Origin of the sequence: Anabaena lutea FACHB-196 (assembly GCF_014698305.1) — a bacterium.
In the GTDB taxonomy this organism is placed as follows: domain Bacteria; phylum Cyanobacteriota; class Cyanobacteriia; order Cyanobacteriales; family Nostocaceae; genus Anabaena; species Anabaena lutea.
The window spans coordinates 1-57,671 of record NZ_JACJST010000005.1 but is presented as its reverse complement, the minus strand read 5'-3'; the positions used below and the strand labels follow the sequence as shown (position 1 = coordinate 57,671).

48 protein-coding genes are annotated in these 57,671 nt (G+C 40.5%); 32 read left to right on the top strand and 16 right to left on the bottom strand.

Features of this window, described 5'->3' with window-relative positions; translation table 11 throughout:
• Positions 1-178: 178 nt before the first annotated feature.
• Positions 179-484 carry an STAS domain-containing protein gene (locus H6G59_RS07305; protein WP_190712897.1) on the bottom strand — a complete coding sequence of 102 codons (306 nt, stop codon included), beginning with the start codon at positions 482-484 and terminating at the stop codon, positions 179-181.
• Between the two features lie 467 nt (positions 485-951).
• On the opposite strand from H6G59_RS07305, the gene H6G59_RS07300 reads away from it, so the two are divergent.
• Positions 952-1,149 carry a hypothetical protein gene (locus tag H6G59_RS07300; protein WP_071188817.1) on the top strand — a complete coding sequence of 66 codons (198 nt, stop codon included), beginning with the start codon at positions 952-954 and terminating at the stop codon, positions 1,147-1,149.
• A 15-nt stretch (positions 1,150-1,164) separates the two neighbouring features.
• Here H6G59_RS07300 and H6G59_RS07295 read toward each other — a convergent pair whose 3' ends face one another.
• Positions 1,165-1,521 carry a hypothetical protein gene (locus tag H6G59_RS07295; protein ID WP_190713246.1) on the bottom strand — a complete coding sequence of 119 codons (357 nt, stop codon included), beginning with the start codon at positions 1,519-1,521 and terminating at the stop codon, positions 1,165-1,167.
• A gap of 275 nt (positions 1,522-1,796) precedes the next feature.
• Here H6G59_RS07295 and clpS point away from each other — a divergent pair, with 275 nt between their 5' ends.
• The 5 genes from clpS (at position 1,797) to H6G59_RS07270 (ending at position 6,653) form a co-directional block, all read left to right on the top strand.
• Positions 1,797-2,078 carry an ATP-dependent Clp protease adapter ClpS gene (gene clpS, locus H6G59_RS07290; protein ID WP_190712894.1) on the top strand — a complete coding sequence of 94 codons (282 nt, stop codon included), beginning with the start codon at positions 1,797-1,799 and terminating at the stop codon, positions 2,076-2,078.
• An 80-nt stretch (positions 2,079-2,158) separates the two neighbouring features.
• Positions 2,159-2,992: a CPBP family intramembrane glutamic endopeptidase gene (locus H6G59_RS07285; RefSeq protein WP_190712892.1), complete on the top strand. Its 834-nt coding sequence runs from the start codon at positions 2,159-2,161 to the stop codon at positions 2,990-2,992.
• Complete coding sequence (locus H6G59_RS07280) at positions 2,985-3,278, top strand: hypothetical protein (protein ID WP_190712891.1); 294 nt, start codon at positions 2,985-2,987, stop codon at positions 3,276-3,278. Before H6G59_RS07285 ends, H6G59_RS07280 begins: the two co-directional genes overlap by 8 nt.
• Before the next feature lie 185 nt (positions 3,279-3,463).
• On the top strand, positions 3,464-6,286 hold the full coding sequence (locus H6G59_RS07275; RefSeq protein WP_199331968.1) for a 5'-nucleotidase C-terminal domain-containing protein: 2,823 nt from the start codon (positions 3,464-3,466) through the stop codon (positions 6,284-6,286).
• Between the two features lie 163 nt (positions 6,287-6,449).
• Positions 6,450-6,653 (top strand): type II toxin-antitoxin system VapC family toxin, encoded by a 204-nt coding sequence (locus H6G59_RS07270; RefSeq protein WP_199331967.1) that lies wholly within the window; start codon positions 6,450-6,452, stop codon positions 6,651-6,653.
• A 156-nt stretch (positions 6,654-6,809) separates the two neighbouring features.
• Here the strand turns inward: H6G59_RS07270 and H6G59_RS07265 are convergent, their stop codons facing one another.
• From H6G59_RS07265 to H6G59_RS07255, 3 genes are all read right to left on the bottom strand, one after another.
• A complete protein-coding gene (locus tag H6G59_RS07265; RefSeq protein WP_190712889.1) occupies positions 6,810-7,448 on the bottom strand; it encodes a pentapeptide repeat-containing protein in 639 nt (212 codons plus the stop codon).
• Positions 7,445-8,824, bottom strand: a complete 1,380-nt coding sequence (locus H6G59_RS07260; protein ID WP_190712887.1) for a DICT sensory domain-containing protein — start codon at positions 8,822-8,824, stop codon at positions 7,445-7,447. Before H6G59_RS07260 ends, H6G59_RS07265 begins: the two co-directional genes overlap by 4 nt.
• 96 nt (positions 8,825-8,920) lie before the next feature.
• Positions 8,921-10,513: a photosystem II high light acclimation radical SAM protein gene (locus tag H6G59_RS07255; protein WP_190712884.1), complete on the bottom strand. Its 1,593-nt coding sequence runs from the start codon at positions 10,511-10,513 to the stop codon at positions 8,921-8,923.
• A 293-nt stretch (positions 10,514-10,806) separates the two neighbouring features.
• On the opposite strand from H6G59_RS07255, the gene H6G59_RS07250 reads away from it, so the two are divergent.
• The 18 genes from H6G59_RS07250 to H6G59_RS07165 all read left to right on the top strand — a co-directional run bounded on the left by H6G59_RS07250 (position 10,807) and on the right by H6G59_RS07165 (position 32,909).
• Positions 10,807-11,058, top strand: coding sequence for a hypothetical protein (locus H6G59_RS07250; protein ID WP_190712882.1), 252 nt, complete (start codon positions 10,807-10,809; stop codon positions 11,056-11,058).
• A 489-nt stretch (positions 11,059-11,547) separates the two neighbouring features.
• Complete coding sequence (locus H6G59_RS07245; protein WP_190712881.1) at positions 11,548-11,943, top strand: DUF1830 domain-containing protein; 396 nt, start codon at positions 11,548-11,550, stop codon at positions 11,941-11,943.
• Between the two features lie 92 nt (positions 11,944-12,035).
• On the top strand, positions 12,036-16,193 hold the full coding sequence (locus H6G59_RS07240; RefSeq protein ID WP_190712879.1) for a PAS domain S-box protein: 4,158 nt from the start codon (positions 12,036-12,038) through the stop codon (positions 16,191-16,193).
• A 69-nt stretch (positions 16,194-16,262) separates the two neighbouring features.
• Positions 16,263-16,724: a DUF4079 domain-containing protein gene (locus tag H6G59_RS07235; protein ID WP_190712877.1), complete on the top strand. Its 462-nt coding sequence runs from the start codon at positions 16,263-16,265 to the stop codon at positions 16,722-16,724.
• Between the two features lie 88 nt (positions 16,725-16,812).
• Complete coding sequence (locus tag H6G59_RS07230; protein WP_190712875.1) at positions 16,813-17,361, top strand: hypothetical protein; 549 nt, start codon at positions 16,813-16,815, stop codon at positions 17,359-17,361.
• Positions 17,362-17,611: 250 nt separating this feature from the next.
• Positions 17,612-18,106, top strand: a complete 495-nt coding sequence (sixA, locus tag H6G59_RS07225; protein WP_190712873.1) for a phosphohistidine phosphatase SixA — start codon at positions 17,612-17,614, stop codon at positions 18,104-18,106.
• A 137-nt stretch (positions 18,107-18,243) separates the two neighbouring features.
• A complete protein-coding gene (locus H6G59_RS07220) occupies positions 18,244-19,380 on the top strand; it encodes a citrate synthase (protein WP_190713243.1) in 1,137 nt (378 codons plus the stop codon).
• Between the two features lie 733 nt (positions 19,381-20,113).
• Positions 20,114-21,232: an NADH-quinone oxidoreductase subunit NuoH gene (gene nuoH / locus H6G59_RS07215; protein ID WP_190712871.1), complete on the top strand. Its 1,119-nt coding sequence runs from the start codon at positions 20,114-20,116 to the stop codon at positions 21,230-21,232.
• 111 nt (positions 21,233-21,343) lie between these two features.
• Positions 21,344-21,925, top strand: coding sequence for an NAD(P)H-quinone oxidoreductase subunit I (gene ndhI, locus H6G59_RS07210; protein WP_127053544.1), 582 nt, complete (start codon positions 21,344-21,346; stop codon positions 21,923-21,925).
• Between the two features lie 92 nt (positions 21,926-22,017).
• Positions 22,018-22,635, top strand: a complete 618-nt coding sequence (locus H6G59_RS07205; RefSeq protein WP_190712869.1) for an NADH-quinone oxidoreductase subunit J — start codon at positions 22,018-22,020, stop codon at positions 22,633-22,635.
• 280 nt (positions 22,636-22,915) lie between these two features.
• On the top strand, positions 22,916-23,221 hold the full coding sequence (gene nuoK / locus H6G59_RS07200) for an NADH-quinone oxidoreductase subunit NuoK (RefSeq protein ID WP_006199065.1): 306 nt from the start codon (positions 22,916-22,918) through the stop codon (positions 23,219-23,221).
• A gap of 6 nt (positions 23,222-23,227) precedes the next feature.
• Positions 23,228-24,148, top strand: a complete 921-nt coding sequence (locus tag H6G59_RS07195) for an NAD(+) kinase (RefSeq protein ID WP_190712867.1) — start codon at positions 23,228-23,230, stop codon at positions 24,146-24,148.
• Between the two features lie 592 nt (positions 24,149-24,740).
• Positions 24,741-25,559, top strand: a complete 819-nt coding sequence (locus H6G59_RS07190) for a GNAT family N-acetyltransferase (protein WP_190712866.1) — start codon at positions 24,741-24,743, stop codon at positions 25,557-25,559.
• A 581-nt stretch (positions 25,560-26,140) separates the two neighbouring features.
• Complete coding sequence (locus tag H6G59_RS07185; protein ID WP_190712864.1) at positions 26,141-26,860, top strand: response regulator transcription factor; 720 nt, start codon at positions 26,141-26,143, stop codon at positions 26,858-26,860.
• Between the two features lie 95 nt (positions 26,861-26,955).
• Complete coding sequence (gene arsM / locus H6G59_RS07180; protein WP_190712862.1) at positions 26,956-27,924, top strand: arsenosugar biosynthesis arsenite methyltransferase ArsM; 969 nt, start codon at positions 26,956-26,958, stop codon at positions 27,922-27,924.
• 33 nt (positions 27,925-27,957) lie between these two features.
• Positions 27,958-28,944 carry an arsenosugar biosynthesis radical SAM (seleno)protein ArsS gene (gene arsS, locus H6G59_RS07175; protein WP_190712860.1) on the top strand — a complete coding sequence of 329 codons (987 nt, stop codon included), beginning with the start codon at positions 27,958-27,960 and terminating at the stop codon, positions 28,942-28,944.
• A gap of 727 nt (positions 28,945-29,671) precedes the next feature.
• The gene (locus H6G59_RS07170) at positions 29,672-30,673 is read left to right on the top strand and encodes a zinc-dependent alcohol dehydrogenase family protein (RefSeq protein ID WP_190712858.1); all 1,002 of its coding nucleotides are present in this window, start codon (positions 29,672-29,674) and stop codon (positions 30,671-30,673) included.
• Positions 30,674-30,767: 94 nt separating this feature from the next.
• Positions 30,768-32,909, top strand: a complete 2,142-nt coding sequence (locus tag H6G59_RS07165) for a pentapeptide repeat-containing protein (protein WP_422602009.1) — start codon at positions 30,768-30,770, stop codon at positions 32,907-32,909.
• Between the two features lie 102 nt (positions 32,910-33,011).
• Here H6G59_RS07165 and ilvN read toward each other — a convergent pair whose 3' ends face one another.
• Positions 33,012-33,530 carry an acetolactate synthase small subunit gene (ilvN, locus tag H6G59_RS07160; protein WP_071188498.1) on the bottom strand — a complete coding sequence of 173 codons (519 nt, stop codon included), beginning with the start codon at positions 33,528-33,530 and terminating at the stop codon, positions 33,012-33,014.
• Between the two features lie 556 nt (positions 33,531-34,086).
• Between ilvN and H6G59_RS07155 the strand changes: the two genes are divergently transcribed.
• Positions 34,087-34,440 (top strand): BON domain-containing protein, encoded by a 354-nt coding sequence (locus tag H6G59_RS07155; protein WP_190712854.1) that lies wholly within the window; start codon positions 34,087-34,089, stop codon positions 34,438-34,440.
• A gap of 63 nt (positions 34,441-34,503) precedes the next feature.
• Here the strand turns inward: H6G59_RS07155 and H6G59_RS07150 are convergent, their stop codons facing one another.
• Positions 34,504-35,409, bottom strand: a complete 906-nt coding sequence (locus H6G59_RS07150) for an alpha/beta fold hydrolase (RefSeq protein WP_190712852.1) — start codon at positions 35,407-35,409, stop codon at positions 34,504-34,506.
• Positions 35,410-35,845: 436 nt separating this feature from the next.
• Between H6G59_RS07150 and infC the strand changes: the two genes are divergently transcribed.
• Entirely contained in the window at positions 35,846-36,379 is a 534-nt protein-coding gene (gene infC / locus H6G59_RS07145; RefSeq protein ID WP_127053554.1) for a translation initiation factor IF-3, read from the top strand.
• A 428-nt stretch (positions 36,380-36,807) separates the two neighbouring features.
• The gene (locus H6G59_RS07140) at positions 36,808-39,813 is read left to right on the top strand and encodes an MFS transporter (protein ID WP_190712850.1); all 3,006 of its coding nucleotides are present in this window, start codon (positions 36,808-36,810) and stop codon (positions 39,811-39,813) included.
• Positions 39,814-39,987: 174 nt separating this feature from the next.
• Here the strand turns inward: H6G59_RS07140 and H6G59_RS07135 are convergent, their stop codons facing one another.
• Positions 39,988-40,377, bottom strand: a complete 390-nt coding sequence (locus H6G59_RS07135; protein ID WP_190712847.1) for a hypothetical protein — start codon at positions 40,375-40,377, stop codon at positions 39,988-39,990.
• Between the two features lie 356 nt (positions 40,378-40,733).
• Positions 40,734-41,051, bottom strand: a complete 318-nt coding sequence (locus tag H6G59_RS07130; protein WP_190712845.1) for a muconolactone Delta-isomerase family protein — start codon at positions 41,049-41,051, stop codon at positions 40,734-40,736.
• A 457-nt stretch (positions 41,052-41,508) separates the two neighbouring features.
• Between H6G59_RS07130 and pgsA the strand changes: the two genes are divergently transcribed.
• Positions 41,509-42,024 (top strand): CDP-diacylglycerol--glycerol-3-phosphate 3-phosphatidyltransferase, encoded by a 516-nt coding sequence (gene pgsA, locus H6G59_RS07125; protein ID WP_190712842.1) that lies wholly within the window; start codon positions 41,509-41,511, stop codon positions 42,022-42,024.
• Positions 42,025-42,273: 249 nt separating this feature from the next.
• Here the strand turns inward: pgsA and H6G59_RS07120 are convergent, their stop codons facing one another.
• The 5 genes from H6G59_RS07120 to H6G59_RS07100 form a co-directional block, all read right to left on the bottom strand.
• Positions 42,274-42,843 carry a 5-formyltetrahydrofolate cyclo-ligase gene (locus tag H6G59_RS07120; RefSeq protein ID WP_190712839.1) on the bottom strand — a complete coding sequence of 190 codons (570 nt, stop codon included), beginning with the start codon at positions 42,841-42,843 and terminating at the stop codon, positions 42,274-42,276.
• Positions 42,844-43,371: 528 nt separating this feature from the next.
• Positions 43,372-44,316 (bottom strand): GDP-L-fucose synthase family protein, encoded by a 945-nt coding sequence (locus H6G59_RS07115; RefSeq protein ID WP_190712837.1) that lies wholly within the window; start codon positions 44,314-44,316, stop codon positions 43,372-43,374.
• Between the two features lie 23 nt (positions 44,317-44,339).
• A complete protein-coding gene (gmd, locus tag H6G59_RS07110) occupies positions 44,340-45,419 on the bottom strand; it encodes a GDP-mannose 4,6-dehydratase (RefSeq protein WP_190712835.1) in 1,080 nt (359 codons plus the stop codon).
• Positions 45,420-46,044: 625 nt separating this feature from the next.
• A complete protein-coding gene (locus H6G59_RS07105) occupies positions 46,045-46,803 on the bottom strand; it encodes an undecaprenyl-phosphate galactose phosphotransferase family protein (RefSeq protein WP_127053638.1) in 759 nt (252 codons plus the stop codon).
• Positions 46,804-46,921: 118 nt separating this feature from the next.
• Complete coding sequence (locus H6G59_RS07100) at positions 46,922-48,058, bottom strand: glycosyltransferase (RefSeq protein WP_190712833.1); 1,137 nt, start codon at positions 48,056-48,058, stop codon at positions 46,922-46,924.
• Between the two features lie 184 nt (positions 48,059-48,242).
• Here H6G59_RS07100 and H6G59_RS07095 point away from each other — a divergent pair, with 184 nt between their 5' ends.
• Together H6G59_RS07095 and H6G59_RS07090 are read left to right on the top strand one after the other, a co-directional pair.
• A complete protein-coding gene (locus H6G59_RS07095) occupies positions 48,243-49,175 on the top strand; it encodes an NAD-dependent epimerase/dehydratase family protein (protein WP_190712831.1) in 933 nt (310 codons plus the stop codon).
• Between the two features lie 221 nt (positions 49,176-49,396).
• Positions 49,397-50,233, top strand: a complete 837-nt coding sequence (locus H6G59_RS07090) for a carbohydrate ABC transporter permease (RefSeq protein ID WP_190712829.1) — start codon at positions 49,397-49,399, stop codon at positions 50,231-50,233.
• Between the two features lie 60 nt (positions 50,234-50,293).
• Here H6G59_RS07090 and H6G59_RS07085 read toward each other — a convergent pair whose 3' ends face one another.
• Positions 50,294-50,959 carry a sugar transferase gene (locus H6G59_RS07085; protein ID WP_339327934.1) on the bottom strand — a complete coding sequence of 222 codons (666 nt, stop codon included), beginning with the start codon at positions 50,957-50,959 and terminating at the stop codon, positions 50,294-50,296.
• 445 nt (positions 50,960-51,404) lie between these two features.
• Complete coding sequence (locus H6G59_RS07080) at positions 51,405-55,763, bottom strand: hypothetical protein (protein ID WP_190712825.1); 4,359 nt, start codon at positions 55,761-55,763, stop codon at positions 51,405-51,407.
• Between the two features lie 359 nt (positions 55,764-56,122).
• Between H6G59_RS07080 and H6G59_RS07075 the strand changes: the two genes are divergently transcribed.
• Together H6G59_RS07075 and H6G59_RS07070 are read left to right on the top strand one after the other, a co-directional pair.
• Positions 56,123-56,821 carry a Crp/Fnr family transcriptional regulator gene (locus H6G59_RS07075; RefSeq protein WP_127053567.1) on the top strand — a complete coding sequence of 233 codons (699 nt, stop codon included), beginning with the start codon at positions 56,123-56,125 and terminating at the stop codon, positions 56,819-56,821.
• A 13-nt stretch (positions 56,822-56,834) separates the two neighbouring features.
• The gene (locus H6G59_RS07070) at positions 56,835-57,569 is read left to right on the top strand and encodes a DUF2232 domain-containing protein (protein ID WP_190712822.1); all 735 of its coding nucleotides are present in this window, start codon (positions 56,835-56,837) and stop codon (positions 57,567-57,569) included.
• Positions 57,570-57,671: the final 102 nt, after the last annotated feature.

Sequence of the window (57,671 nt, the reverse complement as noted above, 5' to 3'; positions counted from 1 at the left end):
TACTGAGTTTTTGAGCGTCCGGTGCAGTCTATTTTGCCTCTAGCTTGCGTGGCGTAAACCATACGCTCCCGTAAGGGATACACAAAAATCAAATTAAATCAAAGTTGTAAATGATGCCAAAGCCAATACTAGAAGCTTTTTTGACTTTCAGACTTTGAGTTGTCAAATCGGAATCAGCTTAAAATATCTCAAAAACCCGATCAAGTTGGGTTAATTCAAAAATTATTCTGATAGTCGGGGACACAGCACTTAATCGAAAAGTCCTTCCTAAGCTATCTGCCAGCTTGAGTGCAGACACCAAAGCCATTAAGCCTGCACTGTCTATGGCTTCTACTGAGCCTAAATCCACAAGTACAATTGTACTCGTATCTTCTTGTACCAAAGCAGATGTCATCTCTTGTTCAAATTCCCAGGCATTTGTGGCATTTAAACAGCCTTGGGGACGAATAACTGTAAGTTTTGGCTGGTTGAGAGTTTTCAGCATAGTCACATCCTGATTCAATCTTGTGAACCGCAGAGCGTAGTTTACTTGAACATAAACTGTTTTTCCCGGATTGACTATATATCTTTAGTTACTTTGCTGAATCTTTATTACTTTAGTGCTTCTGTTTAAAGATTGTCATAAATACACTATAAAATGTATTTTTATATACATTTTTTTTGTGCGAGTTAAAAAACAATCAACATAGATAGCCCAAATGCAGATTAATTTTATGTAGATATAGTGATAAACTCTCCCATATCTGTAAATCAAGAGGATTTGAGCAAAAGTATATGTAGATGTCAACCCTAATTGTTACCTTTTCCAATGGCAAGAAACAGGGTTAGCAACAAAGTGTGTGTCTAAAATTCAATAGTGATCTATATCACCATACATCATGCATTCAGATCACTTTTTATACTGAAGTTTATCTTGGATAATGAGTAACAATGACAGTTGGTTTATTCCTTATGAACACTCGATACGCAATTCGTCAACTGGTAGAAAAAGCGTTACACATCAAAAAACTAACTCCAGAAATAGAAAACGAAATCAACTCAGAACTGACGCAACTGGGTTACATATCCGATGTTGACTACGAAGCCCTAGAATTACTAATGGCAGAGATGGATGCTGGTCGAGTTAAGCTAGTCCCTACCTGGGGATAATCATCATTCATAACTTTACAATTGTTTGCCCTCAGGGAATGATTGCCAAAATTGGTGAATAAACTGATTGAGATGATCCTGAGCAACTGGGTCTATATCAGCTTTTGGTTGTTTGGGTGAAAGTTGGCTTAATAGGGTAATGACTTCTGTATCCATAGCCGGTCGAAATAAATTTACAGGCCACAACAGGTCGGGCGCATCTCTCAAATCGTTGATTAGCGGTGGTTCGTAGGTGAAGTTAGCCAACAATAAAGGACGAACCCAGCACAAGTCACGAGAAATCACAACTTGAACGACTTCTGCGTAAAGATTTCTGTCACCATAATCCAAAGATACAATTTGTCCCGGTTGAAATTTGGGGCTAATATCCATAATCAGGGAACGGCAGTGAGGCATAATTGTGTTGCAGCTTTCTTAATTTTAGAAGTCGAAAGGTAGTATTTTTGATAGATTTTTATGTACTACTAATGTAGTATAATGTTTACGCTGAGGATTTATTCGTTCTCACAACAAACAATATCCTGATAGCAAAAATTTTTCTGCCTGGAATTAGAACAGAAATGTTATAAGATTAAGTAAACAACTGTTAAGCAAATGCTGGACAGAGACCGTATTGTCGTAAATCAAGTATAAAAGAGCAAAGAGTAGTGTCAGTCGAAACCATTGAGAAGCGTTCCACATCCCGCAAGCTCGCGCCTCAGTATCGCGTTTTGCTCCATAACGACGACTACAACTCTATGGAGTATGTGGTTCAGGTATTAATGACTACTGTGCCGAGCATTACCCAGCCTCAAGCTGTGAGCATCATGATGGAAGCCCATCAAAACGGGTTAGCCTTAGTAATTACCTGCGCTTTGGAACCCGCTGAGTTTTATTGCGAAACACTGAAAAGTCATGGTTTAAGTAGCACCATTGAACCTGACGAATAGTCATTAGTCATTTTAGTCATTAGTCATTAGTCATTAGGATAAATACATATACTGGACTAATGATTATTGACGCACTTATTATGAAAATCAACTTAGCCAAACTCTCCCAAAGCCCCGTCCTTGTGAGGGTGGGTTGCTTTGTTTTGATTTTACTGCTTTTATGGTTGCCCTTAGCTGTACCAATTTACCGATTAGTGTCTGATACTAATTTAGCAAGTATCTTGACAATCTTGGCGCTGTATGTAGAGTTTATTTTTTTGCTCACGCTATGGGGAAAACAAGTCTATCAGCGATCGCAAACATTCAGCTATTATGGATTAGAATTTACACACTTAAATGGCGTATATGCATTGCGTGGGTTAGCTATTGGACTGCTTAGTGTTTTAGTTTTATTTAGTTTACAAGGTTTGCTAGGTTGGTTAGTCTGGCAACAACCGAAAGTGTTTCTCCTAAAAATAGTTGTAGAAGGGTTGTTAGTAAGTTTAGGTGTTGGTTTTGCGGAAGAATTGTTATTTCGGGGTTGGTTACTAGATGAGTTACAGCGAGATTACAAACGAGCTATAGCAATGTGGATAAATTCTATGTTATTTGCTATTGCCCATTTTATTAAACCTCTAGAGGCAATTATTCATACTTTGCCACAATTTCCCGCTTTGGTATTGCTAGGTTTAACGCAAGTATGGGGTAAAGATTCTTGTAGAGGACGTTTGGGTTTACCAATTGGTTTACATGGTGGTTTAGTTTGGGGTTATTACATTATTAATGTGGGAGAATTAACAAAATATTCGGGAGTAGTTCCTGACTGGGTGACAGGTGTAAATAATAATCCTTTACAGGGAATAATGGGAGTACTATTTATGGGTGGGTTGGCTTGGTGGATGCGAAGCAGAAGCACTAAATTGAATTATGATTAAATATCTTGTCATTTTACTGTTATTAATATGTTCTTTTTCTTTAGCATCTCCAGCTTGGGCTAATGTATGTCACAATTATGATGGGCATGAAATTTGCATTTTGAGTATCAAACGCAGTGCGAAAAAATATTGGGAATATAGGGCTGTCGTGAGTGTGAATGGGGTGAAAACACCTGTAGAAATTTACAATTGTCGTGCTAAGTTTAAGCTCAATAAAGATGGGACTTTCACTCAATTTAGAGATAATAGTCCTGGTGAAATGATTTGCAGTTTTTTTAAGAAGTAGTCTTTGTGATTATCTTCAACAACGCTTTCAGCCTTAACTTAACTATATGGGCTGATAAAAAATCGTGCAAATAAATTCTAATTTAACCATTTTATAGTCATTTATTAACATTCTTCACATAAGTTTAAGCAATACAGATTACTACCTGTATTGCTGAGTTAAGTATTTGTGTGTTCTAGCCTACTTTGATTTTCAATGCTGATATAGCGATCGCTCTGTCAGCAAAGTATGTCTGTGCAGTTAATGTTGTTTTACCACCAAGAAACATGGCATTTATACTACAAATTCTCCACGCAGCTGACCAGGAAGCAGGCATTCCAGCTTTAGAAGATGCACCCCGCTTCAGTGCTGTTCTGAATGCGCTAAAAAATGAGGATAAAGATAATGATGGTAATCCAGATTACGCCAATACGGTAATTCTTTCTTCAGGAGATGCTTACATTCCCGGCTTGTTTCTTAACTCAAGTGCAGACCCTTCCTTAGCACCTCTATTTGGAAAACAGGGTGCAGGCCGGGCGGATATTATCATTCAAAATGAGTTAGGTTTTCAGGCGATCGCTTTCGGAAACCATGAATTTGATCTGGGTACTAGTTTTATCCAATCTTTATTAGCACCCGACGATGCATATCCCGGTGCAAATTTCCCGTACTTGAGTGCCAACCTCAACTTCAGCCCTGATGCAAATTTAGCTCCCCTAGTCACTGCTGACGGTCAAGAAGCCAGCACCATTCCCGGTAAAATTGCTAAGAGTACAGTAATTACTGTTAATGGCGAGAAAATTGGTGTTGTAGGGGCTACTACCCCCCTATTGCCCAGAATTTCCTCACCGGGAAACGTGGAAGTTTTACCAACAGACTCTGCTGATATTTCTGCCCTAGCTGCGGAAATTCAAACATCCGTAGATGCCTTAAAAGAAACAGGTATCAATAAAATCATTTTATTAGCTCATATGCAACAAATTGGCATTGAGCAACAATTAGCAGGTTTATTGGAGGATGTAGACATTATTATGGCGGGGGGTTCAAATACTCGCCTTATTGATGACACAGACCGTCTACGAGATGGGGATACAAAACAAGGAGATTACCCCATTCTCACCAAATCTGCAACTGGTGATGATGTTGCCATCATCAATACCGACGGTAACTATAAATATGTTGGTCGCCTAGTAGTAGAATTTGACGAACAGGGGAAAATTATTCCTGGCAGTATTGACCCTAACATTAGTGGTGCTTACGCTACCGATGACCAAGGAGTTGCTGACCTTAACGCTCAAAATTTAGTAGATCCAGAAATTCAAGCGATCGCAGATGCACTCAAAGAAGTCATCCTAGCTCAAGATAGCAACGTCTTAGGGATTACTGACGTATTTCTCAATGGCGATCGCACTAATGTACGTACCCAAGAAACCAACTTGGGGAATTTGACCGCCGATGCCAATCTCTATTATGTCAAACCCCTTGATTCAACGGTAGCAGTCTCCCTAAAAAATGGTGGTGGTATCCGTAACAATATTGGTAACATTGTTACTCCTGCCGGAGCTACAGAATCAGTTAAACTACCCCCTGAAGGAAATTCCTTATCAGGAAAACCAGACGGAGGTATTTCCCAACCAGATGTCCAAAATGCACTCAGTTTCAACAACGCACTAACTCTAATTACACTAACTGCTGAACAATTAAAACAGGTACTCGAACATAGTATAGCCGCAACAGCCCCTGGAGCTACTCCTGGTCAATTCCCCCAAGTTGGTGGCGTATCTTTCAGCTTTGACGCAACCAAACCTGTCGGTCAACGCATCCAAAATGCAGCAATTCTCAATGAAAATGGCAGTATAAAAGATGTCTTAGTCAAAGATGGTCAGTTACAAGGTAATGACAGTCGTCCCATTCGCATCGTCACTCTCACCTTCTTAGCTGATGGTGGTGATGGTTATCCAGTAGGAGATTTTGTCACAGCTAATCCTACCTTTGCAAATCGTATAGATTTAGCTGGAGAGATAGAAGACAAGAACCTCAACGGGATAATAGATACACCTGTTGATCCTGCTACCTTCGACCCAGACCAAGCCAATTTTGCTGCATCTGGAACTGAGCAAGATGCCTTTGCAGAATACTTATTAGCCAACTTTGCTACTACGCCTTTTAATAGTGAAGATGTTGATGCTGATCAAGATTTGAGAATTCAAAACCTTTCTCAACGCGAAGATGCTGTGTTGGCAAACCTGCCCCCAGAAATTACATTTGGTTCTACAAGCGACGATGAAATTACTGCTGCACCAGATCAAATATTATTCACGGGTGACGGAGAAGATTTAGTAGAGTCAACCTCAGATAATATAATCATAACTGGCGACGGTGATGACTCAGTATTTGTAGGTAGTAATTCTGCCGTATTTACCCAAGAAGGTAATGATCAGGTGTTTATTGGTCAAAACGGTGCTGCTGAAAACACTATTGTTGATGGTGGAGCCGATGATGATTTAATTGCCGTAGTTGAAGCTAATGGAGTTAATTATCTATTTGGAGCCGCAGGTGAAGATACTCTGCAAGTAATAGAAGGTTCAGATCAAGTATTATTCGGTGGTTCAGGCAACGACACCATCAGAAGTGAAGGCAGCAATAACAGACTCTATGGTGGTTCTGGTGATGATATCCTCTACTCTAACGTCAACGATTTCCTTTTCGGTGGTAATGGAAATGATATTCTCTTTGCAGGTAGTGGAGGTGGTAACAGCCTAACCGGTGGTGCTGGTGCTGACCAATTCTGGATTGCAAATGGTAGTCTACCTACTAGCAAAAATATTGTGACTGACTTTACTGCCGGAGTCGATGTGATGGGAATTGGTGGTATTAATGGTGTCACTCAATTTAGTGATCTAACACTGCTTCAAGACGGTAATAATACTTTGGTAAGCATAGGTAATGTTGAAGTAGCTTCATTAATTGGAGTGACAGCAAATAGTCTCACAGCCAGCGATTTTGCTTTTGCTGCAAGCGTCATTTAGTTAAGGCTAAAAGCTGTTTATTTCAGACACGAAAAGAAGCAGTTTCATATCAATACTTATTGGTTAAAGGGGGAAGGGAAAAATCATTGACCCGACCCCAGCAACCTTTCCCCTTGAATATCAGTTGAGTTATAATAGCTATTATTAGAAATCCTTCAGGGCTTTGGTGGAACTGTTCCTATTTTACAAATTCGATGCTGAAGCAATTACTATCTTTGATAGCCTACGACGGAAAAAGGTTCGTGTAGCAAAGATGGATTTGAGAATTGCAGCAATTGCTATGTCTCGTAACTTGGTGTTATTGACCAGCAATGTTAGTGACTTCAGCAAAGTTCCAGGTTTAGTAACAGAGGATTGGACAGTGTAGAGTAGGTAGTTAACAAAAAAACTTATTCAGTTAGCTCTATTTGTTTGGTGTCGCAAAAACACGCCAAATAACAAATATAGTAATTCCTAGATATGCCAATACAGTCAGCCATTCTTGCCAACGACTTGATAGATTATTCATAAGCAAAAATCAGCATTAATCTACTACCTCCAGCATTGTACCCACTAAACAAGCCCGATCTAAATTAACTCCTCGCAAATTTGCAGATTCTAACTCTGCACAAAGTAAATTAGCTCCTGTTAAATTCGCCCCAGCCAAATTTGCACCTCGCAAGTCGGCTTCTTCCAGGTTGGCTTCACTTAATAATGCCCCTTGTAAATCAGCACGACTCAAGTCTGCACCTTTGAGATTTGCCCCTGTCAGGTTAACACCACGTAAGTCAGCGCCTCGCAAATCAACGCCTTGCAAGTTAACACTCATTAAATTAGCACCACTTAAAAAAGCACCTGCTAAAGATGCGTCGCTAAGTGTAGCACCCATAAAGTTAGCACCACGCAAATTACTACCCCGCAAATCAGCACTCGTTAAGTCTGCTTGCATCAAATTTGCTCCCATGAGGTTAGCCCGCAAGTCAGTTTCTTGCAGGTTTGCTCCCATTAAGTTAGCACCTTCTAAATGCCCACCTTCAAGTTTAGAACCTGCGAAGTTAGTCCCCACCAAGATAGCACCGGCTAAGTTGATACGGTTTAAATCTAGTTGGGATAGTTCCTCATCTTCTAAGTCTGCCCCTGGGAGTTGTTTGATTTTTCCTGATTTAATGGCTTCAATGTTCATTTGGGGTAACTATTAATCTCCTGACTACTTTTGCTGTGGCTATCCCATCTAGAATCCAGTAACCACATACTACTACTGACTTTCGGTGTCATTAGAGGTAAGTCTAGTCCCTGTTGTAAGCCCATGACTAACAAAGTTAGGGTATCTACAAGTTTAGGGTCAAAACGTGTGGATTGTTGCTTTCGGCACTGATCTAATGCTTGAGCAAATATATCTTGCCCACTTTGTTCTGAGTATTGTTGTTGACAAACTCGCCATTGAAAGTCTGCGGCTAAGGCTAAAATTCTTGATTCTAGGGGAATTTCATCTCCAGCTAAACCTGCTGGTTCTCCTGTTCCATTCCACCACTCTGTTTGGTGAGTGATAATTTGGGCAATTGCTCGCAGTCGTGGCATTGTTCTTAATACCTGCGCCCCTGGGACTAGAGGACAAGTTAAAGGACAACTGGGGGCTTCTTCTTCATAACCTGTAGATGCGCCGGGAGTAAGGACGCTTTCTGCCTTTTGTAGTGGATCTATGCGATGTAGTAAAGCAGCAAGGCGCAATCTTTTAATTTGCCATGCGGGTAAATCCAACAACTGCCCCATTGTTTCACAAATTGCCACAACTTCTGCTGAAGCCATGGGGTTGTTGATATCTGCTAAATCGATTAATTGCGCCATTCGCAAAAATGCCTGGATTTCGTTAGAAACCAAGTTACGATCTAGGGCGACGGGAATAGAATTCTCTTGCCCAGTTTGCAGGTAATCGACGACGCGAGAGACAACTACACCTAAGTCTTTTGGTGAAATAATTGCAGCCTGAATTGCTTGTTTATGGGCGGTGAGTTTGCTGGCTAGTTCTGGGTTATATTTTTCAATGTGAGCGATCGCTATTTCTGCTGTCTCTCTCACTAACTCCGGTTCAAATGTCCACAGTCCATAAAATTTACGTTCTAAATCCGATGTCGGTAAACCACCAACACTATAATCAGCCTCTGATAATTCTTGACAAATTACCATGGCTGTGTATTTAGGTGATAAAATAATTAAATGCCATTCCTGTTCTACAGGATCACCCGCTTCTATAGGCACTAAATCAACATTTGGTAACTGGCTAGTAGGATGTTCTGCAAAGCCAGCATCGGCGGCAGCCATAATGGCAATTCCACGGCTGCGCTGGGCAATATCTGCGTATCTATTTGCTTCTTGCAAATACCATTTACCCTTTTGGAAGGCCGTGATCACTAAAGGCTCTCCGTCCTCAGTTAATATATGGTCTTCTAAAGCATGACACAGAGATACAAGGGTATTTTTGTAGTATACCCCAAAGCGAATTGGTCTAGTGCTGTGACGGTGGGCTGTTTCTAGTTTTTGGAGAATTGAACCTTCTAACATGGGGGCTGGGAGGAAGAGGTGACGGGTGACAGGTGACAGGTGACAGGTGACTAGAGTTCAGAATCTTGAATTTTCCTGTTCCCTGTTCCCTGTTACCTAGTTAATACCTACAAGTTGCTTTTCTTTTGCTTCTATTGGCGCAGAAAGTGCTGTTTCTAACTCAGCACAACCCAATCTTTCTTCTAGGATGTTCATCACTTCCCGTCCGAATTCGTTGGGGTTGCGTCGCCATGCTTGTAAACAGACTTCTCCAAAGAATGAACCAAGTGGTTCAGGATTCCACAGGAGTTTTTTAGCTGTCCAAGGCATCAAACTCATTGGATCATACCCTGGTTTGAGGATACCTTCTTTAAAGGCATATTCTTCTAAGTGGGTATGGGGTTGCAGTCCAATGAAGAAAATGGCAGGTTCGACTTTATCAGCACCAAAAATCCGTTCTAATTCCCGATGATAAGCGATCGTTTGGCGAATGGTTTCGTGACGTTCGTCAATGACATTAAATGAGTAATTGACGGAAACTAAATCATTAAAACCTGCTGCTTTTAGGTCTCGACAGTTTTGCAACACGGTTCGCAGATTATACCCCATCCGCATTTTTCGCACTAATTCTTGAGAACCGCTAGTAATGCCGATTTCAAAGTAGTTCATCCCAGTTTTTGCCATCAACTCACACAACTCTGGTGTTAAGTTGTCTGCTCTGATGTATGCTGCCCAGTTTATATCTGTCATGCCAGAATCGACAATCTTTTGTAATAGTTCTACAGCATCGTCGATATATTTGCGTGCGGGGATAAATTGAGCATCAGTAAACCAGAAGTTACGAACACCACGATTGTATAATTGTCGCATCTCAGCTACAACTTCATCGGCTGGGTTAATACGGACTTGTTTACCTTCAACCACTGTATAAACGCAATAACAGCAGTTATGAGGACAACCACGTTTGGTTTGAACACCAACGTAAAAATCCTGGTCTTGCAAGTAATAGTTAAATTCCGGCCAGATGGTTTCTATGTAGTCGTAGTTGCAAGCTGTTTTTTCTAGGGGTGTAGGTTGTTCATGGATAAGCCGTTGTCGTGGTTGATTTTCTCCTACTACATAGCAACGTTCATCTCTAAACTCTTGTCCACCCAAGAATTTTGTCAGCAAAGTTTCTCCTTCACCTACAGAAATAATTGTTCCCGCTGGTAAGCTTTTGCCTAATTGTTGGTAAAATACGCTGACTGCACCACCACCTAAAACTACACGCGCTTGGGAATTATATTTTTGGGCGCGTTTTAAACCGCGTTTAATTAATCCCAAGTTACGCCACAGTTCTACATAGTAGGCGATAAAAATTCGTAAACCGCCTAATGCACCGCGTAATTTGATGAATGGGTTCTTGGCATAGTAAAATTCAAAAGCGTTTTGTAGCGGATTGCCACCACGACCGCCCACAGGTGCATATATTTGAATATCTCGCCAAGAGAATACTAATAATGTGGGTTTAAACTCATCAATACAGGTATCTAGGGCAGTGGCATAATCTAAAGGTGGGACTGTGCCTAAATCAAAAATTCGCTGTTCAATATCAGGAAACAGCTTGTGGACGTGATCACTAAGGTAAACTACCCCAATGGGAAAGATGGGGTTACAAGGAAGGCGAACGTAGAGAATTCGATTTTCCATCATGGTTGTTTCAACTGCCATCTTGCCAATTTGTAGGGGATTTGTGTGCCTACTATTAATTTACCAATATTTACAATAGCTTTCATCTTTCAGATATCAGCAGTCAGTGGTAATACTTTTATGATGGGTGGTTTTACAGGTGTTAATAAAAACCCTATCCTGTAAATCCTTTAATCCTGGATATCCTGTATCCCTGACGGGAGGCGTTAGCCATTTCTGACAAAAATTCATAAGTGCGAAATTAGAAAAAATTTACATAATTTTTCAGTAGCTTTAATAGTTTCACTTATTCCTGGAATGGTTCATTCGTAAACGTGTACGATAATGGTGGTGGAATTTGGAGAGAAGGTGTAAATTCTGTAAATTCAGGATTTAATTTCGATGGTAGTCGGACAGATATAACTTTCACCGCATCTGCATCAGCCGCAGTACCCTTCGACATTCCCGGTGGTGCAACTATCCCCACAGTCGGTTCTCTCTTTGCTCTAGCATTGATGAGAAAAGCTAAAAAACGTTTAGCAGCAAAAACCCTCGTTGTTAACCCTGTAGAGACTGTGGTTTCATAGATTGTCAGAATCAGGATGTCCAGGATTAGAGGATGAACAGGATGGTTTATGTAGGGTGTGTTGGATATTAAGAATCTGTTTATTTGTGTTTATTTGATAGATTTCTGTAGTCTGACGCACTTTATAAACTGTCTAATAGCCTTCACGTAGTGTGCCGTAGGCATAGCTTGGCGCAAGCCATATCAGGATTTTGACAAAAGCACAAAAAAGAGTATTTAGGGGTTGACAACAGATTTTAGATTTGTTATCATTAGTTTGATAAGGAAGAACTATTTAGAATTATAAAATCTCCAGATACCCGGTTTCCTTGAGAAATCGGGTATCTATTCTTTCTTTTTGTCAGGAAATTTTTATAAAAAAGACATAACTTTAGATAGAAATAATGCAGAAAATTCTAGTTGGTAGTCGGAGTTACAGCAACTGGGGATCGGGCGATGTTAGTTTTGCTTGTGTAATGTAAAATTGTGGCGTAAAAGCTCCTCAGCAGTTATGGCTCAAATATTAGATCCTCTACCACCAGAGCAATCGGGGAAAATTCTCTGCTGCTACGTCAATGCCACGAGTAAAATGCAGGTGGCTCGCATTTCCAATATTCCTAACTGGTACTTTGAAAGGGTTGTGTTTCCTGGACAAAGACTAGTTTTTGAAGCCCCAAAAGAAGCTCAGATGGAGATTCATACGGGAATGATGGCAAGTGCAATTTTATCAGATACAATTGGGTGCGATCGCCTTGCTCTCAGGGAAACTACTAGTGAAGAGTGTGATACAGACTCATATGAAGAAATAAACTCGATAAATACCTCGGCTATGGTTTCTTCCATAAATACAAAAGTTGAAGATACTACAAAACCTTTACAAATCCTAGGATTAGCATCGGTTGATTGAAAAAAATTTTTCTCAATTTTAGGGTTGCTGAATTCAGCAGCCTTTTTTGTTTAGTAAAGTGATCTAAAATCTGATTACTTTGCAGTTGGAATATGACTTATCCCTCCGTCAACTGGTTCGCTAAAATATTTGTCAATCTGCCTCTACGAACCTTGTTGATCGTACCATTTGTTTTGCAAACAGTGGGGGTAGTCACACTGGTGAGCTATTTTTCCTACCGTAGCGGAGAGGAGGCGGTAGAGAAGCTTGCAGATCAGTTAATGATGGAGGTAAGCGATAGCATTGAGCTACATCTAAATAGTTATTTGGGGAAAGCGCAGGAAATTAACCGCACAAATGTAGATGCTTTCGAGTCGGGAATCTTAGACTTGAATGATTTTAACGCCCTGGGAAACTATTTTTATCGTCAGGTGCGATGTTTCAATTTTGCATACATTAACTTTGGCAGTAAACAGGGAGGATTTATCGGTGCTGGTTATGGGCTGAATAATAAGTTGGAAATTGGAGAAATTCCCATATTTGACCTCAGCAAAATCCGTTCCTACTCAGTAGATAACCAGGGTAATCGACTCTCTTTAGTAGCTACTAAGCAAAACCCGCAAACGAATAATGCTGCTTGGTACTCGGATGCTGTCAAAGCTGGTAAGCCGATTTGGAGTTCCATTTATACCTGGGGAGATTTACCAGATCACATCAGCATTTCCGCCAGCACTCCAGTCTATGACGCGCAGAAAAAACTCTTGGGGGTTCTCGGTATTGATTTGGAACTCTCACAAATCAGTCGATTTCTGAAAAAACTACATTATGGCAAATCAGGTCACATCTTCATCGTAGAGAGATCAGGGCTAATAGTTGCTAGTTCTGAGGATGAATCCCCAGCCCCCATCATCAATGGTAAAGCTACAAGACTGCAAGCCTTAAATAGCCGTGAACCTGTAATCCGCGAAGTAACGCAGGATTTAATGCAACGGTTTGGGAGTTTGAAAGCTATTTCTAAACCTCAAAGCCTCCGCCCTGCTTTAGAGCAAAAACCCTTTGTGAGAGTTACGCCTTACCGCGACGATTACGGCTTAGATTGGCTCGTGGTAACGGTGATTCCTGAATCAGCATTTATGGCAGAGATTCATGCTAATGCCCAAAGAACCTTTCTGTTTTGTGGTTTAGCATTGGTAATTGCTATTGGCACCGGTAGCCTCACTGCATACTGGATAGCTAAACCGATATTGCGATTGAGCCGAGCTAGTCAAGCTATGGCCAAAGGAGAGTGGCAAGAGCCTTTGTCTGAAGATATAGCCATAGCAGAACTGAAGGTTTTAGCAACAGCCTTTAACCAAATGTCTGTGCAAATAAAAACCGCCTTTCAGGAATCGGAAAGCAAATTTTTAACTATTTTTAATACTACTCCTGACCCCGTTTGGATTTCTACATTAGCGGAAGGAAGGTGTTTGAATGTTAATGAAAGTTTTTGTAGTTTTTGGGAAGATACCCAAAAAAACATCATCGGTAAAACCTTCTTAGACTTGGGATTGTGGGAAAATATAGAGGATTTGCAGCACTTCAGACAAACCCTAGTTAATGAAAGAAGTCTCCTAAATTTTAAAGTAGAGATTCGCACTTACTCAAACCAAATCAAGACCGTTTTGATCTCAGCTAGGGTGAAATGGCTGGATGGGCAAGATTGTGTTATTGGCACAATGAGAGATGTCAGCGATCTCTACAATGAGCTTCGTTTACGCAAACAAGCTGAAGAAACCTTATTAGAGAGCGAACGGCGATTTAGGAGCTTGTTTGAAAACTCCCCCATTGCTTATCAGTCCCTCGATGAACAGGGATGTTTTATTGATGTCAATTCACAATTGTGTGAATTATTGGGATACACCAAATCCGAGTTAATTGGTAGGAGTTTTGGCGAGTTGTGGACACTGAAGACACAACCCTATTTCATAGACGCATTTGAACATCTCAAATGCAATAAAAAGGTCAGTGCAGAATTGTATCTAACGAGAAAGGATGGTGGTGAGATAGTCGTTCTCCTCGAAGGTCGCGTTCAGCAAGACCCAAATGGTCAATTTGTGAGAACACATTGCGTTTTATACGACATCACCGAACGCAAGTACATGGAGGACGCATTACAGTATAGCCAAAATTTACTCCAAACATTAGCGTCTAATATCCCTGGCACAATGTACACCCTTGTGCAGCATTCAGATAAATCTTTTACTTTTGAATACGTCAGCTTGGGTTGTCGAGATTTTTTAGAATTAGAACCAGAAGAGATTTTAGCAAATTCTAGTCTTTATTTTCAACAAATTCATCCTGATGACCGGGCTGGATATAATGAAGCTGTTGCCTCTAGTGCCAAAAATTTAGAGCCGTTTTTTTATGAGTGGCGACTAATTACATCTTCGGGCAAACTAAAGTGGGTGCAAGCAAACTCTCGTCCTGAACTACGACAGAATGGTGATATTGTTTGGCATGGTGTTTTGCTCAATATCAGCGAACGCAAAAACACGGAAATAGCTCTGCATAAGAGTGAAGCCATGTTATTAGAAGCCCAGCAGCTTGCCCACATTGGCAACTGGGAGTATGACGTGATTACGGGTAAAATTACTTGGTCTACTGAGCTATTTCAGATTATGGGACGTGACCAGACACTGGGTGAACCTACTTACGAAGAAAATCTGCGACTTTATCATCCAGAAGATGCCAAACGTCTACATCAGGCAGTTGAAAGGGCGCTCTCTACAGGAGAATCCTATCAGTTAGAATTGAGAGTAATTGATACCAATGGCTCTTTTCGCCATACCGAAGCTAGAGGCACGGCTGAACTCAATGCCCAGGGACAAGTCATTCGGCTGTTTGGCACAACTCAGGATATTACTGAGCGCAAACAAGTAGAAGATAAACTGCGGGAGAGCCAGCATTTTATTGAAAAGATTACAGAGCTAACGCCAAATCTACTTTATATTTACGACCACATCGAGCAGCGTAATGTTTACATGAATCTTTCTGTTGCAGAAATATTGGGATATTCTGCTGAAGCTGTTCAGGAAATGGGAGCTAATTTGTTTCCCATTATCTGTCATCCTGATGATCTAAATCGGGTCTATGAGGCGATACAAAAGTGTTATGTTCTGCCAGATAATGAGTTCATTGAAATAGAGTATCGCGTTAGAAATGCTGAAGGTCAATGGCGTTGGCTTTATAGTCGAGATATGGTGTTTTCTCGAACTGCGGATGGTAGGGTAAAACAAACTTTAGGAACATCCCAAGATATTACTGATCGCAAACAAGCAGAGTTAGAACTCAGGAAAAGTCGAGATTTCAAAGAAGCTATTTATAACGAATCTACCGATGCAATTTTTCTGGTTGATGTTCCCCATTCGTTAATTATCGATTGCAATAGCTGTGCTGTGGAGATGTTTGAAGTTGTTAATAAGGAAGAACTAATTGGCACCCAAGGGCAAAATTTACAAAAACAGCGATTTACTGATGATGAAATGGTAATGATTGTTGACGATGTAGCTAAGTTAGGTTTTTGGAGTCGGGAAATAGAATATATCACTAAAAAAGGTAGGAATTTCTGGGGCAATTTAGCAGTAAAACGCATTAATATAGCGGGTCAAAGTTTTGATTTGGTGCGAGTTACGGATATCAGTAAACGCAAGGAAGCAGAATTAGCTTTGCGACAAGCCGAATATAACCTGAGACTGGCAAATCAAGAACTGGAGAAGCAGGTGAATCTTGATGGGTTGACGCAAATAGCTAATCGTCGCTGTTTTGACAATCTTTTAGAACAAGAATGGCAGCGACTATACCGAGAACAGCAACCTCTATCTTTACTGTTATTTGATGTCGATTATTTTAAACGCTATAACGATTCCTACGGACATCAAATGGGGGATGAATGCCTGATGAAAATCGCTCAGTCCGTACAGCAGGTGGTTTTCCGTCCAGCGGATTTGGTAGCTCGCTACGGTGGGGAAGAATTTGTGGTTATCTTACCTAATACTGATATTGAAGGGGCAGAAGCAATTGCCCAACGGATTCATGCTGCAATTAAAGATTTAGCAATTCCTCACCAAGCCTCTGAGGTAAGTGATACAGTCACCATTAGCCTTGGTATCGCCGTCTTGATACCTACTTCTGAATTATCAGCATCCACCCTAATCGAGCAAGCAGATCAGGCACTCTACCTCGCCAAACAACAAGGACGTAATCAGTCCATGATATTCTCTTTCCAGGAGTAAGATTAATAGTTTAGCAACCAGGAGTTTTTTATTTTGTATTTTTTAATTTTTAATTTTTAATTTTGTACTATGCATCTACCTTCTTTTCTTTGGTTGTGGAAAATAGCCGCATGGTCTATGGGTTTGTCTTTGCTGGCATACTTATTTTTAGCAATTACTGGTATTTGGATGTTTAGGGTGAGAACTACCGGAAAATCACCTTTGGGAGTTTTACTACCTTGGAATCGTGGTGAAGTGCAATCGCTCCACTATATCATCGGCATGACTATGGTTAGCTTAGTCCTGTTACTTCTAGCCGTGGGTATTGTTGGCACTTTGGGACACTTTGGTTCCTTAGGACACTCATCACACTTAATTGCTGGATTAATGGTGGTAGCATTAGTCCTAGGATCGGCTTTTAGTGCAACTCAAATAAGTGCTAGAAAACCTTGGGCTAGACCTTTACACATTGGTTTAAATATCGTCTTATTCGCCGGATTCGCTTGGGTATCCATAACTGGCTGGACTGTGGTACAAAAGTATTTACCTTAAACAGGTGACAGGTGACAGGTAACAAGAAAAAGAAGTCAAAGTTAAAATAAAAAGAAGAAGCGCTTTTGACTAGAATCGTGATTTAGCCGTGACAACAACATCAACTTCTGTTTTCCGTTTGTCTCCTTTGATTAGAATCACCTTATTGAGTCTATATCTAGCACTCACAGTCCCTTTACCTTTTTTAGCCCAAGCAACAGATGCACCTACACCACCAGAATTATTGTGGGTAGGAATCATGATCGGTTTTGTGGGACTTTATGCGGTATTAACTGAAAGAGTGATAGTAGATGACCAGGGAATTCAAGTGACTTACCCCATTTGGGTTCCGCGCTTCTTTCGCAAAGGTTGGTCTTTACCTTGGTTAGATATTAAACAGTTAAAACCCCGCACAACTGGTCAAGGAGGTATAGTTTATTATTTCCTCAGCCAAGATGGAAAAGCTTATTTACTACCAATGCGTGTGGCTGGATTTACCCGTTTGGTGAATATTGTCCAAACTAAAACAGGCATTGACACTACAGATGTCCGTCCTCTAGCACAACCTTGGATGTATCTAATTTTATTTTGTTTTACCCTCCTGCTGTTATTAGTAGATGCTTGGACTATTAATACAGCCATTCTTGGTAATTGGTAATTGGTGTTGGCGGTAGCCTGCCGTTAGGCATATGGTGATTGGTGATTGGTGTTGGCGGTAGCCTGCCGTATGATTCCTACGTCGTCACGCAAGCTATAGGCATATGGTGATTGGTAATTAAGTTATTCTTAATTTTCTCCGCGTCTCCGTGTCCCCGCGTCCCCGCGTCAGCCCTCTCCATCTCCGCGTCTCCGTGTCCCAGCGTCCCCGCGTCCCCGCGTCCCCCCTAATTAGAGGAGATGAAATAGCTATGAACTTATATTTATTCCGTCATGGTATTGCTGAAGAACATCAACCAGGGCTAAAAGATGAAGAACGCCAACTCACTAAAGAAGGACGACAAAAAACAAAGAAAGTAGCCCAGCAATTAGTAAAACTAGATTTACATTTTGATTTAATCCTCACCAGTCCCCTAGTCCGCGCTCACCAAACAGCAGAAATACTCATTGAGGCTGGACTCAGTTCTCAGCTAGAAATATCTGACCATCTCACCCCAGAAGGGAACATCAACAATTGGCTAACAGACTGGCTAGAACCCAGGAATTATGATGATAAAACCCAGTTACTGCTAGTGGGACATGAACCTTGTTTGAGCAATTGGGCAGAAATTCTGCTTTGGGGAGAAGCTAAAGGCAGTCTCGTCCTTAAAAAAGCAGGTATGATTGGGATAAAACTACCAGAAACCGGATCTCTTTTGGGTTGTAGTCAAATGTTCTGGTTGACACCACCCAAGTACCTGCCATAACAGTTTTTCGACCTTTCTCATAGAATGGTTTGTAGTTCCGACAACTGTTATGGTGAAAACAATCTCTGGTAAGTTAGCGTGTTCGCGGAGCGTGTGCCTTGCACAATCAGATATTTCACAAAGCAAATGGTGTTGCCATGACGGTGTGCGAATTCAGGCCTGGTTTAGAAGGCATTCCCGCAGCCCAATCGAGTATCAGTTATGTAGATGGGCAAAAGGGAATACTAGAATATCGTGGTATTCGGATTGAAGAATTAGCAGAAAAAAGCACGTTCCTAGAAACTGCTTATCTCTTAATTTGGGGTGAATTGCCAAACAAGGAAGAATTGGAAGCGTTTGAGCATGAAATTCGCTACCACAGACGGATAAAATATCGCATTCGGGACATGATGAAATGCTTTCCCGAAAGCGGACACCCAATGGATGCGCTGCAAGCCTCTGCTGCTGCACTAGGATTATTTTATTCGCGTCGTGACTTACATAATCCGGTCTATATTCGGGATGCAGTAGTGCGCTTAATGGCGACTATTCCCACGATGGTAGCGGCATTTCAGTTGATGCGACAAGGGAATGACCCGATCAAGCCACGGGATGATTTGGACTATTCCGGCAACTTCTTGTATATGCTGAATGAGAAGGAACCAGATCCTTTAGCAGCGAAAATTTTTGACATCTGCTTGATACTTCACGTCGAGCATACAATGAATGCTTCTACCTTTAGTGCTAGGGTGACAGCTTCTACATTGACTGACCCCTATGCCGTAGTTGCTAGTGCAGTGGGAACCCTGGGCGGACCGCTGCATGGTGGCGCTAATGAAGAAGTAATTCAGATGTTGGAAGAAATTGGTTCTGTAGATAATGTCCGCCCTTATGTCGATGATCTTCTACAACGCAAAGCGAAGATTATGGGTTTTGGGCATCGTGTCTACAAAGTAAAAGACCCAAGAGCCACAATTTTACAAAATTTGGCGGAGCAACTGTTCGAGAAGTTTGGCTACGACAAGTATTATGAAATTGCCCAAGAAATGGAACGGGTAGTTGCCGAAAAACTCAGTGGCAAAGGGATTTATCCTAATGTTGACTTTTATTCCGGCTTGGTGTACAGGAAAATGGGAATTCCTACAGACTTGTTTACACCAATTTTTGCGATCGCTCGTGTGGCTGGTTGGTTAGCCCATTGGAAAGAACAACTCGCAGAAAACCGGATTTTCCGTCCTACCCAAGTTTATAATGGTCGCCACGAAATTCCTTATCTTCCCATCGACCAACGTTAACTGAGTAACCAATTAAGGAACCGCACGGTGACACGGGGACGTGATGACGTGGAGAGTTTTTTTGATAGGCAATGAGCCAGACTTGAGATCACACAATTTAGACAGAATCAATAACCGTTGCCCATCTGGAAGCGGCCAATTTGGTTTGTCTGTAGCATTAGGCATTGGTGATTGGTGATTGGTGTTGGCGGTAGCCTGCCGTTAGGCATATGGTGATTGGTGATTGGTAATAACTGGACTTTAGACTATTTTCAAAAATAAACCCGCAAAACCCTTATTCTAAAAGGCTTTCATCATTTATGGGCTTTTGAGGATGATAAAATCTAAAATCCTTGCTGGGTATGGGTTGTAGTCTTAAAAATGGAATTTAGTCTAAACTCCAGTAATAATTATCTTCTAATTATCCCCGCGTCCCCCCATCCCCGCGTCTCCCCATCACCCCATCGCCTCATCTCCGCGTCCCCCCATCTCCATCTCCACCTCCCCAGTTGCGAGTATTAGCCAATTTCAATCCCAACCATAAGTAGAAGTTGTCATCTTGGTTCAGGAGCCTCAAACCATCCAAGGATATACTAAACATGGGAATTGGCAACAAATCTACAATCAGACATCATCTCGAAGGATAAAAGATGAAGGCTGAAGAATAGAGTATGAAGATTGAAAAATCTGATTTCAGACTTTGCTTCGCAAAACTAACGCGAACAGACTTCAGTTGACTTAAAGAGTAGTAAACATGAATGCAGGAATTGACCTCCAAGGAACTTTTATACAATCCGTCAAGGATTTAGGAATACCAGCAGGGGCAGCCAAAGCGATTTGGATGCCATTACCAATGATCCTGATGCTGATTGGTGCAACAGTGGGAGTACTGGTTGCCACCTGGCTAGAGCGAAAAATTTCTGCTGCTGCACAGCAACGGATTGGACCGGAATATCAAGGGCCTTTTGGGTTACTAGTGCCTGTAGCGGATGGTCTGAAGCTAATCTTTAAAGAAGATATAGTCCCAGCCCAAGCAGACCGCTGGCTGTTTACCCTTGGACCAGTGATTGTCGTAATTCCGGTATTTTTGTCGTTTCTGATTGTTCCCTTTGGGGAAAATATCGTCATTACCAACGTGGGAATGGGGGTTTTCTTGTGGATTGCTTTATCCAGTATTCAGCCCATTGGGTTATTGATGGCTGGCTACGCATCTAACAATAAATACGCCCTCTTAGGCGGTTTACGGGCAGCAGCACAGTCAATTAGTTATGAAATTCCCTTAGCGCTGAGTGTACTAGCGATCGCTATGATGTCTAACAGCCTCAGCACTGTTGATATCGTGAATCAGCAATCTAATTTTGGCATTTTGGGCTGGAATATTTGGCGACAACCACTGGGTTTCATCATTTTTTGGATAGCAGCCCTGGCTGAATGCGAACGCCTACCCTTTGACTTACCCGAAGCGGAAGAAGAACTAGTAGCAGGATATCAGACTGAATATTCCGGGATGAAATTCGGTCTATTTTATCTAGGTTCTTACATTAACTTGATACTTTCTTCCCTTCTCGTAGCAATTTTGTATCTAGGCGGTTGGCATTTTCCCATTCCCGTCAGCCTCATAAGTAGTTTGCTGGGAGTTAGTGAAACAGACCCTGTACTCCAAGTAGTGACTGCCTCTTTAGGTATCACTATGACCGTACTCAAAGCCTATTTGCTCGTGTTTCTGGCCATCCTCATCCGCTGGACAGTTCCACGGGTAAGAATTGACCAATTGTTAGATTTAGGCTGGAAGTTCCTGTTACCAGTCGGTTTGGTTAATCTTCTATTAACCGCCGCACTGAAATTAGCTTTTCCCGTCGCCTTTGGCGGCTAAAGCAATTTTAGATTTTAGATTTTAGATTGAATCTGAAATCTAAAATCCAAAATTCAAAATCCAAAATCCAAAATCCAAAATCCAAAATCCAAAAGAGAGGAGACACAAACAATGCTCAAGTTCCTGAAACAAGTTGGTGATTACGCCAAAGAAGCAGTTCAATCTGCTCGTTACATTGGTCAGGGGCTATCTGTTACCTTTGACCATATGCAGCGTCGTCCAATTACCGTACAGTATCCCTACGAAAAATTGATTCCTGGTGAACGGTTTCGGGGTAGGATTCACTACGAATTTGACAAGTGCATCGCCTGCGAAGTGTGCGTTCGTGTTTGTCCCATCAACCTACCTGTAGTTGATTGGGAATTTGACAAAGCCAGCAAGAAGAAAAAGCTCAATCACTACAGCATCGACTTTGGAGTTTGTATCTTCTGCGGTAACTGTGTGGAATACTGCCCAACTAACTGTTTATCGATGACAGAAGAATATGAACTTTCTACTTATGATCGCCACGAATTAAACTATGACAGCGTAGCATTAGGACGACTGCCTTACAAAGTTACAGATGATCCAATGGTGACACCACTGCGCGAACTGGTTTACTTACCCAAAGGCGTTCTCGAACCCCACGGTGTACCCGCAGATGCCCCGCGTGCTGGTTCTCGTCCAGAAGACCTAGTAGAAACAGAAAAATAAATGTGACTAGTCATTTGTCTATTTTCAAAATAAGACTAATGACTGATGACTGATGACCGATGACCAATGACCAATGACTAAGGACAAAAAAAGTGAATCTAGCTGAAGGAGTACAGGTTGTTTCATTTGGCATACTGGGTGTGATGATGCTTGGAGCAGCACTAGGTGTAGTGCTGTTTTCTAACATTGTCTATTCTGCCTTTTTGCTCGGAGGTGTATTTATCAGTATGTCAGGACTGTATCTGTTGCTAAATGGTGATTTTGTAGCAGCAGCACAAATTCTGATTTATGTTGGTGCAATTAACGTGTTGATTTTGTTTGCCATTATGTTGGTGAACAAGCGACAGGATTTTTCACCCTTGCCGAGTGCGGGCTTGCGGAAAATACTCACAGGCGTGGTAAGTATAGGACTATTTGCCTTGTTGAGTACGATGGTATTGGCAACTCCCTGGGCTTATACCACTTCTCCTGTGGCTGGTGAAAGTTCTATAGTTTTGATTGGTGAACATTTCTTCACCGACTTTTTGCTGCCTTTTGAATTGGCTTCTATTTTGTTGCTAATGGCAATGGTAGGGGCAATTATTTTGGCACGTCGGGAATATTTACCAGACGATTCAGCCTCATCTCAACTACAACAATCTATCTTAACCTTGCCAGAACGCCCCAGAGAACTAGTATCAACCAGTAGCAATGCTGGAACTGAGGACTAGGGATTGGGGAGATGGGGAGATGGGGAGATGGAGAGATGGGGAGATGGGGAGATGGGGAGATGGGGAGATGGGGAGACGCTCTTACGCGGAGATGGGGAAAAATAATTATTACCAATCACCAATCACCATATGCCTAACGGCAGGCTACCGCCAACACCAATCACCAATCACCAATCACCATATGCCTAACGGCAGGCTACCGCCAACACCAATCACCAATCACCATATGCCTAACGGCAGGCTACCGCCAACACCAATCACCAATCACCAATCACCAATCATGCAACTTCAGTACTTTTTATTACTAGCAGCGGCTTTGTTTTGCATTGGCATTTATGGTTTAATTACCAGCCGCAACGCGGTGCGGGTGCTAATGTCTATTGAGTTGTTGCTGAATGCTGTTAATCTGAATTTAATGGCATTTTCCAACTTCCTCGATTCAACATTAATTAAGGGTCAGGTTTTCACTGTTTTTGTGATTACCGTGGCAGCTGCTGAAGCGGCGGTTGGTTTAGCGATCGTGCTGGCCATTTATCGCAACCGTGATACCGTCGATATGGAGCAGTTCAATCTCCTGAAGTGGTAACAGTGCGTGCAACTCAAGCAGGTAATCATTGCTTATAAAGCGCGAGATGCCCAGAGTAAACGCTGGGCAGAACTCTGTGCTAAACAACTAGAAGATCGTCAGTGCCAAGTATTGGTAGGACCCAGCGGACCAAAAGATAACCCATATCCAGTGTTCTTAGCTTCTGCAAGTCAACCAATTGATCTAGCTTTGGTACTCGGTGGTGATGGTACTGTTTTAACCAGTGCCAGGCATTTAGCCCCAGCTGGCATCCCTATTCTGGGTGTGAATGTGGGTGGTCATTTGGGGTTTTTAACTGAATCAGTCGATGAATTTCAAGAGCCAGAACAAGTTTGGGATCGGCTGTTTGAAGATCGCTATGCTATTCAGCGACGAATGATGTTACAAGCTGCGGTGTATGAGGGTCATCGAACGAATTTAGAACCGGTGACTGAACATTACCTGGCTTTAAATGAGTTTTGTGTCAAACCTGCTTCTGCTGACCGCATGATTACCTCTATTCTAGAAATGGAAATAGATGGTGAGGTGGTTGATCAATATGTAGGAGATGGGTTAATTGTCTCTACCCCTACTGGTTCCACTGGTTACACCGTTTCTGCTAGTGGACCAATTATGCATGATGGGATGGAGGCAATTACTATTACACCGATTTGTCCGATGAGTCTTTCTAGTCGTCCTCTGATTTTACCCCCTGGTTCGGTGGTGAGTATCTGGCCGTTGGGAGATTACGATTTAAGTACTAAATTGTGGATGGATGGGGTGTTATCTACTTCAATTTGGCCTGGACACCGTGTTGATGTGCGGATGGCTGATTGTCGAGCTAAGTTTATTGTTTTGCGGGAAAACAATTCATATTATCAAACGCTGCGAGAAAAGTTACTTTGGGCAGGTACAAGGGTTCGCTACAGCAATAATCACCGCAATTAATTGCGATGTATTTTCCCAAGAATTTTACAGCAGTTTGTTAGAAACGGCAAAATTATTTATTCTAGCCCTCGAATACATTCGAGGGCTTTTTGAAGAAGACTTTTTTGGATTTTTCTATTTATTGAGAATGTAGAAAATATAAGATAATTTAAATTATAAATTAGACAAATTTGTATCTTATTGCCAGAATTTTTTGGTATTAATCTTCATAATAAAGGAATTGTATTTTTAATATTGCTGCAATGGTTCATGATATGTATTTATCTGGTATCAATCTGAGAAAAGTGGAAAAACTATTTGATTAGTCATTTTTAACAAAGAGTTTAGAGATTTTATACACAATGTCTTTACATTCTAGATGATGCATAGTGAATTTTTGGAAATGACTGTTATCTAAAATTAGTGCAGGTTAGTGCAGGAAAATTTTCTAGGTTCAAAGTGATGTAAATTAAATGTTGAAAATTTTAGTCGAAAAGCTGTTTTATAGATAAATTTTCTGGAAAGCTGCTGACATGAAATTTTTGACATTAATACATTTTGTGTATTAGGTCAATTTGATTAGGATATTCCAAAAATACAAGTAGGAAAACAGATGGAAATGTATTACCATAACATTGATTACCCGCTGCATATTCCTGATTTTCCAGTTTTGCAAAATGAAAAATATATCCTACGACTTGCGGTGACTGAGGAAGAACTAGAATCTATTTTTCGGTTGCGTTTTGAGGTTTTTAATATAGAACTAGGATTGGGATTATCTAGTTCTAATACTGCTCAGATGGATCGAGATAAATTCGATGAGGTTTGCCATCATTTGATTCTTATTGCTAAAAAAACTGGTAAAACGATTGGCACATATAGAATGCAAACCTATACAATGGCTGGTAAAGGCTTAGGTTTTGATGCTGCTGACATATTTAATCTTAGTGGAATTCCCAAGTTTGTGCTGCAATCATCTGTAGAAATTGGACGTGCTTGTATAGCTAAAGAATATCGCAATAGTCATACACTTTTATTGCTTTGGGAAGGACTAGCCAACTATCTTCTTTGGAGTAAAAACCAATATTTTTTTGGCTGTGCATCGTTGTTAACACAATGCCATAACCAAGCAGCTTTTGCTTATAATTATTTTCAGAATCATGACTGGATGCATCCAAATATTTTGGTTCATCCTAATTTAGAATTTTCTATAAAAATGCCTGAACAGTTTGAAGATTCATATAATGTAGAAATTCCTAAGATTTTACAAGCATATTTGAGTATTGGATCAAAAATATGCAGCCTTCCTGCTATTGATAGAGATTTTAAAACTATTGATTTTTTGATTATATGTAATATCGCCGATTTTGCCAGATACTTTTACTCAAATCTTGCACCTTTGGGCGTTCAGCTACAATCTGAGGCTAAGTAGATCGGCATAAATATTTTTCGTTAGGATAGGGGAAAGAGGATTTTTACCTAGTTCATCTTTTTTCACGTATTTTTATTTTTTTGTGCCAATCTACTTAAATGAATAAGCTAATATACCTTTAAGTTGCATAATCCGCAGCGCCATAAGGATGCGTATGGGCGAAAATGTTCTAATACAGTTTAAATGATGATTAGCTTTGAAGATTTAAATTTGATTAGTACTGATATCTATATCTTGCATCAAATCCAACCGATTGTAAATTGCGTCTGTACAGAGTGAGTCCAACGGCGCGGACTACAAAAAATAAAGGTTTGGGTAGCGTCTCAAAGATCAGGAAAGACGGACTTTGCTGGTGTAGTTCCTTTGCTTCACTACTACCTGTTAGTGTGTAATTTCAATCGTTCTTACTTAAATATTACTGTTTTCGGTCGATGATGGGTAATTACAGACTTACTCTTGTTACTTATTCAGCTTTATACTAAGCTAACGTAGATCTATTAGATGTCTAGCTAACACATCTATTTAATAGTTCTTATTTGGTGTTACTAATATCATCCTCTGCTGAAATCATTAATATTATTATGACGCACATCTTACTGGTTGAAGATGAAGTCAAATTGGCTCGGTTTATAGAATTAGAACTAAATTATGAAGGCTATCAAGTCAGCATCGCTTACGATGGATTTACAGCCCTGATGGCAGCACAGAAGTTTCATCCAGATTTAGTTATTTTAGATGGGATGCTACCCGGTGTATCGGGGTTGGAAATTTGTCGTCGTTTGCGAAATACGGACGATAAAGTGCCGATAATTTTATTAACCCCTGAGGATGAAGTGAGCGATAGCGTTCGCGAAGCGTGTGCTTTGCACTCAGCGCGACCTAGTAATTGCATTTCGGGTTTAGATGCCGGTGCTAATGATTATGTACAAAAACCATTCAGTATAGAGGAATTATTAGCTAAAGTCCGCATCCACCTGCGACGTAATCAGGGAGGAGGAACGACAGATATCTTAGAATTTGAGGACTTGGTTTTAAATCGACGCAGACGGGAAGTCTACCGAGGCCAGCGTTTAGTTGAGTTAACTACTCAGGAATTTGATTTACTGGAATATTTACTCATCCATCCGCGACAGGTAATTACGTGCGATCGCATTTTAGAAGAAGTTTGGGCTTATAACTTTATCGGTGATGCCAATATTATAGAAGTTTGCATTCGCTACTTACGTGTGAAACTCGAAGCCAATAACGAACCGCGTATTGTGCAAACCGTGCGTGGTGTCGGTTATATGTTGGACAATTGAATTAGTTAATAGATTCTCAGCAAAAACTCACCTAGTACGCAATTATATATTAATACAGCAATTAATATATATAAAGTTAACTCTCAAAAACAGCAATGACTTATTTAGAAACCGCAGCCCAATTTTACACCGAAGTTGCCCAAATACCAGAAGTAGGACTGTGTTGTGTTCAAAGCACATCGATGCAATTACCAGGACTGAAAATTCCTGTAGCAATGCAAGAAATGAATTATGGTTGTGGGACTACAGTTCACCCCACTGAACTCGTAAATCAACCATCAGTTCTGTATGTTGGCGTTGGTGGTGGTTTAGAAGCATTGCAATTTGCTTATTTTTCCCGTCGTCCTGGTGCTATTATTGCTGTTGAACCAGTGGCAGCAATGCGCGCAGCTGCCACACGTAATTTAGAACTTGCTGCTCAAGAAAATCCTTGGTTTGACACTAGTTTTGTCACAATTATCCCAGGAGATGCCTTTAATTTACCAGTTGCAGATGCTGCTGTTGATGTAGTCGCACAAAATTGTCTTTTTAACATCTTTGAACCCGCAGATTTAACTCGTGCTTTAAAAGAAGCTTATCGGGTATTAAAACCGGGTGGAAGGTTGCAAATGAGTGACCCCATTGCTACTTCTCCAATTCCTGAACATCTACAGCAAGATGAACGGTTACGCGCTATGTGTTTATCAGGCGCACTCACCTATGAAGAGTATACTCAATTAATTATCAAGGCTGGTTTTGGACAAATTGAAATTCGCGCTCGTCGTCCTTATCGGCTGCTAGATACTCAAACTTATAACTTAGAAGCAAATCTTCTTTTAGAAAGTCTTGATTCTGTTTCTTTCAAAGTTGATATTCCTGAAGATGGTGCTTGTATATTTACGGGAAAAACTGCAATTTATGCAGGTGCAGAAACTTTATTTGATGATCAAGCAGGTCATGTTCTTCAGCGTGGTGTTCCCACCGCAGTTTGCGATAAAACAGCTAATAAATTAGGCTCTTTAAAGCCAGCAGAAATCATGATTACTGACTCTACATGGCACTATAACGGTGGTGGTTGCTGTTAATTTAAAATGCAAACCCTAATTCAGGTATAAATCATGGTGCAAACAGCAATTACACCTTTTCCAAATAAACTAAGTTCGCCTTTAATAAAAAAGAGGATCAACGTTTTACAAATTAATCTTGGTAAGCGTTGTAATCTTGCTTGTAGTCATTGCCATGTGGAAGCAAGTCCCATAAGAACAGAAGAAATTTCTCTAGAAATTAGTCAACAATTAATTGCATTAATTTACAAATTCCCAGAAATTAAAATTGTTGATTTGACTGGTGGCGCACCAGAGATGAATTATGGTTTCAAGCCACTTGTAGAAGCCGCAACTTTAGCTGGTAAACAAGTTATCGTCCGTTCAAATTTGACAATTTATTTTGTTGATGGGTTTGGGGATTTACCAGAATATTTTGCTCAAAACAAAGTTAGAATTGTCGCATCTTTACCCTGTTATCTAGCGGACAATGTTGATAAAATGCGGGGTAATGGGGTTTTTGATCATTCAATCAAAGCTTTGCAATGGTTAAATCAACTTGGTTATGGAAAGAATCCAAATTTAATTTTAGATTTGGTGTATAATCCCCAGTTACCAACCAGTGAAAAATTTTCCTTAACTCCCGAACAAACAAATTTAGAAGTGGCTTACAAAACGTTCTTACAAGAACATTTTGATATTGTGTTTAACAACCTTTTCACCATCACTAATCTACCTGTAGGTAGAACAAAATTACATTTAGAGCGAAAAAAGCTTTACTCTAGCTATTTACAATTTTTAGAGTTGCAATTTAACCCTGATACAGTTGAAAATTTAATGTGTCGTGATCAACTTTCAGTTGATTATTTGGGAAATGTTTATGATTGCGACTTTAACCAAATGATGAATTTACCTGCAAAAACAAAAAATGGAGAAATCCTCACAATTAGCAAATTGTTAGCAGCTGGTAGTTTGGATTTGATAGGTGAAGTACAAACTGCTGATTATTGCTATGGTTGTACTGCGGGTTGTGGTTCTAGCTGTGGTGGCGCTTTAGTTTAAAGTTTGGTAAATAAAAATGTTTTTTGTCATCAAACAACTATTATGTAACGAAATTTGTGGTGATTGAGTTATCAATGAGAATATGACTTATGATCATATAAGTTAAGTCTCCTCACACCACATTTATGAGCCGTGGATTGGTTTATATCTCCACGGTTTTTACTTTTTAAGTAAAGTTTCTAGTTGTGTTTTAGCGTCAATAATCATATGACTTACGCCAGAAGTGGCTGAAAACCCTATTCTTGCGTAGCTGTAATTCATATAGCCATAGGATATAGGAATCATAAATGATATTTGATAGCTTGCGTGGCGTAGCCATAAAATTTTAAGTAGTGTAGGGTGGGCATTGCCCACGATATCCTGGTTCTGTAAGGCATAGCCCTACCTACGTAAAATTTTAAAAATCAAATATTAGTTCTATATTACCGCTACTTTCTGTTTTGTGTAAATCCTGTGATTTGACGTAAATTCATCCTGAAAAAATCCTGTTACCAAAATTGATACGATCGCACTGTCACTGAATAGGTAGTCTATGATGATAGTTAGTTAAACTCCTCACACCACATTGAAAGCCGTGAAGCCATATGGTTTCGCGGTTTTTTCTTTTTGCAGTATTTTCGTAATGCAAATACGCAGGGTTATTATGTTGCTTGTACCTGCATGGTGCGAAACAAAACCTAAATTACGCTAAAGTTGCAAATAACCGTGTATCTGGGAGAAAATAATCATGCAAGCAGTCTTAATGACAGCAGCGGGGAACCCCGAAGTTCTCCAACTGCAAGAAGTCCCCAAACCCACACCAGGAAATACAGAACTTTTAGTCCGCTTAGTAGCAGCTGGTATTAATCCCTTAGATACCAAATTGCGGAAACGAGGTACATTTTACCCCGAACAAATGCCAGCTATATTAGGATGTGACGGTGCGGGTATCGTCGAAGCTATCGGTGCTAGTGTCCAAAAATTTCAACCTGGAGATGAAGTATATTTTTGCTATGGCGGTTTAGGCGCACATCCAGGTAATTACGCAGAATATACCACTGTTGATGAAAGATTTGTTGCCTCTAAACCAAAATCAATTTCCTTTGCGGAAGCAGCAGCAGCGCCCTTAGTCTTAATCACCGCTTGGGAAGCATTATACGAAAGGGGAAAACTCGAACCAGGAGACAAAGTTTTAATTCACGCCGGTGCTGGTGGTGTTGGTCATGTCGCCATTCAATTAGCTAAACTAAAAGGTGCAGATGTCGCTACTACCATTAGTTCTCAAGAAAAAGCAAATTTCGTAACTCAACTTGGTGCTGACAAAACCATCTTTTACAAAGAAACTGATTTTGTTCAAGCTACCTTAGATTGGACAAACGGCGAAGGTGTAGACTTAGCTTTTGATACTGTCGGTGGTGAAATTTTTGATAAAACTTTTCCCGCAGTGCGGACTTATGGCGATATCGTCACCATTCTCGAACCCGACGCTAATACAGTTTGGAAAGTTGCAAGAAACAAAAATCTTCGCATTGGCTTAGAATTAATGTTAACACCAATGCTGTTAGGAAATATCGAAGCACTTCAACATCATGGCGAAATTCTCCAACAATGCGCTACTTGGATAGATGAAAATAAGTTAAAAATCCAAGTTAGCAATACATTTTCTCTCAAAGCGGCTGCAAATGCTCACCAGTTACTGGAAAATGGCTCTATTACAGGTAAAATTGTTTTACTAATTAACGATAACTAGAAAATTGCATAATTTGTTTTTTAAACGCAGAGGTACGCAAAGGTTAAACGCAAAGTTTCGCAAAGTTTCTCTGTGTTACTCTGCGCTTTCCTTTGTGTTACTCTGCGTTTTACTCTTTCTCCCTCTCCCAGCTTTTGCAGCACAACCAGAACGTATACCTTTAACTCTGGAATTGTTACAAGAACGAGTTAAAAGTCCTATTTTACGAGAAGGTAATTTAACAGTTGATTTACGGCAAATGGTGATTGATTTGCGTCCAGAGAATACTACTTTCCGCGCCGGATTTTACCAAATTTTACGAAAAGAATTACAAAAAACTGGTGCAAAACCTTTGGGTTTAGATTTGAGTTATTCTTTAGTTCAAGGGGATTTTATTGGTACAGATTTGGGTTTAAGGACTCCTCTTTATGTTCAAGCCATAGCGCCAATTTTTACTACTACTGAACAAGAACAATTAGAACGCTTGCGTTTGGTATGTTTGCAGTCTTTAGCAATCGCTTTTCCTGACTCTAAAGATTGTAAATCACTTTTAGATCATCAGTCAAATACTTCCAGTGAAATTACTGTTTTTCGTGGGGCTTTAACTTTTGTGGAAACTCGATTTAATGGAGAGGTGCAATTTTATAAAACTTTTTTTCTTCAGTCTATAAATACTCAAGGTGCAAACTTTCTTAAAGAGACTAACTGGAATGAAACCAGATTTAGCCGTCCGATTAGCTTCAATTCTGCCATTTTTCATCAAGTCAGTAATTTTCAGGGAAGCATTTTTTTTGATAAAGCTAGTTTTAAACAAGTTAATTTTAAAGAAGTTACTAATTTTCAAGGTAGTATTTTTGCTAAAAAGGCTAGTTTTAATAAATCCAATTTTCAGCAATTAGCTAAATTTAATAGTAGTTCTTGGCAAGGAATAGCTGATTTTTCTGATGTAATTTTTGCCAATCAAGTACAATTTACAAAATCCAATTTTTCTCAATTTCTTTCATTGCGAGAAGCCAATTTTAAACAAGCTGTAATTTTTCGAGAAACAGAATTTAATCAATCTGTAGATTTGCAAGGTGCAAGTATTCTTAACCAAGCTGATTTTAGTGATACTAGATTTGCACCAGCAGCATTTTTAAATGTACCCGGCTTGACTTTTAATTCTAATCAAGCAAAAATATTGGGTAATGCTGGGGAAATTGGGAAAAAGTTTTGTGTACCTACATTACAAGGTAATCAAAATGTTTTACGAAATTTGGGACAAAATTTTCGTCAGCAGCAGCAAATTCCTGATGCAAATCAGCTAGAATATACAAAACAACGCCTAAAATTAATAGAATTAAGCCAACGTTTAGTAGCCACAAATATTAATAATGCTTCCGTTGTCAGTTTAATTAATCTTGGTTTTTCTCCCACCCAAGCAGAAGCCATCAAAGAACGTCGCTTAATAAAAAAGATTCTTAATAGTAGGGAATTGCTGACTTTAGCAGATATTGATTTAGAAACTTATGATAAATTAAGCGATCGCTTGGTTGCAAGTGAACCTATATCCCTCGGAGGATGGTTAATTCAAGCTGTGAACTGGTTGTTGTTGAGTGTACTGCTGTTATTGAGTGGCTATGGAACGAATCTTTGGTTAGTATTTGGCGTGGGAGGATTAGCTATATCCTACTTTGGGTTACTATTTTGGTTAATAGACCGTTACCGTCGTCTGCTTCCTGTCCCCATCATTCCCACATATTACGAAACTATTTCCATATTGACTAGCTTTAGCTGTTTAGCATCTTTAAGCTTATTAGGAATATTTCACAATACTGAACGGCCTTGGCTGACTTTAGGTTGTCTATTAATTATTATAGTCCCCGTTCCTGTCATCTTATTATGGCGACTTTATCAACAAGGACGTTATCACGATTTAATGAATATTTCCTACTTCACAGAAGATGGAACTTTACGACAATTAAGATTATTAATTGGACGTTTACCAGTCATTCCGAGAAATCCTACATTCCGCGAAAGATATATGCCTTTATTATGGAATCAGCGATGGAATTGGCTAAACTACTACGACTTTAGTCTGAATAATTTAGTGCGATTAGGATTTAACGACATTCGTTTAAGAGATGAACATTTACCCGGAATTATCGCTACACTTGCTTGGTATCAATGGAGTTTAGGTTTACTTTACATCACCCTAGTTTTGTGGACTCTCTCCCGCACAATTCCCGGATTAAATTTGCTGATTTATTTAAAGTAATTTTTTCATTATGGCGTTTCCTGATCATATGAGTTACATCATAGCCCCCTCCACGAAACAGCGAGGAGGGGGTTGGGGGTGGGGTTCTTGTACTATTAACAACTAAACCTTTGCTTCCAAAGATTTAAGTAATTCAGTATTAACACCTGATTCACGAGGTAAAGAAATTTTACCAGTGCGGGCAATTTCCCTGAGACCAAATTTTTGCAGTACTTGCACAATCGCCACCATTTTACCAGGATCTCCCACAACTTCCAAAGTCAGAGAATCTTCCGCCACATCTACAACCCTAGCCCGGAAAATTTGAGATATTTCAATTACTTCTGAGCGATTGCTGCTAGTAGCATTCACTTTCAAAAGCATCAATTCCCTTTCTACACAAGGAGTTTCGGTAATATCCTGGACTTTAAGGACATTAACTAACTTGTATAATTGTTTGGTGAGTTGCTCAATCACGCGATCGTCACCAGGTACAACCATTGTAATTCGAGAAACACCTCCCTGTTCAGCCGGACCAACAGCAAGGCTTTCAATATTAAAACCACGACGAGCAAATAAACTGGAAATACGGGACAGAACCCCCGCTTCATCTTCTACAAGAACAGAAAGAGTATGTTTCATTTTTGCCAACAGAGGCTAGGGGAGCTTAAGATCAACGCAGACCTGAACTCATGGCTGCGCTAGACTTACTACCACACTGAATTTTCGGTCTAATCTTTTATTCTAATACACTTATGGCATCTTGTCTGATAGCGTAGCTTGGCGCAAGCCATATCAGGATGAACAGTATGAACAGGATGAAGATGAAAATTCTATAAACCCTAAGCGTAGGGTGGGTGTAGTCCTGCGGGACAGGCTTCGCTAAAGCGACAGCGTAACCCACCAAAATCATCAACCACTAATTAGGTAAACCAGAAATTAGCACCAAACAGATGGTATCGGTTGCTGTTCCAGCGGTAATTATCAGGGTGTCTGCACGAAAAACAGAACCTAACCTCCTTCCCTTTTTGATAAATAACTTATATCACATATGTGACATAAATAATAAAAATCGGACACAAATCATACCCTTAGTAGGAATATGTGTTAGTGAATATCCTTTCAGCGGTAGATGTTACTTTTTCTTCAAGAGTTTATACTTGAAATCTATAAACCTTGAAGTAGGGGAACAATTGTTATGAGTTGGTTAAAAAGACTTTTTGGCATGGAAAAATCGGAAAATGCACAAGTAAATCCGACTCCTCAACCAGTACCACAAGGTGCAGCTACTGCTACCCAAAGCATTCCTCCAGAGCGTCTAGGATTAAATGGAGAATATGACCAAAGCGGTTTAGCCAAACGAGTAGCATTGGCGTTTGACGAAGATCCTCAACTTGATGACGTTGATACTCTCTGGGTTGCTCAAACGAGCAGCACTGTGGTACTAAAAGGTAAAGTTCCTAGTCAGGATATTCTCAAAAAGATGATTTCTGTAGCTGGTTCTGTAAATGGTGCTACGGATGTAAACACCGATCAAGTTACGGTTGGCTAGTGTATTCGTAATTCGTAATTCGTAATTCGTAATTCGTAATTACGAAAATTTCCATCTCACCTGTCACCTATTTTTCTCAATCCAATTCAAAATCACCTCGTTAACCTGTTCTGGTGCTTCATCATGGGGACAGTGACCAACATCTTCTAAATGCAGCAATTCTAATTTATCGTTATATCGAGCAAATTCACTAGCCAAAATTGGGGGAACAAATCGATCTTTTTTTCCCCAAATCAATAACATAGGAATTGTTAAGTTGGGTAATACTTTCTTGACACTGGGACTAAAGTTCACACCAATAGAAGCTTTGAAAAGAGCGATAAAAGCAAGGGTAGAACCTCTATCTTGAGGAGGTCCAGCTAAAATTTCTATAAGTTCGTCGGTAATAGCTTCTGGGTTAGCATAAGCAAGACTAGCCCAGCGTCGCAGTACACCTGGCCGTCGTACTAGATTAAAAATAGGTTTCAGAATCACACCAGAAGCAATAATACTTTTTATTCCTCTGACTACTGGGTGCAAAAAAGCGGGAAGGAGTTCTTGTTCCAACGTTGGATCTGGCAAACTCATCATGACTATACCCTGCACCATATCAGGATGGGCAGCAGCAGCAACCATAGAAATCAGTGAACCAGTAGAATTGCCTACCAATATTACTGGTTGACGGATAAATGCTTTCCAAAAATCGTAAACCTGTTCTACCCAAAGTTGGACGCTGTAGTTAGCTGGGGCTTTTTCCGAAGCGCCAAAACCCAGCATATCTAAAGCGTAAACTGTATGATGTTCGCCCAAAACCTCTAAATTATGTCGCCAATGACCAATGGAAGCACCGAACCCATGTAGCAAAATTAAAGGTGTTTGATTGTGATGATTTTGACAAGGACGGATATACGTGTAGCGGATTTGCCAACCCCGCCAAACCCAGTCTCTTTGATTACCAACCCGCTGCTGCCAAGATAACGCAGTGGTCACAGATTCCTCCAAATCATGAGCTTGGAAACATTTCTTTTCTCAATTTTAGCAGGGGTGGTTGTGCAGAAAGTGTTACTCCACCATATGTAATATTATATGTTACATTGAATTTGATAATGCGTTTATATATTTAACCTATGATTGAGAATCATCTGTTGATTGGTGAAAATGTCAAGCTATTGCTCAAAAATGTAATAATACTTAATATTAGCCGAGTTTATGTAATTTAGATTAACTATTGTAGGGAAATTATATCAAAGTGAGTAGAATGACAAATATAACAGACAATCCAACTATTGTATGGATTCGCTATCCTAGAGAATATAGACTCATTTTTCAGTTGTGAGTCATTTGTGTATTTTGCCTGTCTGGGCATAACAACCAAAACTAAGTAAACCAAGACCAATCCTTAACTAAAAAGCTCCCAAAAATCATAATGCCTGTGATTGAGAAAAAAAGAACTCGCGATCTGCCCCAAATTAACGAACGGATTCGCTTCCCGAAAATTCGGGTCATTGACACTGATGGCGCACAGCTGGGAATTATCACTCCACAGGAAGCGCTACAACTAGCTGAAGACAAAGAATTAGATCTGGTGCTACTCAGTGACAAAGCTGATCCGCCGGTATGTCGAATTATGGACTACGGCAAATATAAATTTGAGCAGGAGAAAAAGGCGCGGGAAGCCCGGAAGAAGCAGCACACGGCTGATGTGAAGGAAGTGAAGATGCGCTACAAAATAGAAGAACATGACTATAACGTGCGCGTCAAGCAAGCAGAACGCTTCCTCAAAGATGGTGATAAAGTCAAAGCCACTGTGATGTTCCGGGGTCGAGAAATCCAACACAGTGATTTAGCAGAGGATTTGCTTAAGCGGATGGCAACTGATTTAGAGCCATTTGGTGAAGTACAGCAAGCGCCAAAGAAAGAAGGGCGAAATATGATGATGCTGATTTCTCCCAAAAAATAATCCTCTCACCAAAATAGTGTTGAGCGCTGGGTATATCAGGTAATAATAGACTCTGTGTGAAAATCAGGGCTTTTGTTTTCAGACCCCAAGCGCTCATCAGTTGGAAATTTTTGTCTAAATTCTTCTGACATACTCCCCGCCCTAAAAGTGCGGAGATTCTTTCTTTCAAACAACAGTTGCAGGCATAGCCCGTCTTACACCATCTCGCCCAACAGACAATGCCCTGCCGTTTGTACCATTTTATCAGAAAACCGTCCTTCTAGGACGGGGCTTTAAACCCATTTTTTCGGTAAATTTATTTAAAAACGATAGTCCTGACACCTGAGTGAGAAAGAAAATACTCAGTTGTTCAGGACTTTTGCCGTTCAGTTACTGTTATTCTAATTACTTAGCCATTGCGTTGTGATTACCCCAGAAATTAAAACTGCATGGAATTAAAAAATCACTGGTTAACTACCAATAAAGGCGTTTTGGCACGATTGCTTAAGTGGGTGAATCTTCGACCAGAAGAAGTGGAACGCACTTGGATGATGTTTGCCTTCTACACAATTGTATCTGTAGGATTGCGGTGGGCTGAGGATAGCACTGTAGCACTCTTCTTGGGTAAATATGGTGCGGGACAACTACCCTGGATTTATATTGCCAGTGCAGTCACTGGTGCGGGGCTAGTTGTTTTATACTCTTGGTTACAAAAAGTTTTTCCGTTGCGTGCGGTGATTGTAGCGATCGCACCAGGCATGGTGATGCCATTATTTCTATTAGTATTTTTGTATGGAGGTATAAATATTCCCTATGTGGCAGTAGTTATTATCTTTCTGCTGAGGTTGTGGGTAGATGCCTGTTACGTGGTCAATGACCTCAACACTTCTATTGTTGCTAATCAACTATTCAACATTCGTGAGATTAAGCGTACTTATCCATTAGTCAGTAGTGGCATATTAGTAGCCGACGTGATTAGTGGCTTTAGTTTACCTTGGTTACTCAAATTCGCTAACCTGAATAAAGTTATTCTCATTGCTTGTATTGTCGTTCTTTTAGGCTCAGGAATTTTATTTTATTTAACTTATAAATATCCAACCGCTTTCCCCCATACCCCACAACGGCACATCACTGAAGAACAAGCTTCCCGACACCGCCGCCTAGAGACTCCGCTGAAGCGATATGTTTGGCAGTTATTTGCCTTTTTTGCCCTGTTACAAGCAATTGGTCTATTAATAGATTTTCAGTATCTGCGCGAACTGAATTCCAGTTTAAGTGAACAACAACTAGCCAGCTTTTTGGGTGTCTTTGGTGGGATTGTGGGACTGTGTGAATTAGTTACCCAGTGGTTTATTTCCAGCCGATTGATTGAAAAAGTCGGTGTGTTTTTCACAGCTGCGCTGTTACCAATTACTGTCGGCTTTTTATTACCAGGGGTGATTTCCCTTCTGAACTTATTTCCTTCCATTGAAGAACCGGGATTTTTCTGGGGTTTAATCAGTCTCAAATTCTGCGATGAACTGCTGCGTTATACATTTGTAATTAGTAGCGGTCCAGCACTTTATCAACCTATACCTGAACGGATTCGCAGCCGAATGCAGGCCTTATCCAGTGGGACAGCAGAAGCGATCGCATCAGGTTTGACAGGATTAGTCATTTTTGGAACTATATGGATCTCCCAAAAATTTGTTCCTGAACCACTACAAAAGTGGGTCTTAATAGGCGAAACCGTGATTGTAGCTGCCACCTGTTTAAAAGTAGTGTGGGAATTGCGATCGCGCTATGTTGACGTATTAGTCTTAAGTGCAGAACGAGGGGGATTGAGTGCAGCCACAGTAGGTCTACGTGCCTTCAAGCAGGGAATAGTCAAAGCTTTAGTAGAAACAGGAACTACAGCTGATAAACGCTCTTGTTTAGAACTTTTAGCCCAAATTGATCTCCCAGGCTCAGGAGAAGTTTTAGCACCCCTGCTACTAAAGTTACCCCCAGATTTACAAGGACAAAGCCTAGAAGTCATGCTCATGGCAGGTGCAAAACCCCTGTATATCCCTGAAGTGCGTCTATTATTAGACCAACCCCAAGGAACAGTAGACCCAGAAGTATTTGCTCTGGCGATGCGTTACGTGTGGCTGGCTGAGGAAAATCTCAATTTAAGCCTTCTAGAAGAGTATCTGCAACCGCGACACCATTCACTCATCCGCGCCACTGCGGCCGCCTTGCTGTTGCGTCAGGGAACACCCATGCAACAGGCAGCAGCTACCACAACTATGCGCCGGATGCTCACCCATAAACAAGAACGAGAACGGGTGAATGGAGTCAGAGCGCTCAGAGAAGTAGTTTACTTACAGGCGCTGCGTGTTCACCTCCCCAACTTATTGCAGGATGACTCATTACGAGTACGCTGTGCAGTCTTAGAAATGATTGCTGCTACTCATTTAGAAGAATACTATTCATCACTGCTGGCAGCACTTTACTACAAATCCACTCGAACTACAGCTATGCAGTGCTTGGTGAGTCTGGAAAATGAAGCCATCCCCATGCTATTGAAATTAGCTACAAATATTTACAAACCAGAAGTTGTGCGAATGTACGCTTGGCGGACAATTGCTCAAATCGGCACACCAGAAGCCATAGAAACTTTATGGCTATATTTGGAAACATCCTGGGGTACGACCAGAGACTATATCCTCCGTAGTTTACTGAAAATTCAGCAACAAGCTGAAAATAGCAGTTTTGTGGATCGGTTTTATGAAAGTCGGGTTGAAGCTTTAATTGAGCAAGAATTACGATTGTTAGGTGAGATTTATGCCGCTTACCTAGACTTCCAAAATCTAGATTCTCTAAAATATTATCAAAAGAATGAGAAGATTTTGACTATTGGTCAGTTGCTGCAACGCTCACTACTAGAATTAGAGTTAGATGTTAAAGATCGGTTATTACTCCTGTTGAAACTGCTTTACCCAGCAGAAAAGATGCAAGCCGCAGCGTTCAATCTTCAATCTCAGTCGTTGGTAAATTTAGCGCGAGGGTTAGAGATATTAGACCACACTGTGAATTTGCCTTGCAAGTCTCTATTACTAAACATTTTAGATCGGCGACCAGAACAAGAAAAGCTCAAGTATCTCGTCGATGCGGGATTTTGGCAATATGAAAATATTTCAGTCAATGAACGCCTATGTAAGCTAATTGAACAGGGAAATTTGCTCTCTGATTGGTGTTTAGCTTGTTGTTTTCATTTTGCTCAAGCTGCTTATATTCGACTCACAACTGCGGAAATTTTGGCAAATTTGCGCCATCCCACAGGTTTTGTTAGGGAAGCAGCAATTTCTTACCTGAGTGTAGTTTCTCAGCGAGTAATTCAAGAAATTCTCCCCCACTTGCAAACAGATCCACACCCACTTGTCATGGCTCAAGTGAAGGAGTTGGTAGAAAAATATAATCAATCACCAAAGTAACTAATTCGTAATTCGTAAACAGGGAACAGGGAACAGGGAACAGGGAACAGGGAACAGGGAACAGGGAACAGGGAACAGGGAATAGGGAATTCTTAATTTTCCCCGCGTCACCGCGTCCTCATCTCCCCATCCCCGCGTCTCCCTTGCCCCCTGCCCCATCAGAATTGGTAGGACTTAATTAAAGAATTGATTGACAGAAAATTTACCTTTTCTAGGGCAGTATTCAGAACAATTTATTGCCTCTTCCGTGAGAACAATATCGGGCTGCACAGCACACTTAAGATAATGGTTATTGGCAAAAAACTTACAGTTTTTACAGGGTACTTTTTGTAAACCATTGATAGCAAAAACTATCTTGTTATCTAAATGAGAACGAGTTTTCTGCAAAATAACTAGAAAAATAGCCCAAATAAAGACAAAGCTCAGAGGACTTAAAGATATTGCTAAATCGGTAAAATTCAAGCTATTTTGTTGTACTTGATCCTGTTTAACGTCGCGGTGAATTAACTGATTGGCAGTTGTATTTGCTACTATTTTTGGTGGCAATCTCCGATCAATATACATATTATTTACCTTGCTTGTATTATATTTCTAGTATTGATTCAAATTCCTCAAAAGTATTCACAAGGTTTTAATTATAGGTGTAGCAAAATAAAATTTGCGCTATCTCTGTCGATAGTTTTGCTTGTTATTGTATGAATGTATATCCAAAGGAATAAATTTATTTAATTTATTTAAATAGCAGTTTTCGATTTAATTAAAGACATAGGAGACCTAACCACCTAACCCCCAACAACCTCTCCCTGAAAATCTTCCAGTTGACGGTAGGAGAGCAGGGAGCAAGGAGCAGGGGGAGGAAAACTCGTTTTGATTACGGAAATCTGGATAATTTATTTTTTGGAGTTCCCTAGCAATATTTTTTAAACAACCTCTAACCTAGCTTTGATATCCGCTGCAAAGTCTTCATACCTTCTTAGAGGAGTTACCTCCACCTCCACCTTCTGACCATTTTTTTTCATAATTGGTAAATCTAACAGAATTTGATCAAGGGTGTCAGGAGTTGGAACATCAACAATCACAATTACCCGACGAGTTCCAACACATTTCCACAAATCTACAACTATTCCTGCGCTTTTTGCTTGTAGTGCAGCATCTGCTTCCTCACTCCAAATTGCAAACAGTTCTTGTTGAGTCATATCTTCTGGGTATTCGACGTGAAAATCTAAGTGATATAGCACGGTTAACCTTCCTAATAGTCTTTTGTTAATTACTAATAATAAAATACAACCATGTCAAACAACCTCTTATACCGTTTCACTTTAAGGTGGATACAAATGGACAGACGCTCTTATACGGAGATGAGGAGATTCATTTGTAGCTTTAATTAAGTGAATTGATATTCTAGTACAACACGGCGTAAGTTAAGCAACCATTAAAAATACTGAAAATGACTGTTTAATCTACTTTTTTAATTTTTAATTGTTAATTTTTTATTCCGAGAAAGCGGTACTAGCCATTTTCAATTCGGTGAGGTAGCAGTATACAGACAGACCGACTAATTCCCTAACCCCATTCTCAGGGAAGGGAGCTTTATTGACGTATAATGCCCTAAAGTGTAGATGCCTTCAGTGGGGAATTTTTTATCTCTTACGCAAGAGTATCTATTTTGAATTTTGTTTAAATTTTGAATTATTTATGACTTTACCTAACTGGATTACTTTCTCTCGTCTTCTGGGAATACCATTTCTACTTTATGGTTTATATAATCCTACAAATGAAGCGAGGTGGATATGTTTAACAATATTTTTAATTGCAGCTTTAACGGATTGGTTAGATGGATATTTAGCCAGAAAACTCAACCAAATTAGCGAATTAGGCAAATTTCTTGATCCTTTAGTAGATAAATTGTTGGTATTAGCACCATTATTGGTATTAGTAGAATTAGGAAAAATCCCTGCTTGGGGAGTGTTTGTGATTTTAGCACGGGAAATAGCGATCGCAGGTTGGCGAGTCAATCAAACCACTATCACTGGTGCGAATATTTGGGGTAAACTGAAAACAGTCAGTCAAATCATTGCTATAGCCCTATTCATAGCACCTTTATCTTCAGTCTGGCAAATATTTGCATTAACTGCCTTTTGGGTATCCGTTGCTTTGACGGTTATATCTGGAGTTATCTATTTGCTACCTGCAAATAATCAAGAAAAGTGATAGATTTTGAAGAAATAAGAGCCGCAGATATTTCCTGCATAAATCCTCAATAGAAAATGACTAATACCAATTTTATGTGAGGCTGCAAAGAATCCTTAAATCCATAGATTGATCCATCTTTATCTGTGTTTATCTGCGTTCATCTGCGGTTGATTATTCTTAATATTTTATTCTGTGCAGCTTCAAATCCATTTAGAAGAAATTGCCTTCATTTTCATACTCGGAGAGTGACAAAAGAAGGGTAAGTCTTTAACCGAATACGATATCACTCCTCATTAACCCATTTTCCGTCACCACTGCTTGTAAAGGCTGATCCCAACTATCTACTGGGAGTTGAGGTAAATAGGCAAAATCAAAAACTATCCCCATAGTTGGTTTTTTAGCCCATTCAGGAGAACTCAAAAATCGATCATAATATCCCCCACCATAACCCAAGCGGTATCCTTGGACATCACAACCTACACAGGGAACAAGTATTAAATCCACTTCCTCAATATCAATTATTCGCGCTTCTGGGTGTGGTTCACGAATACCATAAGCACCTGTATGAATAACGTCCTCAGGTTGCCAAAAATGCCAAACGAGGGATTTACCAACACAACGGGGAAAACTCCAACGTTTTTCTGAGTTAGTAAATAGTAAACTCAGGTCAGGTTCTCGACGAAAGCTGAAAAAAGCGAGAATGGTAGTAGATTCAGTAAATAATAGAGAGTTTTGTAAATTAGAGCAAATGCGATCGCTCTTTTCTTGCCACTCTGATAATGTCATTGATTGACGTGTTTTGAGCAGAGTGCGTCGGAGTTCATCTTTATTATACATTTCCAATAATTACCTTACCTGCTATATAAAACCTAGACAAAACTAGACTTTACTTCTTACTTCAATGGGAGCATGGGAGCAGTTATCCTTCAGTAAGCTTACACGCCTTAGCCAGACGCGATAAATTAATTGCAGCATTGAGATCCCTATCCATCTCAAAATTAGGATTTTCTACTAATTCTTGTTGGGGTGACAAAGATTCTTGTTCATAGCAATATTATTAATAGATGTTGATATATTGCGACTCCATTATTACCAAGAAGACCCACAAATTCATCTCAGGAAGCTAAATGTCCCCCAGGTTCTACAAGTTTGACTAGATAATTTTTACTTGATTAATTCTGCCTGATTTCTTTTGATTTTAGTCCATACAAACTGAAATCAGACTTTATTTTTCTGCACCTCATTCCCATACTCTGTATAGGAATGAAAACTCAAATTTCCGACTGGCATTATCCCATGAGGTAGAACCTCTAAAACTGCATTCCCAGTCGGAGACTGGGAACGATATAAACTTCTACATTTGACCTATGCGGCGTTTTGACGATACCAATCAATTGTATTTTTTAGCCCTTTTTCAAAGCTGACTTGAGCAGAAAATCCAAAGGCTTGCTTCGCTTTTTCGATATCCAAACAACGCCGGGGTTGTCCATTCGGCTTGTCAGTTTCCCAAACAATCTCACCTTCATACTCCATCAATTTTGCAATTAAAGTAATCAAATCTTTGATGGATATTTCATAACCAGTTCCCAAATTAACTGGTTCAGAATCATTATAGGATGTTGTACCCATGACAATACCCCGTGCGGCATCAGTAGAATACAGAAACTCACGGGTAGGAGAACCATCACCCCAAACAGGAAGTTGCTTATCTCCCTTAATTTGAGCTTCATGAACTTTGCGAATTAACGCTGGAATTACATGAGAACTGCTGGGGTTAAAATTATCTTCAGGCCCGTATAAATTTACAGGCAACAAGTAAATACCATTAAAGCCGTACTGCTGGCGGTAAGATTGCAATTGGACTAAAAGAGCTTTCTTAGCGACTCCATAGGGAGCATTTGTTTCTTCTGGATAACCATTCCACAAATCTTCTTCCTTAAATGGGACTGGAGTAAATTTGGGATAAGCGCAGATAGTACCAACACAGACGAATTTTTCTAAACCCACTTGATAGGCAGCATGAATTAACTGGGTTCCCATCATCAGGTTATCGTAGAATAACTCAGCGGGTTTTTCGCGGTTCAGTCCAATACCGCCCACATGAGCCGCTAAGTGAATCACAATATCTTGCTGGTCAACAGCACGTTGGCAATTTTCCCAAACTCGCAAATCACAATCATGCGATCGCGGTACTGTAATCTTCTCACGGTCTGCCCCGGCCTGACACAGCTGATCTATCACCTGACGACCTAGAAACCCCGACCCACCAGTAACCAGAATTCGTTTGTTTTTTAGTTCTAAGGCAGTCATAGTTTTATCCTTGGAAGTTTGAATCAAAAGTGGAGAGTGCCTAGTTCCTGACGAATAGTAGCAATATCACGGGGGTGTTGTGAACCATTGCTATTGGGGGATGTGCAACCCAAAGCTTGTAAATCACCTTCTACCATGAGAGAGACAAGTTCTGGAAAAGTTACTGAAGTTTTCCAGCCCAACTTTTGCTGCGCTTTCGTGGGGTCACCAATTAACAAATCTACTTCGGCGGGACGCAGATAACGCTCGTCAAACTCGACATAATCTTCCCATTTGAGATTCACATAACCAAATGCCAATTCCAAAAACTCTCGTACTGAGTGAGTTTCTCCAGTAGCAATCACGTAATCATCTGGCTGCTCTTGCTGCAACATCAACCACATTGCTTTTACGTAATCTTTGGCATAACCCCAGTCTCGTTTGGCATCTAAATTGCCCATAAAAATATTTTTCTGTTTACCAGCAAAGATGCGAGCGACTGCTCTGGTGATTTTCCGGGTAACAAAGGTTTCACCTCGACGTGGTGATTCATGGTTAAACAGAATACCATTACAGGCAAACAAGTTGTAAGATTCACGATAATTCACTGTTTGCCAGTGAGCATAAACCTTAGCACAAGCATAGGGACTACGAGGATAAAAGGGTGTCGTCTCACTTTGTGGTACAGCTTGGACTAAACCATACATTTCCGAAGATCCGGCTTGGTAGAAACGCACTTGAATTCCGGTGCGCTGCTGGTAGTCCCGAATGGCTTCTAACAAACGTAGAGTTCCCATTCCTACTGCATCTACTGTATATTCTGGTGAATCAAAGCTGACTCTAACATGAGATTGCGCGCCCAAGTTATAAATTTCTGTAGGCTTGACTTCTTCTAAAATTCGGCGCAAAGTAGTACCGTCTGTCAAGTCCCCATAGTGAAGCAACAACTTTACGCCTTCTTTATGAGGATCTTCGTAGATGTGATCAATACGGTCTGTGTTAAAGGTAGATGTCCGGCGAATAATACCGTGAACTTCATAACCTTGTTCTAGTAAAAACTCACTGAGATAGGAACCGTCTTGACCAGTGATACCAGTAATCAACGCTCGCTTTGGTTGCGTCATGCTCAATTATGCCTTTTTGTTGTAGATGTTATTGAAGATAGGAAAGGTTACAGTCTATCTGAGATAAATTAGCAGCTAATGGCTAAAATTGTCTAACAATAAACCTAAAAGTCTAGTTGCTATTTTAATCTAAATGTAAATTATTTTACTTAAAAAAGCAGTACTTTAACAAGCTAGATAATATTTATGTAAATTAAAATTGTGAGTATAATTTTATAATTTTACAAATCTTTGTCAAAAGTTCATTAATTCTTGGTTTGTGTGAAGCCTGTGCAAATAATAGAATTACAGCAGATTGCAGATCAATGAGGTACAGAATCAAAATTGAAACCTAGACACCAAGCCAGTTTTACTCCTGACTCCTGAACCGGAGGTCTGCGAAGCGTCTCCTGACTCCTGAATTCTGCTGTATTATTTCCGCCAAGCTTTACTAGTGATCTAGTTGAGGCTACTGATTGGTAACGGGGTAAAAACGGAAATTTTTACCAGTTACCTGTAGCCTGACGCTACGAGTCGACATAGCTATGCCACGGAAGCTATCATAAATCAAACCGGATTGCTATAATCAGCACAACAGCTTATCTGTAGAGCAATTCATACCCCCAGATAAGCTATGAGTCTTTTCTTAGTATGCTCCGTTGTTTTTGGGCATGATGACAACATCAATGGTTTTTAAGATGATCCATAAATCTAGCCAAAAATTCCTAAATTTGACATAGTGCAGATCTATTTGGACTCTCCGAGGGTAAGGAATATCATTACGTCCAGACACCTGCCATAATCCAGTAATTCCCGGACGGATGGTTAAAATCTGATCGATGTGACAGCCATATTTTGGTAATTCTTCCGCTACTAAAGGGCGGGGACCGACAACACTCATATCCCCTGTTAACACGTTCCAAAACTGGGGGAATTCGTCCAAGCTAGTAATTCGCAAGAAATGACCAATTTTGGTAATCCGAGGGTCTTGTTTGAGCTTAAAAGTACTGGAAAATTCTTGGCGCAACTCTGGGGATGTTTCCATCATTTGGACGAGAATTTCGTCTGCATTGCTGACCATAGTGCGGAATTTAATACAATTAAAGCGGCGATAGTTTTTACCCACTCTTTCTTGGACATAAAAAATCGGCCCTTCTGAACTGACAGCGATCAGTAAGGCCAAAATTATGTACAGCGGAAAAAACAAGATCAAGACCGACAGCGAAAAGACAATATCTAATAGTCGTTTGGCAAACTCTCCGTTTAAACCCTGAAAAGACAAACCTCTTGGTTTTACCTTTGGCGGTTTAGTTTTTTGACCACGTTTTGCTAAAGTATGCGTCGAGGCATTGGCATCTTTACGTGGGTATCGCTTGCCGGAGAGGAGTGAGCTCTGGGCAGTCATCATACTCCTTAATAATCCACACCACACATAGTCCCGATCTTAAAGCTAAAAGGCAGTGATTCTGGGGAAAAATTCCCACAAGCTTACAAAAGAAATACAAAAATCCAGACCATCACTCTCAAGAAGGTCTTTTTTCTTGACATTGATTCAAAAAATCTAGATAGCGCTCTGCGAAGACTTGTCTAGAAAACTGAGTAGAGTGTAATCGTATATACTCATAATTAAAAAAATCCTGATAAGCTTCAAACTTTTCTACTGCCTCCACTAAAGCTGCTACTGTTTGTGATCTAAAAAAGATACCTGTTCCTGTATCTACACAGGTACGAATATCCCGTACAGTTTCTAAAGCACCTCCCGCACCATAAGCAATCACCGGAGTTCCACAAGCTTGCGCTTCCACTAAGGCAATGCCAAAATCTTCACAAGCTGCATACACAAATGCTTTAGCACGAGCCATATATTTTTTTACCATATCATCGGGTTGCCATCCCAGTATTTGGATATGAGGATTTGCTATCTCACACAGCTTTTTCATTTCGGGGCCTGTACCAATTACCACCAATGGTCGTTTTAGCTGATTAAAAGCTTGAACAATCAAGGATACTTGTTTATAAGTCACTAATCGGGAAACGATGAGATAAAAATCCTCTTTATCAGCTAAAAAAGGAAAGTCTTCAATATTCACTGGTGGGTAAATGACTTTTGCTTCTCGCCGATAGCAACGCCAAATCCGCCTAGCTGTATGCTGTGAGTTGGCAATGAAGTAATCAACACGGTTTGCACTCAATACATCCCATTGACGTAAACTATGCAATAGATGTCTTGTCATCCACCCAATCCAGCCTTTTCCTAGTTTGCTTTGGTCTAGATAATCAAAAGTCAAGTCCCAAGCATAGCGCATTGGGCTATGACAATAACAGATGTGCAGTTGATCTGGAGTAGTCAGGATGCCTTTGGCGACTGCATGGGATGAAGACAGAATTACGTCATACTGCCGCAAATCTAATTGTTCGATTGCCAATGGTAACAAAGGCAAATATTTTTGTACACCTTTGTGGGCTAATGGGAAGTGTTGGAGAAATGTTGTACCAATCTGACGCTTGTATAGATAACTTTCAGGATTACTAGATTCAAAATCTATCAGGGCATACAAATCAGCATCAATGTGATTTAAAATTTCTCGGACAACAAGTTCTGAACCGCCTGTGGCTTTAGGTGTCAGCCACTCATGAATGAGAGCATATTTCAAGGACACAGTTAATCTAGGGGGGGCAAAGGGTGGAATTTATTGAATTTTGACTTGATGAGTAAGTTGGGCTGTTCTTGGTTAAGCAAAAGATGTGATCCTAGCAAAAGATGTTCCGAGATGATGCGGCAACCTGATAACCTCAAAGACGAGGGTGATGAAAGAAAATAACTGACATAGGAATTGGGGGTTTATGCGAATTCTGATTATTGGTGGTACTCGGTTTATTGGTGTGTATTTGACTCAGCTACTGCTGGAAACTGGACATGAGGTGGTGTTGTTTAATCGTGGTAATTCTCCAGCACCAACAGGGGTAGGACAAATTATAGGCGATCGCACTGACTCTAGCCAGTTAAAAGCTAAGTTATCATTAGAAAATTTTGATGTTATTTTTGACAATAACGGTCGGGAACTGACAGATACTCAGCCACTGGCGGAAATTTTTCAAGGACGGGTGCAGCATTTTGTCTATATGAGTTCTGCTGGAGTATATCTTAAATCTGACCAAATGCCCCATATAGAAGGTGATGCTGTCGATCCTCAGAGTCGTCACAAGGGTAAGCATGAAACGGAAGCTTACTTGCAACAATCGGGAATTCCTTTTACTTCTATTCGTCCCACTTATATTTACGGACCGAAGAACTATAACGAGTTGGAAGGCTGGTTTTTTGATAGAATTGTGCGCGATCGCCCCATTCCTATTCCCGGTAATGGAATGCACATCACCCAGCTAGGCCATGTCAAGGATTTAGCCCAAGCAATGACTCAGGTGATAGGTAACGAAAAAGCTATCCAGCAGATTTATAATATTTCTGGCGATCGTTTTGTGACGTTTGATGGTTTAGCCCGTGCTTGTGCTGTAGCTGCTGGCAAATCACCAGATGATCTTAAAATCGTCCATTATGACCCGAAAAAGTTTGACTTTGGTAAACGGAAAGCTTTTCCCATGCGAGTACAACACTTCTTTGCATCGGTGAATAAAGCAATGACAGAATTAAATTGGCAACCTGAATATGATTTAGTTTCGGGTTTAAAAGATTCTTGGAAAAATGATTACCTAGCCTCTGGGCAGGATAAAAAAGAAATAGATTTTTCTGTAGATGAAGAGATTTTGAAAGCTGTGTGATTAGGGATTGAAGACTGGTAAGAAGAAGCAGGGGGAGAAAAATTAATTCTTACTCCTGTACTCTTACCCTGAATTCAGAAGTACCGAGTACTGAGTACTGATTAACCCCATAACTAAAGTTAAGGGATTGAAACAAGGAAGTATTATTTCTCGTGCTTTGTATCTCGAATTTATCCGAAAATGCGTGTAAGCGAACATGATATTAAAAATTGAAAATTAAAATGCTGAACTTAAAAAACTCCCGCCTGCAAACATTATTAATTTATGGAATACTAGGTGCGATCGCAATTGTTACCCTTTTCCCTCTGCTATGGCTAATTAGCACAGCCTTGAAATCGCCCACAGAAAACATCTTACAATCACCGCCGCAATTATTACCCGCTCAACCCACATTAGACAACTTCTATCGTGTGTGGGAATCATTACCCTTTGGTCAATACCTATATAACAGCACCTTGGTGGCTATACTGACTGTGGGATTGAATCTACTATTTTGTGCTTTAGCGGCTTATCCCTTAGCCAGATTATCATTTGTGGGGCGAGACGGAATCTTTATTGCTATAGTCTCGACAATCATGATTCCTTTCCAAATCGTCATGATTCCCCTTTATATTTTGACAGTGCAGTTAGGGTTGAGAAATAGTTATTTGGGAATAATTTTTCCGAGTTTAGCTTCTGCCTTCGGGATTTTTTTATTGCGACAAGCTTTTATGAGCGTACCTAAAGAAATAGAAGAAGCTGCCCGCTTAGATGGTAGTTCAGAATTAGGATTGTGGTGGCATATAATGTTGCCAGCTATTCGCCCAGCACTAATAACCCTAGCTATTTTTGTGTTTATTGGTGCTTGGAGTGACTTTTTGTGGCCTTTAATTGTTATCCAAGATGAGAGTTTATATACTTTACCCTTGGGAGTGGCTAAACTGGCGGGGACGTTTTCTCTAGATTGGCGATTAGTTGCTGCTGGGTCAATAATTTCTATCACCCCAGTATTGCTGTTATTTTTATTTTTACAAAGGTTTATTGTCCCTACAGATACTGGTAGTGGTGTCAAGGGTTAATATCGTGTTCTGCTCAACAGTTTGATTTTATTGTGCTGACTTACTTAACTGACTCACTTGCTAATAAGCGCCACTTCTATTTAAAACTACCCAGATAGTTTTAAACATTAGCATCAAGTCATAAGTGATAGACCACTTACGTTGATAATCTAAATCCATCCGGACAACAGTTTCAAAGTCCTTGATTTGGGAACGACCATGAGTTTGCCACTCTCCAGTAATGCCTGGTTTAACTCGCAATCTATCCCAGTGATGTGGCTCATAGTGAATGACTTCATCAGGAGTGGGTGGACGAGTGCCAACTATGCTCATATCGCCCATTAAAACATTCCAAAATTGAGGGAGTTCATCTAAGCTACTGCGTCGCAAAAACCTACCTAAAGGAGTAATGCGAGGATCATCAGTAGATTTAAAGATATGACCTTGGGCTTGATTTTTAACTAGAGACTTGAGTTTATCTGCATTAACAACCATAGAACGAAACTTCCAAATCCGAAAGGTGCGTCCGTTCAATCCACAGCGGATTTGGGAATATAATATGGGGCCTGGATCATTAAATAAGGTGGCAATTGCTATGGGAAGTATGACCAAGGATGTAATTATTAAACCAACAATTGCTCCGACAATATCAATTAATCTTTTTGTAGTACTAGTAGTTGATGGGTGAAGGGACTGTGATGATACATCAATCACAGTCAGATGGTTGAGAACACTTAAATTAGCCACAGTATAACTTTTGGTTTTATTTCTAAGAGTAAACAGGGACACAATTTATGGTTATCTTTTGCAGGCGAAAGCACATTCTAATTTAATCCACAATAATCATAAGTAGTTTTTCGTACTATAAAAAATAAAACCATGTAACTTTATACAATCTTTTAATTAAGCCCAGGTATTTTAAAGTTTTGATGTTTTTTATATAGAAGTTATGGTGGGGATGGAGAGATTCATTTGGAGCTTTAATTAAATGAAGTGATATTACAGCTCTGTGCATGACAATTAGGCGATCGGCAAATACTATCAAACCAATATTAAAAATATACGCCTACTTTTGAGTAGAAGATATTGTTACTCAGAAGTAGGCGTTATTAATAGGGTGCAGTTAATGTTTCTTTCAATCTCGTGGTACATCCTTTTATATATTTCTTTTGGAGGATGTTTTTTTGGAGAATTAATGTTGAGGATTTACGGTGAAGGAAAAATTAACTGTATATGGTTCTTCTAGTGATTGCAGACTACTGGCTTTGATAGCATCGAGATAGCGACGCAGAGACAAAAGTTGTTGATAATTCGGTCGATAAGTAAGATTTCCTTGTTTTTCAAAAAGTGGTGCTGCTGCGATCGCTTGATAATCTAGATTTTCCTGGGAGCTTTTGGTCAACCAAATAGAATCTAAAGGCATTTCCCTAGCATCTGAGTGAGGTAGCCTTTCCGACAGAATAGAAGGTATTAAACCTGGAGGTAATTCACCTTCCAAGAAAGCCAGTAGTCGCTGTTGACAAGTGCGGGTATTGATGCCACGACTTTCAAATAATTGCAGAACTTCACCAAAAGATAGGGAACGTATAGTTGATGTTTCCGGCACGCTACCACGGGAACTATCAGGTAAAAGCTTTAGCAATTCAGTAAACAGGAAATAATCAGTATACTGTTGTCTAGGTATTTCTAAAACCTGGTGATACAGAGGCAACATAGCCAGACCATAGGCAACCCGACTACTATTAGGCGCGCCATTTTCACCCAGATATGAATCCTGAATAATCTTGGCGTTAGGGAGTTTTTGTCTTAACCAACGGTTGACTGTACCCACAGAAGCAACTCCACCGGAGAGAATCGCTTGATTAACGGCTTCTGTAGGGATACCACGAGCTACTAATAACTTATTAAGTTCGCGGTTGAGACGACGTACATAAGGAACAAATACTTGGCTCTCCAAGTCTCGTCGCTGCAATACCCACAACCCGTCAGCTAATTCTAGAGTAAAAGATTCTTGGTGTTGCAAAATCAGTTTCAGGGCGGTAGCAGCTTCTAACAGTCCTTGTCCTAACAGAGAACTTTCTAACCGCTGCTGGAAGCGAATCCGAGCAGCAATATCCGGTTCCCCAACTCGTGGTAGTTCTAATGCTTCCAACCCCAAACTAGACAAATGCATCTGATCTAAACCAGGAATAGAAGGTTGCCAATGCCGTTGGGTAGAATTACTGGTAGCTGTGTTGCTATTAGCTTGGGCTTGCTGACGGGGTTGACGAGATTTGGGTGGTAGCAGTAACTGACAGATAATATCTTGCTCAATGCCCTTACCAGCATAGGCAAAACTGTGGAGCATGAAATCTCTGTATGTTAATTGACTTAAATCACTTGGTAAATCAACCAGTGCCATTTCTGTAGAGGTTGCGCCAATATTTAGTGCCAAGGTGTTACCCTGCATCGGATTTCCGCTAGTTTTTAGCGGACGCAAACCCTGATTTTCACTCAATTGGACTGGTTGAGAATCAGCGCTATCAAGTTCTGGTAACAAACTAGCGATCGCTTCCTCAACAAAAAATACTTGTTGGGCATGGGAGACTAGTTTACTAGTGAGGATAGCTTCCCGCACATTGAAGCGATATTGTTCTAACCAATTAGAGGGACAAGTACAAACAACACCGGCTAGGTTATTGATGATGTCAGAGAAAGTTTGTGTATCTATCCCCACAGCATGAGCAATGAGAGCGGGAGTAGTACTGCTTTGATCAGATTTGAGAGTTAATAGTAGTTTAGAGAGCGATCGCACCACCCAAATCAATGGTCCGGCTGAAAATTCATTTAACTGCAACACAGGTTCCCATTTTTGCTGGGTATTCTTGTAGGGGATAGCTACGTGTAAATAGGGCTTTAAATGCGTTGAATAAAGATGGTGCTTTGGTTCTTCTGGTGATCCATGTAGCGGAGAATTTTGAGTCCGATTGTCAGAGACTTTATCCTTAGCGACAGCCGCTGGTGTAGTCTGCTCAATAGTTTCTGCGTGAGGTATGGAAGCCGTAGGTAGATAAACTTCTGCGGGTAAGCGAAATGATTGCTCAAAAGCAGTTTCGCCTAATTGGGTTTGTGCTGACCAATAAACAGGATAAACAATCGATCTGGAACGATTCAATAGCGCCGCTGAAATCCCCGTTGTACCCAAATCAATTCCTAAATACCAAATTGAATCCAGACTCGTGACTGTTGCCTCAGAAGTAGCACTCAAATTGTGACTGGTAGGCAAAGAAGCGTCCTGGAAAAAAATTGTGGCTTCCTTTTTTTTTTCAGTTGTCTGATTCAAATCTACCCCAATGTCCAATTGAGGAACATCCAAATCAGCAACAGCACCCGTTGGTATATTTTCTACTGGTTGGCTCCTAGGCGTTTCAGTTATCGTCACAACTGTATCGAGGGAATTCTGGAAACTTTCCGAGTTATTAAGAGATTCTGAGCCAGAATTTAACTGCCAATCAAAGTTAGCCAAATCTCGATTCAATTGCTGCAACTGCTCTTCGTCTAGAACAATGTCCGGTACAATTTGTGCCTCATTATTTTCTAGAGACAGTAAATTTTCCTGTGGTGAAGCAGCAATGTAAGTAGATACTAGTAAATCCTGAGCCTCTGTTTGCATCTCTCTTGGTGAAGATACTATGAGAGTTTCTGCCGGTGCGATTTCTAAATTATCATCAAAGGATAATTTTTCTAAAAGTTGTTGGTCACTGCTGGCATCAACCAATAAATCCGTGAGAACTGTAATTGTATCAGTAGGATCTGGCAGAGAGTCGAGTAGTGTGGGGGCAGCATCTTCTATGGTAACTTCTGCTTGTGGTGGTGTATCCTCTGTTAACAACAAGCCTTCCCATAACTCAGATGATGGCTCTGTGGACTCTATCAGAGCATTGGAGAGTTCCGTGACGGGATTATGGCTCGGCTCGAAAATATTTGCCTCTTGTTGCTCAACCCCATGATCTGGGAACACCAGCAAATCATCATCTTCTTGCTCTGAAATAGTTGGAGATGGGGTTATTTCTGTAACCGATAACTCAGGTGTGATCATCGGTAGAGCAATCGACTCGTTGGAGACAGTAGAATTTTCACTACCAAACAAACTCGCGTAAAGTTGGTCTACTGCATTAGGAGTCTCTGATTGTAATTGCTCTGGTATGGGAAGAGCGACAGAATCATGAGAGAAAGAATCATCTGTCGCAATTTCTGCCAGTATTGCCTCTAAATTGTCCTCAACACCCTCTGACTGCAAATCTGGTGAAGTGAGAAAAGTGACAGAATCATCTGTGGTAATTTCTAGCAGTGCCGCTTCTAGAGTCTCCTCAACACCCTCTGACTGTAATTCCTCTGAGGTGGGAAGAGCGGTAGAATCATCTGTGGTAATTTCTAGCAGTGCTGCTTCTAGAGTCTCCTCAACACCCTCTGACTGTAATTCCTCTGAGGTGGTAACAGCAAGGTTTGAAGCGAGAAACTCATCGCTGACAAGATATGACAGTACTGCATCCACATTTTCCACAGTCACAGCATCTTCTATTGCAGAAGCAGGAGGAAGTGAAGAGTCATCTTCTAGCTGGATTAATGGCAAAGGTTGACTGACCACTTCAGAACTAGTGGAAACTAGTTGTACCTCTAATTCAGTATTTACCCCAGAAAAGAGAGGCTGGGTATCTAGGGATTGCTGTTGTAAATACTGAGTTAAATTATTGAGAAAGTTGACCATCAACTGTTCACCTTGCATCCCCTGGCTGTGCATTCTCGCCAGTGCTTGGGATAGGGACTGATGATAGGTGTTGATGTTACGCTCTAGTGAGCCAAAGACAACGTTGACAGTTCCATCTAGTGACAACAAGCGTTGATCCAATTCTCTAGCCAGACTAGCTAACCTGTCTATCCCCTCGGCTGATTCTAAACCAGACGGCATTGCAGAGTTTACTAATTCTAGATTCTGGTTCTGGTCATCTGTGACAGAACTGGGAGGATTAGAACCGGTTTGTTTCAAATGAGGTGTTAGACTGGGTATTAAGCGGCTTATTAGTACTTGTAAAAATTCCGCAATTATCTGCTCTTGATTTGCTAACTGCTGTGTTAAGGAGTAATTTTGTAGTCGCTTTTGTTCTAGCTGTCTAATTTCCTGCACAAGAGTCGCTCTCTCTTGCAACAGTCCTGACAATTCTGCTTGTAAGGGTTCAAACAAAACCAAAAGTTCATCTTTTAATTGTCCAGCGACAACATTGCTCGGTTCCTGTTGGATTTGATAAGAATGTGATGCTGGTTGATTATTCTCCTGCTCCACAAATCGCGCCAACAAAGATGATAGTGGTTGTGCATTAGACTGCTTGGGAGTGCTGTCTTCAGATACCTCCGTTTCGGTGAGTTTCACAAGAAAATCACGAACTCGGTGTAAAACTTCTCTGTCTTCAGGTCCTTGACCAGACAGTAGCTTCGACAAACGGTTGCCACTGTGGGCAAGTAAGTTGTCAATGTCTGCGATCAGTTTGTGAATTTCATCTGCACGGGAAGTCACGTTAAATTACCTTATGTAGAAATGTACTTTGATTTTTATGGTATTCACAATTACCGAAGTTCTCAGTGGCAAAAGTTATTGCTCTGACTTCTGACGGCAATTATGTGATGAATTACTGGGAGATGCAACTGCATCGTGAGGATTAATAGTTATTTGTGTCATGCTGCACTAGAGGTAAGTAATCACCGATCGCTGAAATTTATGGATAAGATGAAGATTGGTGAGAAAAAACTAGATTGTTGTTTTCTTGTGTAACATAGTTTAGTTTCCTCTTTAAAAGCGGCTGTTATTTGATAGCTTATTTTTTAAACAGCGATCTTGCTTGTTGTATTGATAGCAGCTTTAATAAATATGTTCTAATGGAAGATCGATATAGCTTGCAGATAACCGCTCATACGTGGATAACCTCAGCACCTTTTTTTCAAGGGTTGCCTGAATCTATTGTAGAAAAAGCCCTCACCCATCTTGTTACTCGTACTCACCCAGCCAATCAAGTAATCCTGCTAGAAAATGACTGGGGCGGTTCTGTGTATTTTGTCGTCGATGGATGGGTGAAAATCCGCACATACAATTTAGAAGGGAAAGAAGTAACACTAAATATTATTGGCCAAGGGGAATTATTTGGGGAAATGGCGGCACTAGATGAAGTTCCGCGTTCTACTGATGTAATTACTCTAACTCCGACGATGATTGGCAGTATGCCTGCTCAAGATTTTGTCAAGTTACTGAACACAGAACCTTTGGCAGGACTGAGATTGGCGCAACTCATGGCACGAAGGTTACGGCAAGTAAATCGGCGATTACGCTTGCGGGAATCGGATAGTCAATCGCGGGTGGCAGATACTTTGCTATTTTTGGCAGAAGGACAGGGGAAAAGAGGACAGACAGGCACAGAAATTCCTAATTTACCTCACCGTGAATTAAGTAGTTTGAGCGGACTGGCAAGGGAAACAGTAACACGTGTACTAACAAGGCTGGAAAAAAAAGGCTTGATTGTACGGAATCAAGATATTATGTGTATTCCCGATTTGTCAGCTTTAGAAAAAATGATAATTTAACACCTTATTCAGTATGAGTATTTTAGATTCTGTACCCGATGAACCTGATGAAAATACATCACCTGAATCTTCACTTCCTAGTCATAGGTTAAATCAACAAGAGCCGTTAACCCAACCCTTACTCAAAGTTGATGCCCCCTTGAGGATGGTGGAAACTGCGTTTTTCGCCAGTACTGCTAGTTTGATATGGTTTATTAATGTTTATTTTCCTTTGGGTCCTGTGTTGCGGATCTTTTTTCCAGTACCGATCGCTCTAGTTTACCTGCGCTGGGGTAAACGTGCAGCTTGGATGGCTGCTCTCACCTCTGGCTTACTGTTAGCGGTGCTAATGGGTCCTGTTCGCAGTATTTTGTTTGTCATGCCCTTTGGATTGATGGGTGTGCTGTTGGGGGCAACGTGGCATCGTCGTGTACCTTGGATTGTTTCTATCACTTTAGGTATGCTTTTAAGCGTTTTAGGAGTATTTTTCCGCTTGTGGTTGCTGTCAGTGTTATCAGGTGAAGATCTGTGGGTTTATGTGATTACCCAAATGACAGAAATTATTGAGTGGATATTTCTGAAGTTGGAAATATTGGCGACTCCGAGTGTGTTTGTCATTCAAGTAGGGGCAGTAGTATTGATTGCTTTCAACAACCTGATTTACCTATTCGTGGTACATCTGGCCTCATGGTTGCTGTTGGATCGTTTGGGAAATCCGATTCCCCGTCCGCCAAGCTGGGTGCAAGTGCTAATGGATTATGAGGGTTAGGGCTTTCATTGAAGAAGAGAGGCGGGGACACGGAGATGGGGAGATGGGGAGATGGGGAGATGGGGAGATGGGGAGATGGGGAGATGGGGAGATGGGGAGAGG

What these genes read in the sequence shown, in the direction of transcription:
- H6G59_RS07305 (WP_190712897.1), bottom strand. Translation starts at nt 484, where the DNA reads ATGCTGAAAACTCTCAACCAGCCAAAACTTACAGTTATTCGTCCCCAA.
- H6G59_RS07300 (WP_071188817.1), top strand. Translation starts at nt 952, where the DNA reads ATGAACACTCGATACGCAATTCGTCAACTGGTAGAAAAAGCGTTACAC.
- H6G59_RS07295 (WP_190713246.1), bottom strand. Translation starts at nt 1,521, where the DNA reads ATGGATATTAGCCCCAAATTTCAACCGGGACAAATTGTATCTTTGGAT.
- H6G59_RS07285 (WP_190712892.1), top strand. Translation starts at nt 2,159, where the DNA reads ATGAAAATCAACTTAGCCAAACTCTCCCAAAGCCCCGTCCTTGTGAGG.
- H6G59_RS07280 (WP_190712891.1), top strand. Translation starts at nt 2,985, where the DNA reads ATGATTAAATATCTTGTCATTTTACTGTTATTAATATGTTCTTTTTCT.
- H6G59_RS07265 (WP_190712889.1), bottom strand. Translation starts at nt 7,448, where the DNA reads ATGAACATTGAAGCCATTAAATCAGGAAAAATCAAACAACTCCCAGGG.
- H6G59_RS07260 (WP_190712887.1), bottom strand. Translation starts at nt 8,824, where the DNA reads ATGTTAGAAGGTTCAATTCTCCAAAAACTAGAAACAGCCCACCGTCAC.
- H6G59_RS07255 (WP_190712884.1), bottom strand. Translation starts at nt 10,513, where the DNA reads ATGGCAGTTGAAACAACCATGATGGAAAATCGAATTCTCTACGTTCGC.
- H6G59_RS07245 (WP_190712881.1), top strand. Translation starts at nt 11,548, where the DNA reads ATGGCTCAAATATTAGATCCTCTACCACCAGAGCAATCGGGGAAAATT.
- H6G59_RS07240 (WP_190712879.1), top strand. Translation starts at nt 12,036, where the DNA reads ATGACTTATCCCTCCGTCAACTGGTTCGCTAAAATATTTGTCAATCTG.
- H6G59_RS07235 (WP_190712877.1), top strand. Translation starts at nt 16,263, where the DNA reads ATGCATCTACCTTCTTTTCTTTGGTTGTGGAAAATAGCCGCATGGTCT.
- sixA (WP_190712873.1), top strand. Translation starts at nt 17,612, where the DNA reads ATGAACTTATATTTATTCCGTCATGGTATTGCTGAAGAACATCAACCA.
- H6G59_RS07220 (WP_190713243.1), top strand. Translation starts at nt 18,244, where the DNA reads ATGACGGTGTGCGAATTCAGGCCTGGTTTAGAAGGCATTCCCGCAGCC.
- nuoH (WP_190712871.1), top strand. Translation starts at nt 20,114, where the DNA reads ATGAATGCAGGAATTGACCTCCAAGGAACTTTTATACAATCCGTCAAG.
- ndhI (WP_127053544.1), top strand. Translation starts at nt 21,344, where the DNA reads ATGCTCAAGTTCCTGAAACAAGTTGGTGATTACGCCAAAGAAGCAGTT.
- nuoK (WP_006199065.1), top strand. Translation starts at nt 22,916, where the DNA reads ATGCAACTTCAGTACTTTTTATTACTAGCAGCGGCTTTGTTTTGCATT.
- H6G59_RS07190 (WP_190712866.1), top strand. Translation starts at nt 24,741, where the DNA reads ATGGAAATGTATTACCATAACATTGATTACCCGCTGCATATTCCTGAT.
- H6G59_RS07185 (WP_190712864.1), top strand. Translation starts at nt 26,141, where the DNA reads ATGACGCACATCTTACTGGTTGAAGATGAAGTCAAATTGGCTCGGTTT.
- arsM (WP_190712862.1), top strand. Translation starts at nt 26,956, where the DNA reads ATGACTTATTTAGAAACCGCAGCCCAATTTTACACCGAAGTTGCCCAA.
- arsS (WP_190712860.1), top strand. Translation starts at nt 27,958, where the DNA reads ATGGTGCAAACAGCAATTACACCTTTTCCAAATAAACTAAGTTCGCCT.
- H6G59_RS07170 (WP_190712858.1), top strand. Translation starts at nt 29,672, where the DNA reads ATGCAAGCAGTCTTAATGACAGCAGCGGGGAACCCCGAAGTTCTCCAA.
- ilvN (WP_071188498.1), bottom strand. Translation starts at nt 33,530, where the DNA reads ATGAAACATACTCTTTCTGTTCTTGTAGAAGATGAAGCGGGGGTTCTG.
- H6G59_RS07155 (WP_190712854.1), top strand. Translation starts at nt 34,087, where the DNA reads ATGAGTTGGTTAAAAAGACTTTTTGGCATGGAAAAATCGGAAAATGCA.
- infC (WP_127053554.1), top strand. Translation starts at nt 35,846, where the DNA reads ATGCCTGTGATTGAGAAAAAAAGAACTCGCGATCTGCCCCAAATTAAC.
- H6G59_RS07140 (WP_190712850.1), top strand. Translation starts at nt 36,808, where the DNA reads ATGGAATTAAAAAATCACTGGTTAACTACCAATAAAGGCGTTTTGGCA.
- H6G59_RS07135 (WP_190712847.1), bottom strand. Translation starts at nt 40,377, where the DNA reads ATGTATATTGATCGGAGATTGCCACCAAAAATAGTAGCAAATACAACT.
- pgsA (WP_190712842.1), top strand. Translation starts at nt 41,509, where the DNA reads ATGACTTTACCTAACTGGATTACTTTCTCTCGTCTTCTGGGAATACCA.
- H6G59_RS07120 (WP_190712839.1), bottom strand. Translation starts at nt 42,843, where the DNA reads ATGTATAATAAAGATGAACTCCGACGCACTCTGCTCAAAACACGTCAA.
- H6G59_RS07115 (WP_190712837.1), bottom strand. Translation starts at nt 44,316, where the DNA reads ATGACTGCCTTAGAACTAAAAAACAAACGAATTCTGGTTACTGGTGGG.
- gmd (WP_190712835.1), bottom strand. Translation starts at nt 45,419, where the DNA reads ATGACGCAACCAAAGCGAGCGTTGATTACTGGTATCACTGGTCAAGAC.
- H6G59_RS07105 (WP_127053638.1), bottom strand. Translation starts at nt 46,803, where the DNA reads ATGACTGCCCAGAGCTCACTCCTCTCCGGCAAGCGATACCCACGTAAA.
- H6G59_RS07095 (WP_190712831.1), top strand. Translation starts at nt 48,243, where the DNA reads ATGCGAATTCTGATTATTGGTGGTACTCGGTTTATTGGTGTGTATTTG.
- H6G59_RS07090 (WP_190712829.1), top strand. Translation starts at nt 49,397, where the DNA reads ATGCTGAACTTAAAAAACTCCCGCCTGCAAACATTATTAATTTATGGA.
- H6G59_RS07075 (WP_127053567.1), top strand. Translation starts at nt 56,123, where the DNA reads ATGGAAGATCGATATAGCTTGCAGATAACCGCTCATACGTGGATAACC.
- H6G59_RS07070 (WP_190712822.1), top strand. Translation starts at nt 56,835, where the DNA reads ATGAGTATTTTAGATTCTGTACCCGATGAACCTGATGAAAATACATCA.